Raw genomic sequence first — 57,671 nt, forward strand, 5'->3', positions numbered from 1 at the left:
CGTATGGCGCGGATTGAGCGAGGCGTAGGGATCCTGAAACACCATCTGGATACGGCGTCTTAGCGGCGCAAGCTGCGAGGACGTCAGTTGAGTAATATCCTGCCCCTCGAAATTGATGCTGCCACTTTTTGGCGTCAGCAGGCGTAGTATCAGTTTGGACAGAGTCGACTTGCCGCAGCCTGATTCACCCACCAGGCCCAGCGTCTCGCCCGGCATAATCTCCAGCGATACGTCCTTGACCGAGGCGGTTTGGGGGCTGGCTGAAGGATAATGAAAGCTGACTTTCTCCAGCTTTAGCAGGGGACGTCCGGCATTTTGAATCGGGCGAGCGGGTACAATGGGCGGCGTGTAAAGGGTCGGGGGAGCGTCGAGATGATGGACAATCTCCGTCAGACGACTGCTGCGGTAGTGTGTGGCCTGACTGCCGTGCAGCGAAGCGGCCAGCAGCCCTTTGCTGTAAGCATGCTGCGGGTGCTGAAACAGCGCCGACTTTTCGGCCTCTTCAATCTTTTCACCCTGATACATAACCGCGACACGGTCCGCGCGCTGTTCGACCAGCCCAAGGTCATGAGTGATAAACAGTACACCCATGCCCAACTCCTGGCGCAGTTTGTCCAGCAGGCTGAGGATCTGAATCTGCACCGTGACGTCCAGCGCCGTGGTCGGCTCGTCGGCGATCAGCAGTTTGGGTTCGCAGGCTACCGCCATGGCAATCATTACCCTTTGCCGTTGGCCGCCCGAAAGATGGTGTGCATAGTCATCGATGCGTTTTTCTGCGTAGGGAATATTGACCCACTGCAACAGCTCAATGGCCCGCACGCGCGCTGCTTTAGCTGAAAGACCGAGATGCAGGCGCAGAGTCTCGATAATTTGCTGGCCGATAGTGAGCACCGGGTTAAGCGAGGTCATCGGCTCCTGAAAAATCATCGCGATATCTTTGCCGCGTAATTGGCGAACGCGAGCCGCGGGCAGGGCGAGCAGGTTGGTGCCCTGATAGAGTATTTCGCCACTGAGGCGGGCATTGTCTGGGGCAAGCCGCATCGCCGACAGCGCGGTAATCGACTTGCCGCAGCCCGACTCGCCGACCAGCGCCATAAACTGACCCTGCTGCACCTGGAGATTCAGTTGGCGCACGGCGGCGTATTCACCAAAGGTGACACCGAAGTTTTTGAATTCGAGAAGAGAGGCCATGAATTATTTCCCCTTGCTGCGCGGGTTGAGCCAATTGTTCAGGGCGTCGCCCAGCAGATTGAGCGCCAGAATGGTCACCGCCAGCGCACTGCCCGGAATAACCGCCAGATACCAGGCGTTCTGCAATGACTGTCGGCCATCGCCAATCATGCTGCCCCAGCTGATACGGTTAGGATCGCTGAAGCCGAGAAAGGCCAGCGAGGACTCAGTGAGAATCGACGAGGCCATTAGCACCGACAGGGTGACAATCAGTGAGGGCAGCACGTTGGGCAGCAGTTCACGAAAAATAACGCGCAGCGGGCTGTAGCCGAGGCTGTGCGCTGCCAGCACGAAGTCCAGTGAACGCAGCTGACGATACTCGGCTCGAACCAGCCGGGCGATCATCGGCCATGATGCGAGTCCGATGGCGAATGAGATATAGGTGACGGTCGGTTGCCCCACTACCACCAGCACCACCACCAATAGAAACGACGGGAAGGTCTGGAACAGTTCGGCAAGACGAACGACAACGCGGTCTGTCCAGCCGCCGAAATAGCCCGCGCTGGCCCCGGCAATAATGCCAATCAGCAGGCTGACGACCACCGCACTGAAGCCGATTTGCAGCGAAACCTGGGCACCGTGAAACAGCTCAGACGCGACGTCGCGCCCCAACGAGTCGGTGCCGAGCCGATACGCAGGGTCATCGCCTGGCCACAGGAAAGGCTGTGCCACCATCTCCAGCGGATCGCCGGGAAACAACCAGGATGCCAGAGCGGCCATTGTGAGCACGATCAGCAGCAGCACGCTGCCCACCACCGCCTCGAGCGAGTGCCAAAAGCGCCGCCAGCCCGAGAGACCGGCCGGTTTTTGCGTCAATGCGTTAGCAAGTAAAGGATCGACTGCACTTTTCATTTTTTGCCCTCGATGCGTGGGTCAAGCCAGCTTTGCAGTACGTCGACCACAATATTGACGCTTACCACCAGAAACGCCGAGAGCAGCAGCACGCCAAGGACCACGTTGAAGTCGCGTGCCACAATCGCCTCCATCGCCAGACTGCCGAGTCCGGGCCAGTTAAATACCGTTTCGATGACCGCCGCGCCGCCCAGCAGATTACCGAAATACATGCCGGCCACGGTGGTTACCGGCATCAAGGCGCAGCGCAAAATATGGCGCAAAGCCACGGTGCGCGGGTGCAGCCCTTTGGCGTGGGCGGTGCGGACAAAGTCCTGACTGGCGATTTCCAGCATCGCGCTGCGGGTGAGGCGGGCATAAATGGCGATGAAATAGCTGCTCAATGACAGGACCGGTAGCACGGCATGGCGGAGTGTATCGACTATCGCGTGCCAGCCGGTGAGATTGGCGCCTACGGTCTGACTGCCGCCGCTCGGTAGCCAGTCCAGCTGCACCGAGAACAGCAGCAGGATGACCAGCCCCATCCAGAAACCCGGCAGTGAATAGAGCAACAGATTCAGCAGCGTGAGCAGACGGTCGGGCCATTTATTGGCCCAGACCGCCATGATGACGCCAAAGCTGATACCCACGACCAGCGCGACACACTGCGCCAACAGCATCAGCAACAGGGTATTGGGCAGACGGGAAAGGATGAGCGTGGTGACGTCCGTGCCGTAGCGCGGTGAATAGCCGAGATTAAAATGCGCCAGATGCGAAAGATAGCTGTAGAACTGGAGCAGTACCGGCTTATCCAGCCCATACTCCGCGCGTAGCCAGGCCATATTTTCGGCGGTTGCGCTGCCGGACTGGCTCGCCATAACATCGACCACGTCGCCGGGAACCAGCTGGAGAAACAGGAATACCACCAGCACAATCCCCAGCGCGGCGGGCACCGCCTGAAAAAGTGCCCGACCCAGCGCGTAAAAGATCCGGGTCAAAGATTCCATTGTTGGCCACCGTCCCAAAATGACGGGCGCAGAGCCGCGTAGAAGCCGTTAACCAAGGTGACGGTGTCGTAAACCGGCAGGCCAAATCGCGCCCGAATCAACGCGCTGAACGGTGCGAGGTTGGTGCATTCCAGTACAAAGGCGCCCGCATTCGGGAAGCGTTTCAGCGCAGCCTCGGCGGCGCTGAGTACCTCGTCGGCCAGCGTCTGCCAGCTTACCGAGGTGTCACCTTCACGGATAGACCGCACGAACGCCGAGCTTGCCGGCATACCGGCGACGGCGGCGTCACCTGGGATACCGACGCGGGTAAGATAGTCTGCTTTCAGCGTTGTTTCATCGAAAGTGAGGATCAGCGGCTGACGATGAGCGGGCAGCAGCTGACGCACGGTAACGTACTGCAACAGGCTGCTGGTGACCACCGGCACCGGCGACCATTCGGCCAGCTGTTGCTGATACCACGACAGATAGCCGCAGCTGGTGGTCAGCCCGTCGACGCCTTCGTCAATAAGCGCCTGCGCCGCACGTTTGAACGGTTCGAGCAGCTTGAACTCGCCCAGATGCCCCATGCGTTGAGGTACTGCCTCCTCCACCACCTTATAGCGCACCGGAAAATTCCAGGTATTTGGGTTGCCGATATCGCCGTGATAGCGGCGGAAATGCGTTTTCACCATCAGAATGCCAAGGGTTGCCGGTTTAACGTCGGCTCTGTTTGATTGCTGACTCATCGCGTTCTCCGAGTGCCGTTGTTAAGGTTTAGGGTCGACCCAAACCGACGAAAGATTGCCTTCTACGCCGTCTGCGGTCGGTGAACTGTCATGAACCCGCTTGTTGGCAAGGGTAATAAACTGCGGTGAAGCCAGCGGGATATCGGGCACTTCTCGCTGCACAATGTCCTGAAACTGCCTGAATTCATCAATGCGTTTCTGGGCGTCGTTTTCGGTTTGCGCGGCTTCGAGCAGTTTATCGACTGCCGGATTGTTGTAGTGAGTGATGTTGGTCCAGGGGACGCCCAGACGATAGTTCTTCGACCAGTAGAGGCGCTGGACGCCGACCGTGGGATCGTAGAGATTGGCGTACTGGTCGATGGAGAACTGGAAGTCTCGACGAGTAAAGACGCGTTCGGCGTAGGTGGAGATATCCTGAGAGCGAAGGGTAACGGCGATGCCGATTCTGCTCAGCGCCGAGCGCACAAACTCTGCATTCCGGCGGAAGGTATCGTCATAGGTGTTGTAGTCGAGCGTCACGCGCAGTCGAATACCGTCGCTGCCTTGCTTGTAACCGGCGTCATCGAGCAGTCTGTTAGCGGCCGCAAGGTCATATTGATAAGGCGAGGGTGCGGCGCTGTGGAACGCTTTCAGGCCGGGAGCAATCGGCGATTCGGTGGGCGTCGCATAGCCAAAATAAACCACCCGCAGCAGTGCTTCACGGTTGATGCTGTGGGCAATTGCCTGACGCACGCGGATGTCTTTAAACAGTTTATCGTCAAGGTTGAAGTAAATTGACGCCACGCTGTAGTTATAGTTGTACCCCTTATAGTCAAACACCAGATCCGGCCTCTTCTGGAGTGTTTTTAGCTCGCTGAGTGCAACCGGCGTGCGATAACCCAAGTCGGCCTGTCCGGTTTGTAAATCAAGCGATCGAACCACCGGATCGGTTGAAAACTTCACGATCAGCTGATCGATATACGGCTTAGGCGCGTCCCAATAATTTGGGTTACGTTTATAGATGATATAACTGCCGCGAACCCATTTTTCAAAGATATAAGGCCCGGTACCGATCGGGTGATTATTATTTTCATTTTTTAACGGGTCAGTATTGGCATAAATATGTTTTGGCAAAATAGGTGTTTCGCCGGCGGCAAAGGCGCGAATCAAATAAGGTGCCGGATGACTGAGTTTAAATACTGCCGTTAAAGGATCGGGGGTACTTATCGACTCGACGTTGGCAAAAGTGGCTTTGGCGCGCGGATGTGTCTTCTTCAGCAGGTCGATGGAGAAGGCCACGTCTTGCGAGGTAAACGGCTGACCGTCGGTCCATGTCACCCCTTTACGCAAATGGAAGGTGTACTGTAGGCCATCCGCGCTTATGTCCCACGAGGTTGCCAGCTGCGGCAGCGGGTTGAGGCTATAGTCGTAGGTCAGCAGTCCTTCATTGACCTTGCTGCTGACGGCAATAACCGGCTGTGCCACCGTGGCTAACGCCACCAGCGCCGAAGGTTCACTCGGTAATATCAGGGTCAGCGTCCCACCTTGATGCGGCGTGATAGTCTGGCTCTGCGCCGTAGCGGAAATAAACAGGATCCCTAGAATAAATAAAGACAAAGCACGACTTAATTGTCGAAATAAGCGCATAACAATAGCCCTTTCTTTGTAATAGAAGAGATGAGTATTTTTAAATCGAATTAAAAGCTATCAAATCTCTATTTTTAGGACTATGAACTTAAAAGTGTTTTAAAAGCAGAAAAATGGCAAAGGGAAACGGCAGAGGTAAATAACAGCGAGATATCATCGGACAAATAAAAACGGGAGCACAGGCTCCCGTTTTTTACGCAATTTTCAGCATTCAGGCAACCTGAACGGGCACCGCTTTTGCGGTACGTTTCAGCTGATTCGCGCCTTCAAAATAGGCCACTTTAGGCTGATGTTGACGCGCATCGGCATCGGACATCTGCACGTAGGAACAAATAATCAGCAGATCGTCAACGCTGGCGCAGTGCGCCGCTGCACCGTTTACCGAGATAATGCGTGAGCCGCGCTCGGCCGCGATGGCGTAGGTAGAGAAACGCTGACCGTTAGTCACGTTATAAATATCGATAGCTTCGTATTCAAGGATCCCGGACGCATCCAGGAAATCCTGATCGATGGCGCAAGACCCTTCATAGTGTAAATCGGCATGCGTCACGTGAACGCGATGTAATTTACCCTGCAGCATTGTGCGAATCATAATTCTTACCTTTACCTTCGAAGTCAGTGATGAATATTAAACGGTTAAATCCACTTCCTGATTGTCGATCAATCTAGCGTTGCCCAGCCAGGCCGCCATCAAAATAACCGCTGATGTGCTGTCGACCGACAAATCACGTAACGTTTTTGCATCGCGAATGAAAAGTTCGTCCGGCTGAAAACCGGCTTCGCGCAGCTGCTCGGCACAATCGGCCAGCAGCTCTTCAACATGACGTTCACCCTGAGTCAGGCGCGTGGCGACCTGATTCATAATCTTGGCAAGACGCGGCGCGATTTTACGCTCGTCACTGGTCAGATAGCCGTTGCGAGAGCTGAGCGCCAAACCGTCTTTGGCGCGCACGGTCGGCACGCCGACAATTTCGATGTCATACCCCATATCTTCTACCAACGCGCGGATCAGTGCCAGCTGTTGATAGTCTTTTTGGCCGAAACAGGCGACGTCTGGCTGTACCAGATTGAACAGCTTACTGACAATGGTTGAAACGCCGCGGAAATGCCCCGGACGGCTGGCACCTTCGAGAAGGGTCGACAGACCCGGAACGTCGACCTGAGTTTGTGACGCGAGGCCTTTAGGATAGACCTCCGCCGGCACCGGAGCGAACACCAGATCGACGCCTCGTTTGTTCAGCTTCTCGCAGTCTTCCTGCAAGGTACGCGGATAGCGCTCGAGGTCATCGGCGCGCTCAAACTGCATTGGATTGACAAAGATGCTGACGATGACAATATCCGCCCGCGCTTTGGCTTCGTCAACCAGCGTCATGTGGCCCTGATGCAGATTGCCCATCGTCGGCACCAGCGCGATGCGCTGGTTATTTTGTTTGAAAAAGCGAATCTCACGGCGCAGCAGCGGAATAGTTTCAATGATTAACACAATTATGCCTCTATCTGAGTTGCAAGGTGCTTACTGAAAGCTGTGTTCAGGTCCAGGGTATACGCCTTCCTCAACCTCTTTGACATACAAACGTACGGCATCGCGGATGTCACCGGCCTCGGCGAGGAAGTCTTTGGCAAATTTAGGAATATGGCCACCGGTGATGCCAAAGGCATCGTGCATGACCAGAATCTGACCGTCGGTTGCGTTACCCGCGCCGATACCGATGACCGGTATTGTCAGCTCTTCAGTGACGCGACGGGCCAACTCGACGGGCACACACTCCAGCACCAGGAGCTGGATACCGGCTTTTTGCAGCGCCAACGCGTCCTGCAACAGCTGATTGGCCGCCGCTTCACCACGGCCCTGAACCTTATAACCGCCGAAGATGTTAACCGACTGCGGCGTCAGCCCCAAATGACCACAGACCGGCACGGCGCGCTCGGTCAACGCGGACACGGTGTCGCACAGCCAGCTTCCTCCCTCGAGTTTGACCATGTTAGCGCCGGCGCGCATCAGCTGAGCGGCGCTGTCGAAGGTCTGTTCCGGCGTGGCATAGGTCATAAAGGGCAGGTCGGAAAGCAGCAGCGCTTTAGGCGCACCGCGACGAACGCAGCGGGTGTGGTAAACAATATCTTCGAGGGTGACCGGCAACGTTGAGTCCTGGCCCTGGACAACCATGCCCAGTGAGTCGCCAATCAGCATCACGGGAATACCTTGTTCCGCGAAAAGCTGGGCAAAGCTGGCGTCATAGGCGGTAATGGTCGCAAATTTGTGTTTTTCCTGCTTCCATTGGCGAAGTTGGCTCATGGTGGTTGCTTTCATTGTAATTTCTCAGCCTTATAAACTGTCAACTATCCTGTTGGCTATTCTACTGGAAGCTCACTCAATCACGTAGTCTGTTTGAGGTAAGTTAAAGTTACCTCACACTTTAAGAAACACTTAATAAGTGGCGGATATACTGAATAAGCGGGCGCAGTAGCGCGGATAAAACCAGGGCGAACGATGAGAATTCTACTGATTGAAGACGACAAGATGATTGGCGACGGCATCAAAGTGGGCCTCACGCGCCTGGGATTTACCCTCGACTGGTTCACCGATGGCATGACCGGCAAGACTGCGCTCGACAGTGCACCCTATGACGCGGTTATCCTTGACCTGAGCCTGCCGGGGCTCGACGGCATGCATCTGCTGCGTCAATGGCGGCAGGGAGGAAACGATACTCCAGTATTGATTCTGACGGCTCGGGATGCGCTGGAGGATCGCGTCAGCGGGCTTCAGTCCGGTGCCGATGACTATCTTTGTAAACCCTTTGCGCTGGTGGAAGTTGCCGCGCGGCTTGAGGCGCTGATTCGCCGCCGACACGGACAGGTGACGCCCAAAATTCAGCACGGCAACGTCGAATTTGACCCCGCCTCGCGTGGCGTGAGCCTCAACGGTGAGCCCGTCGTGCTCACCTCGCGGGAAGTCTCGGTGCTGGAGCTGTTTTTACGCAATAAAGGCCGCGTATTACAGCGCCAGCTGCTGCAGGAAAAGCTCTACAGCTGGGATCAAGAGGTCAGCAGCAACGCCGTCGAGGTCCATATTCATCACCTGCGCCGCAAGCTGGGCAACGGTTTTATCCGTACCCTTCACGGCGTGGGTTACATTCTGGGTGATGAAAACTCGTGAGGTTATCTTTCAATTTACGCACCCTGCGCGCCCGGTTGAGAACCCTCAGCCTCAAGATGCGGCTGATCCTGCTGTTTGCGGTGCTGGCGTTGGTGACCTGGACAGTGGCGAGCAGCATCGCGTGGCAGCAGACCCGCCATAAAATTAATCAGGTATTCGATACCCAGCAGATGCTGTTTGCCAAGCGTCTTGCGACGGCCGATCTGGGCGACAAGCTGGTTAAAGGTCAGGACGTCGACCTGCCCGGTACCAAGACGCTGGTGGATAAACACCACCGTGGACATACCGACGATGACGCGCTGACCTTTGCGGTTTTCGACCGAGAGGGGCATATGCTGCTCAACGACGGTGAACACGGCAAGGCGATTCGTTTCGACAAAAACGCGCAGGGATTCACCGATGCCGAACTTAAGGGGGATGACAACAGCTGGCGTTTGCTGTGGCTGACCTCGACCGACGGACGATACCGCATCGCCGTGGGGCAAGAGTACGATTACCGCAGCGATATGGCGTGGGACATGGTGAGCGGTCAGCTGCTGCCTTGGCTGGCGTCCTTGCCGGTGCTGATGTTGGCCATGATTGTCATGTTGACGCGTGAGCTGCGTCCTCTGCGGCGCGTGGCGCATGATTTACAGCATCGTGCCGCCGACGAGGCGCAACCGCTCTCGACCGAAAAAATCCCCGGCGAGGTCATGCCGCTGGTGCAGTCGCTGAATTCGCTCTTTGCCCGCACGCAGGACATGCTGGTGCGTGAGCGGCGTTTTACCTCGGATGCCGCTCACGAGTTGCGCAGTCCTCTGGCCGCGCTGCGGGTGCAGACGGAGGTCGTTCAGCTGGCGGGAGACGATAAGCAGGTGCGCGAGAATGCGGTGAAAAATCTGACCACCAGCATCGATAGGGCCACGCGCCTTGTCGATCAGCTTTTGACCCTCTCGCGCCTTGAATCCTTTACCTCGCTTGATGACCTGTCGCCGATTGACTGGCCCGAGCTAGTGGCGCAGGCGCTGATAGAGCAGGACGCAACCGCGCATCGCAAAGGCGTCGAGTTGATACTGGAACAAAAGGGTACGCCGCCGCCGATGCGTGGACAGCCTCTGCTGCTCTCTCTGCTGGTCCGTAATCTGCTGGATAATGCCATTCGCTATTCGCCGACGAGCAGCGCAGTGCGCCTGACGTTATCGCCTACGGGCCTGTGTCTCGAAGACGGAGGGCCAGGGCTCACTGCGGATCACTTGTCGCGTCTGGGAGAACGTTTCTACCGACCACCGGGACAGGAGCAAACCGGCAGTGGACTTGGGATTTCGATAGTCCTTCGCATCGCACAGTTACACGGTATCAGGGTCACCTATGCCAATGCACCCGAGGGAGGGCTGCGCGTATTGCTGACGTTTTAAAACAGACGCCATCCACAGGGTGCGCCGAGTGAGGCGGTGCTAGCCTTATGTTCTAACGCAAATTTTATTCCCGAGCTTCTGCTAGAGTTACAGGTACGGATTTTAAAACGTCTTTTATCCATACTTTTTAAGTAAGAGACTTTCCAACCTGGAAGGGTATTGTTTATGGTTACACGACGTAACTTTCTCGCTTATACCTCATTTTCGATGGCCCTCGCGGCGCTGGGGCTGACGCCGGAGGCGCTGGCCGCACAACGGTTAAAACTTGGCAAGGTCAGCGCATTCAGCTTCGAATGGCTGGTCCAGCTGGCCGAAACGCAGGCAAAAAGTCCGTTTATCCCCCCCGAAACGGTGCCCGAAAATATCCTGGCCAACATAAATTACGACATCTACCGAAAAATTATTTATAACCCTGACTATGCGCTTTTCGGCAAAACCGCGAGCCGCTTCCCGGTGACTTTTTTTAGCGTTAGCGGTCTGCATCACACGCCGGTGAAAATGTCGGTGGTGGAAAACCATCTTGCGCAGGAAATAATTCAGGACATTGGTTACTTCAGTCTGCCCAACAAGACGCCGGGCGTTTTACCTAAAATTAAAGGCAATGTGTTTACCGGTTTTCGCGTTTTGGAGAATCAACAGGTATTAGAAACCCATCCCGACAAAGACTGGGTGTCGTTTCTGGGGGCGTCTTATTTTCGCGCGGTAGGCGAGCTGGGGCAGTTTGGTTTATCGGCGCGTGGCATTGCCATCAATACCGTCTATAACGGCGAGCCGGAGGAGTTTCCCGACTTTACCCATTTCTGGTTTGAAACGCCCGAAGGTGACAGTAATCGTCTGGTGGTTTATGCGCTGCTCGACGGACCCAGCATTTGCGGCGCCTATCGTTTTGTTCTGCAACGTACCAAGGGCGTGGTGATGGACGTCGATTGCTCGCTGTTTTTACGGCGTGACGTCGGACGATTTGGCATCGCGCCGCAGACCTCGATGTTCTGGTTCTCAAAGATAGCTAAAGGCTCGGCCTCCGACTGGCGGCCTGAGGTGCACGACTCGGATGGATTAGCGCTCTGGACCGGGCACGGTGAACATCTCTGGCGGCCGCTGAATAATCCGCTGCAAATACAGGTCTCGGCGTTCAGCGATAACAATCCACGGGGCTTTGGGCTGATGCAGAAGGAGCGTAATTTTAACGCCTATCTCGGTTCGGTCGGCTATGAGCGTCGCCCCGACCTGTGGGTTGAAACGCGAGGCGAATGGGGCGAAGGCTCGGTCCAGCTGGTCGAGATCCCGACCGACGACGAAATCTATGACAACATCGTCGCGATGTGGGTGCCCAAAGAGCCTGCCGTTGCGGGGAGTCAGCATCAGTTCAGCTATCGCCTGCACTGGCTGGCCGACGAGCCCTTTCCCTCATCGTTGGCACGCTGTGGCGCAACGCGCCTGGGCAGAGGCGGTAATCCGGGGGCATATCCGCCGTCAGGCGTGCGCAAATTTATGATTGAATTCAGCGGAAAGGTGCTGGATGAACTTCCCGTCGACGCCAAACCTGAGGCCGTACTGTGGGCTTCACGCGGTAGCTTCGACGGCGTTAAGGTCGAGAAGTCTCCGGGCGACAACAAGCGATGGCGTGCGTTCTTTGATTTGCATTCGCAGGGTAAAGAACCGGTCGAACTGCGGCTGTACCTGAAAAACGCGGAGAAGACGCTCTCGGAAACCTGGATTTACCAGTATCTGCCGTTCGAGTCTTCTCCGAGGCCGTTACAGGGAATTTAGCATCCACGGCAAGGGGTTGATGATGATGCAAAGATTTAACGCAGAGATTACCAGCGAACCAGCCCGTTGATGGGCACGCGGGTGAGAACCTGTTGCAAAGACTCGCCGTCGGGGAAGAGAAGCTCCGGGGCGATTTCTGCCAGCGGATAAAGCATGAACTCGCGGTTCTTCATGTCGTAGTGCGGCACGGTGAGACGCTCGGTGGCATAAATCTCGTTGCCGTAAAGCAGCATATCGAGATCCAGTGTGCGCGGTCCCCAGCGTTCGGCTTTACGCACCCGGCCCTGATTTTGCTCAATCGCCTGAGTATAGTCGAGCAACTGATGGGCTGGCAGCTGAGTATCCAGCGCGACCACGGCATTGAGATAATCCGGCTGGTCCTGCGGGCCAAGCGGTTTACTGCGGTAAAAAGAAGAAGCCTGAACCAGGTGGGTACGAGGAATGTGCGCCAGCGCCTCCAGCGCACAGTTAACCTGGTCTACAGGCTGGGCAAGATTACTGCCCAGCGCGATGTAGACCCGAATCATTGACCGCTACCCGCGCGTGGTGCACGTTTGCGGGGACGACGTGTGCGGTTACGGCGCGGTGGCGCGTCATCGCCCAGCGTGCCCAGCATGTTCTTCTGCGACGCCGGTGTCGCCTCCTGGAACTCGCTCCACCATTGCGTCAGGCTTTGCAGCTCACGATGCTGCTCAACTTCGGCGCGCAGCGCCAGCAGGTCGAATGCAGCGCGGAACTTAGGATGTTCCATCAGCTTGTGCGCGCGCTTGCCTTGACGACGAGACAGACGCAGTTGCAGAGACCAGATATCGCGCACCAGCGTAGTGATGCGTTTTGGAATAGCCAGAGAACGGCACTGCTCGTCGAGCACGTCGTTCATCGCCAGTGAGAAGGCGTCGTAATAAGTCAGTCCGCCTTCCTGCGCCAGTTTCTGCGCATGTTCGATAACCGGATACCACAGCATCGCCGCGAACAGGAATGCCGGATTCACCCGCATGTCGTTATGCAGACGATGGTCGGTGTTCTTCAGCACCTGATCCAGAATGCGTTCCATCGGGCTGTCACCGCCCTCGGTGAACTGGCGGGCAATCAGTGGGAACAGTGGCTGGAACAGCTGATATTCACGCAGCAGCTCAGCGGTTCTGAAACCGTAGCCCGCTTGCAGCAGCTTGAGGGATTCTTCAAACAGACGCGCCGGAGGAATTTCCTGCAACAGGGTCGCCAGACGAGGAATAGGCTCGGCGGTTTCCGGGCTGATGGTCATGTCCAGCTTGGCGGCGAAGCGCACGGCACGCAGCATACGTACCGGATCTTCACGGTAACGCGTCTCAGGATCGCCAATCAGGCGAATCACGCCTTCTTTCAAATCTTTCAGGCCGCCGGTGTAGTCGCGCAGCGTAAAGTCAGAAATTCCGTAGTACAGGCTGTTAATGGTGAAGTCGCGGCGCTGAGCATCTTCTTCAATTGAACCAAAGATGTTGTCGCGCAGCAGCATACCGTTCTGAGCCTGCTGGGAAAGATTCTTGTCGTCGGTTTCCTGCACCTGTTCGTGGTGTCCACGGAAGGTCGCTACTTCGATGATTTCCGGGCCAAACATGACGTGGGCCAAACGGAAACGACGGCCAACCAGACGGCAGTTGCGGAACAGTTTACGGACCTGCTCTGGCGTCGCGTTGGTGGTAATGTCGAAGTCTTTCGGTTTCTTGTGCAGCAGCAGATCGCGAACGCCGCCGCCGACCAGATAGGCCTCATACCCTGATTTATTCAGGCGATAGAGCACCTTCAGCGCGTTATCGCTGATGTCTTTGCGTGAAATATCGTGGCCGTCGCGCGGGATAATCGTCATGTCGCCAGACGATACATCGCTTTGTTTGCTCACGTGTTTTTGCTGTGGCTGCTGCGTGCGCGGCGATTGACGCGGTGCAGTGCGTCTTTCACGAACTTCTGGCGCTTTAGCCTTCACCTGTTCAACGTCAGGGGAAGTAATGGGATCGCGGTGGCCTTTATCATCATGAACGGGCGTCTCTTCACGACTGATTTTATCTTCACGAACTAGCACCTTACGGCAAAAATTGGCTACTCGGGTAAAAATGGTACACCTCGATAGTGTCGGATAAGAATGGCGCAACTTAAAAACAGCGGCTAATCATAGCTCACACGGGCAAATCGTGGAACTTTTTCCAACGACCAATGCGTTACTGCCCAGCGTAATAATAAAGGCAAAGTTAAATCCTGCCAGCTTTCTGGTACAGATTGCCCTAAAAATAACATTGTTTGCACAATTACCGGCCGCGGATCGCCGTCGGGTAGCGCTGGAGCATGATTTTGCTTGGAGAGTTTGTCGCCGTTGGCATTAAGTGCCAAAGGTAAATGAACGTAACCTGGCGCTGGCAGACCCAAATGCTGATACAGTGACAGTTGTCGCACCGTCGGCGCAATCAGGTCAGCGCCGCGTACGATATGGTTGACGCCCTGAAAATGGTCGTCGATCACCACCGCCAGATTATAGGCAAACAGCCCGTCGCGGCGGCGGATAATAAAATCTTCTTCTGCCAGTCCGGCATCAGCAATAAATTCGCCCTGTAGCTCGTCGTGAAAGCGCTGAACCGGCAAGGTTTGATGCAAACGAATCGCTGCATTCTCCGGGCCATGACCTGCACAACGGCAGTGGCCGTCATAGGTGCCACCGAGCTGAGAGATACGTTGGCGCGTACAGGTGCAGTAATAGCTTTTACCCTGCTGATGCAGCCATGCCAGCGTTTCTCGGTAGGCCTCGTGTCGCTGTGACTGCCAGACCACCTCGCCGTCCCACTCTAGCCCGTACTGCTCGAGCTTGGCCAGAATTCGACTTGCGCTGCCTGGGACTTCTCGCGGTGGGTCGAGGTCATCGATACGCACATGCCATTGTCCACCCTGTGAACGGGCGTGCAGATAGCTACCGAGTGCGGCAATCAATGAACCAAAGTGGAGGTCGCCTGAAGGCGAAGGAGCGAAACGACCGATATAGGGAGATGAGATAGACATGGCGAGGAGAGCGCGGTGTGCAAAAACACACCGCGTGAGTTCCCGTAACTTAGCCGGCCATCTGCTTTTCGCGGATTTCTGCCAGTGTTTTACAGTCGATGCACAAGTCAGCGGTTGGACGTGCTTCAAGACGGCGGATACCAATCTCTACGCCACAGGATTCACAGAAACCGAAATCCTCGTCTTCCACTTTTTTCAACGTTTTCTCGATCTTTTTAATCAGCTTACGCTCGCGATCGCGGTTACGCAGTTCCAGGCTGAACTCTTCTTCCTGAGTGGCACGGTCTGCCGGGTCAGGGAAGTTTGCTGCTTCTTCCTGCATGTGCGTAACGGTACGGTCGACTTCATCCCTGAGCTGATTGCGCCATGCTTCAAGAATCTTTTTGAAGTGGTCCAGCTGGGCGTCGTTCATGTACTCTTCGCCTGGCTTCTCTTGATACGGCTCCACCCCAGCGATGGCGAGAATGCTCAGGGACGAGGTTTTACGGGTTTTCCCTTCTTGCATGATGCTTCTCCTACATAACACGCACTATCGATCCCCAACGGGGGGAAAAAATCAGGCCGCTATAAATACCAGAAGGTGGCGAGGTTGGCAATTATTCATCACAGCCTATTGACAAGCCTGTGAGAGAAAGCGTATTCGCGACCAGCGGTTTTGGCTGCTGACGACTTCAATTTGGGTACATCACACATCGATTAATAAACAGGCTATCGACCTGGAATGACCAACGGTAGCCGCTCTGTGAGTTGCATTCCCTCAGCAGAGAGTTCGGCACCATAACACATCACTTCGACACCGTTTTCCTGCACCTGCGTCAATAATTCTGCGTAGCGGGGATCAATATGGTGTGCCGGAGCCACACTTTCAATGCCTGAATGCAATACTGCGAAAAAAAGTATCGTTCGTTTACCTTGTTCCGCCATTGATTGCAGTTCGCGTAAATGTTTCTGACCACGCAGCGTCACTGCATCTGGGAAATAACCACATCCTTGTTGCAGCAGCGTGACAGATTTTACTTCAATATAGCATTCGGGACGGTTTTCCGCCTGCAATAACAGATCTATACGGCTGTTCTCTGTGCCATAGCGAACCTCAGCGCCGAGTTTACTGTAACCGGATAATTCGGGTATGCGCTGTTGCTCAATTGCTTCCCGCACGAGCTGGTTGGCGCGCAGGGTGTTGACGCAGATCCAATGCCCGTCCTGCGTTTCAGACAATTCCCAACTGTGGGCATACTTTCTTTTCGGGTTATCTGACGTGGAATACCAGACGGTATCACCGGGCGTTGCGCATCCGGTCATGGCACCCGTATTCGCGCAGTGTAGCGTAAGTTCGCGCCCATCGGCGGTGACGACATCGGCGAGAAAACGTTTGTAACGTTTGATAAGCGTTGCCGGTTGAAGCGGCGGAAAGAATTGCATCAAATCGGCTCTCTGATTAGCAAGGGGATGACGCGACCAACGGCCAGCTTTGCAGGCACTGATAGCGGGTGCGTCCCTGATGATACTGGGACTCGTAAAGACTGAATTCGTTAGCATCGAGCTGCCACTCAGGCGTCGAGGCGGGCAATGCCACCGGACGCGTTGCGCCGCGCAGCAGGGAAACGTGGGGATGAAACGGCAGCGTTGACTGATAACAACCGTTGCGCGCAGCGTGTGAGCGCAGCAGGGAGGCCAGTTGCAGGAGCGCAAGCGGTGCACGTCGAGTGCCTAGCCAGACAACGCCCGGGCGCGGCCAGTGGCCCAGGTCGTCAAGCGTTAAACTAAACGTCGGTGACGTTATGCGGGAAGCAATCCCGCTCAGCACCCTGGCCTTAGCGTCGCTGACGTCGCCCAGAAAGGCCAGCGTCAGATGAAGATTGGCCGCCGCAACAGGACGCCCCGCCTCGGCCTCAAAACTGTCGGCGCGCCACTGTATCACCTGCTTTTGCAGCTTGGTCGGCAAAGGAAGGGCGAAAAAAAGGCGGCGTGATTCAGACATGATTTTTCCTTGAGGGTAAGGTTACTGAACGCGGCTACATACCGGCAGTAAGGCTAAATGCTACAATTCATCCCGGTCTGCGACAATTTTTTCTATTACAATGCCGGCCCTGAATACTGAATCATCAATGGAGAATCTGTGTCTTTACTGCCCGTCGGTGCCGTTTTGAACCAAGTTATTGCCGCGCTGCAACAGGCGCAGCAGGTGTTATTGCATGCGCCCACCGGAGCCGGTAAGTCGACCTGGTTACCGTTGCAGATTCTTAAGTCCGGCCTGTTTCCAGGAAAAATCTTGCTGCTTGAGCCTCGCAGACTGGCGGCAAAGAGCGTGGCCTATCGTCTGGCGCAGCAGCTTGGTGAACAACCGGGGCAGACTGTCGGCTACCGCATGCGCGCCGAATCAAAGACCAGCGCGGAGACGCGCCTCGAGGTGGTCACCGAGGGAATTTTAACCCGCATGGTGCAGCAGGACCCCGAGCTTGCCGACTACTCGCTGGTTGTTCTCGATGAATTCCATGAACGCAGTTTGCAGGCCGACCTTGCGCTGGCGCTGCTGCTCGACGTGCAGCAGGGGCTGCGTGAAGATTTGCGGTTGCTGATTATGTCGGCGACGCTCGACAACGCCCGCCTGTCGCCGCTGCTGCCTGACGCGCCGGTCATTATCTCTGAAGGCCGCAGTTTTCCGGTCGAGCGCCATTATCTGCCGCTCGCCAGTCATGAGCGTCTCGACGAAGGCGTTGCGCGTATCGTCAGCCGTCTCATGGCCGAGAATAGTGGCTCGATGCTGCTATTTTTACCCGGCGTGGCGGAAATCACCCGTACGCAAAATCTCCTGACCGGACGGCTGAGCGACGACGTCGATCTCTGTCCGCTTTACGGTGCGCTTTCGCTGGAACAGCAGCAGAAAGCGATTCAACCTGCGTCGACCGGTCGTCGCAAGGTGGTGCTGGCGACCAACATTGCCGAGACCAGCCTAACTATTGAAGGCATTCGGCTGGTGGTCGACAGCGGTCTGGAGCGCAGCGCGCAGTTTGACGCCCGCAGCGGGCTGACGCGGCTTGTCACGCAACGCATCAGTCAGGCGGCGATGACTCAGCGTGCAGGGCGCGCTGGGCGTCTCGAGCCGGGACTGTGCTGGCACCTGTTCAGTAAAGAGCAGGCCGAGCGTGCCGCTGCGCAAAGCGAAGCGGAAATTCTACAAAGTGATTTAAGCGGTCTATGGCTGGAGCTGTTGCAGTGGGGATGTCAGGATGCTTCGCAGCTGACGTGGCTCGACGCGCCACCGGCTATCGCGCTCAAGGTCGCGCAGCGGCTGCTGAGCTCGCTGGGCGCGATAGACGACGAGGGCAAACTTACCCCGGTCGGGCGTTCTATGGCACAGATTGGCTGCGAACCGCGTCTTGCGGCGATGCTGGTGCAGGCCGAGCGCCAGGGGGCTGACGCGCTCGCCACCGCGGCGCTGCTGGCCGCCATTATTGAAGAACCTCCGCGTGGGGGGCAGCCGGATATCGACTACTGGCTTAGCCGACCGCAGCCGCACTGGCAGCGTCGTGCCCGTCAGCTCAGTCAGCGACTTTCGCGCAGCAGCGGACAGGTTGATGCCTCGCTTGCTCCCTGGCTGCTGGCCTCGGCGTTCAGTGACCGTATCGCCGAGCGACGCGGGCTCGATGGCCGTTATCAACTCGCGAACGGTTTGGGCGCCTCACTGGCGCAGGACGATGCATTAACCCGCGCTCCCTGGTTGGTCGCGCCGCAGCTGTTGCAGGGCAATAACAGCCCTGATGCACGCATTCTGCTGGCCATCACGCTGGACGCTTCTCAGCTTGCCGCGCGGCTACCCAAGATTGTTAAAGAGCAGACCGCCGTCGAATGGGACGAAGAAAAAGGGACCCTGCGCGCGTGGCGACGCTGGCAGGTTGGGCGTCTGGTGTTGAAGGCGCAGCCGCAGGCTAAACCGGCGGACGAAGACCTACAGCAGGCGCTGCTTGAGTGGGTGAGAGCGCAGGGGCTTCAGGGGCTGACCTGGTCAACGGCGGCCGAACAGCTGAGGATTCGCCTGATGTGCGCCGCGAAATGGCTGCCGGAAATCAGCTGGCCAGCGATGGATGACGCAAGCCTGCTCGATAACCTCGAGCAGTGGTTGCTCCCGTCGCTCAACGGCGTTCGCAGCCTGCGTGCGTTACAGCAGATTGATCTGGCAGAGGCATTGCTGCGCCTGATGAGTTGGGATCAACGTCAGCGTCTTGACGCTAATTTACCCACCCATTACAGCGTCCCGACTGGCAGTCGGCTGGCAATCCGCTATCATAGCGACCAGCCACCGGCGCTGTCGGTGCGTTTACAGGAGATGTTTGGAGAGCAACGCAGCCCGATGCTGGCCGAAGGCCGCGTCGCCGTGGTGCTAGAACTGCTTTCCCCAGCACATCGGCCTTTGCAAATAACCCGTGATTTGGCCGCCTTCTGGCAGGGCTCCTATCGCGAGGTTCAAAAAGAGATGAAGGGCCGATACCCTAAACACCCGTGGCCGGATAATCCCGCCGAGGCGTTACCCACGCGTAGAACCAAGAAATACAGCTGAATTTTCAGACCTTTCTTCTATGCAGGATGAAAGGCCAGGAACAGAGTAAGCGCCAGTTTCGACACAGCTCTTATTTTAAAAAACATTTTTCAAATAACCGCAGTAAATAGCATCCGGCATTTTTTTATAAGTCGGGTCTGATGGAGATTAAGTATGTCTGGCGATGATCGCGAGCCGATTGGCCGTAAAGGCAAACCGTCACCCCCTAAGCCCAAGCGCGGGCGCCCCGTGCGCCGTAGCCGTGACGACGAAGAAGAGACCCGTTATAGCTATCAGGGCGATGATGAACAGGACGATGATGACGTTAGTAGAAATGCAGCACCTCAGGAGTCACGCATGACTCCCCGTAAAACTGCCAAGGGCGGCAAGGCTGGCAACGGCAAGAAGCCGCGTAAAAAACGCCGCTGGTTTGGTCTGCTGATCAAGCTGTTTATCATCTTCGTGGTATTGATGGCCGCCTGGGGCGTTTATCTCGACTCCGAAATTCGTGGGCGTATCGACGGCAAAGTCTGGCAGCTGCCTGCCGCCGTCTATGGCCGCATGGTGACGCTGGAGCCGGGCACGCCGTATACTGAAAAAGAGATGATTAACCTGCTGGAAGGGACGCAGTATCGTCAGGTTACGCGCATTACTCGTCCGGGCGAATTCAGCGTGAAGGGCGGCAATATCGATTTGCTGCGCCGCCCGTTTGACTTCCCAGATGGTAAAGAAGGTCAGATCAACGCGCGTCTGATTTTCAAAGGCAATCAGCTTGCCGAAATCAAGAACATGGACAACAATCGCGACTTCGGGATTTTCCGCCTCGATCCGCGTCTGATAACCATGTTGCAGTCGCCAAACGGCGAGCAGCGCCTGTTTGTTCCGCGTTCCGGCTTCCCGGATTTGCTGGTGCAGACGCTGATTGCCACCGAAGACCGCCACTTCTACGAGCATGACGGCATCAGCCCATATTCTATCGGTCGTGCGTTCGTGGCTAACCTGACGGCAGGACACGCGGTACAGGGCGGCAGTACGCTGACTCAGCAGCTGGTTAAAAACCTGTTCCTGACCAATCAGCGCACCCTGTGGCGTAAGGCGCGCGAAGCCTATATGGCTATCCTGATGGACGGTCGCTACAGCAAAGACCGCATCCTTGAGCTTTACCTCAACGAAGTGTATCTGGGCCAAAGCGGTTCAGATCAGATTCGTGGTTTCCCGCTGGCCAGCCTTTACTACTTCGGCCGTCCGGTTGACGAGCTGAGCCTTGACCAACAGGCGCTGCTGGTTGGGATGGTAAAAGGGGCTTCGCTGTATAACCCGTGGCGTAATCCGAAGCTAGCGCTCGAACGTCGTAACCTGGTGCTGCGTTTGCTGCAGGAGCAGGGGATTATCGATAAAGAGCTGTATGACATGCTCAGCGCGCGTCCTCTTGGCGTGCAGCCGAAAGGTGGGGTGATTTCACCACAGCCGGCGTTCATGCAGATGGTTCGCCAAGAGCTACAGCAGAAACTCGGCGATAAAATTACCTCGATGTCCGGCGTGAAGATCTTCACCACCCTGGATCCGATCGCTCAGGACGGCGCAGAGAAAGCGGTAGAAGAAGGTATTCCTCTTCTGCGTAAGCGCAGCGGCTTTAACGACATTGAAACAGCGATGGTCATCGTTGATCGCTACACCGGCGAAGTGCGTGCGATGGTTGGCGGAGCGGAAACGCAGTTCGCCGGCTTCAACCGTGCGATGCAGGCGCGTCGTCAGGTCGGCTCACTGGCTAAGCCAGCGACTTATTTGACCGCGCTGAGTGATCCGAACAAGTATCGTCTGAACACCGTACTTGCCGACCAACCGCTGTCTATCAAACTGTCGAACGGCCAGACCTGGTCACCGCACAACGATGATAATCAGTTCCGTGGTCAGGTACTGTTGGTGGATGCGCTGGCGCGTTCGATGAACGTGCCCACCGTGAACCTCGGTATGGCGGTCGGACTGGACAACATTACCAAGACGCTGATCAACCTGGGTATTCCTAAAGAGTCGTTGAGCCAGACGCCATCTATGCTGCTGGGTGCGATTGCCCTAACGCCGATGGAAGTGGCTCAGGAATACCAGACAATCGCCAGCGGCGGTAACCGGGCGCCATTGTCGGCGGTTCGCTCGGTCATTGCCGAAGACGGCACCGTGCTGTACCAGAGCTATCCACAGGCGGAGCGCGTTGTTCCCTCCGAGGCGGCTTATCTGACGATGTACGCGATGCAGCAGGTGGTGGCAGAAGGAACCTCACGCCAGCTGGCGGTGAAATATCCGAAGCTGCATCTGGCGGCGAAAACCGGTACTTCCAACGAACTGCGCGACAGTTGGTTTGCAGGGATTGACGGTAACCAGGTGGCGATTACCTGGGTAGGACGCGACAACAACGGTCCTTCCAAACTGTGGGGTGCGACCGGTGCGCTACAGCTTTACAGCCGTTATCTCGGCAACATCACGCCAATGCCGCTGGACCTGCAGGTCCCAGACGACGTGAGCATGATGAACATCGATGACAGCGGTAACTTTATCTGTAACAACGGCGGCGGTGTGATGACCGGCGGCGGGTTGCGCGTGATTCCTGTATGGACCGACAATGCTCAGCAGCTGTGCCAGGCCTCTCAGGCGGCGGCTTATCAGCAGCAGCAACAGCTTTTGCAGCAACAACAGCAGCAACAGCAACAGGGCCAACCGCAGGGTCAGCCGCAACAGCAGCAGCCTCAGGACAATCAAAAGGACAGCAACGGTGTTGCAGGCTGGATAAAAGACATGTTCGGCTCAAAATAGGGCTGACAGGGCTATTTTAGGCCAAGTCATTAACAGCAACTTCCTGATTTATAAAGCGCGATGAAAATCGCGCTTTTTTTTATTCTTTTTCCGACCGGCCCTTACGGCTTTACTTATCAGGTATCAACTGCTTGCTTGACCCTAAACATTGCAGGGACGGCTTTAATTTGCCCGCAGGCCGCCAAAAGTAAATGCCCTTGCAGTTTCCTTACCGTTCCGCATATCATGCGATGTTTATAATAATAATTATCGTTTCTATTCCCATTCAAACATCTCCAGAGAATAATAATGGCACTTATGCGTACGTCTTCAGTGAAAAACTGCCCAATACTTTTTATTCCTAACAAACTCGCGTTAACCGTGGCCGCCGCGTTAGCGGGCTTTGCTTTTCAGGCTTCTGCCGCCCAAACCACGGCCAATGCGTCAAAAAACGACACCATCACTGTGGTTGGCGATAGCGCATCGAACGTGGTTCAAGAGTCTGCCTGGGGACCTGCGCCCACTATCGTAGCCAAACAAAGCGCGACGGGGACCAAGACCGATACGCCAATAGTCAAGACACCCCAGTCTATTTCGGTCGTGACCCGTGAAGAGATGGACACGCGCCAACCGACCACGGTCAAACAGGCGCTGAACTATGCGCCGGGCGTTTTCGCCAGCCGCGGTAGCTCAAACACCATCGACGCGGTCGAAATTCGTGGCTTTACCTCGGTGAATACTAATCAGTATCTGGATGGCATTAAATTACAGGGGGACAACTACTCTGAAGTCGCGATGGACCCTTACATGCTGGAGCGCGTAGAGCTGCTGCGCGGCCCGTCTTCCGTTTTATACGGTAAGAGCAATCCGGGTGGCGTCATTGCCATGGTCAGCAAGCGTCCAACTACCGAGCCGCTGCACGAAATCCAGTTCAAGATGGGCAACGATAACCTCTATCAAACCGGTTTCGACTTCAGTGACGCCATCGACGACGCGGGCGTTTGGTCCTATCGTTTGACCGGCGTGGCGCACAGCCAGGATTCACAGCAGGAGATGGCGAAAGAAAAACGCTATTCCATCGCGCCGTCGTTCAGCTGGCGTCCAGATGATAAAACCGAATTCACCTTCCTGAGCAACTTCCAGAACGACCCGTATCTGGGCTTCTATGGCTGGTTGCCGCGCCAGGGGACCGTGGTCCCTTATTACGATGCTGCGGGCAATGCGCACAAGCTGCCAACCAATTTCAACGACGGTGAAGCGGTCAACAAGATGTCGCGCAACCAAAAAATGGTGGGCTACAGCTTCAGTCATGAATTCAACGATACCTGGACCGTGCGCCAGAACCTGCGCTACACCAAGCTGCAAACGCAGTACATCGGTTTCTATGGTACGGGCTACACTGCACCGGGCACGCTTAACCGCGCCTATGTGCAGTCCAACGAGAACCTGAGCAACTTCGACGTGGACACGCAGGCGCAGGCTAAGTTTGCCACCGGCGCTGTCGATCATACGCTGCTGTTGGGCGTTGATTACATGCGCATGCGCAATGACATCGATGCGGACTACGGCACCGCGTCTGACCTGGATATGCTGGCCCCGCAGTATGGCAACGACAAGAGCAATCTTTACTACGCCTACAACATTTTGAATCGCCAGGAGCAAACCGGCCTGTATGCGCAGGATCAGGCAGAATGGGACCACTGGATCCTGACCGCAGGGCTTCGTTACGACATCGCTAAAACCTCAACGCTGACGCGTAGCACCAACGATACCGCGGCGATTACCGATCACCGATTCACCTGGCGCGGCGGTCTGAACTACCTGTTTGACAATGGAATTTCACCTTACTTTAGCTACAGTGAGTCGTTTGAACCGACCCCAGGCGCGACGGCCGATGCCAAGCCGTTCAAACCGTCCGTCGGCAAGCAGTATGAAGCTGGGGTAAAATACATCCCCAATGACCGTCCAATCAGCCTGACCGCCGCGGTCTATCAGCTGACAAAAGACAATAACCTGACTGCTGACCCTGTAAACCTAGGTTTCAGCGTACAGTCTGGCGTGATCCGTTCTCGCGGCGTCGAGCTGGAGGCCAAGGCGGCCGTTAATGCCAACGTTAACGTCACCGCGTCTTACACCTTCACCGACGCGAAATACACCCACGATTCGGAATATCAGGGTCAGCGTCCGGTTGAAGTGCCGCGCAACATGGCGTCACTGTGGGCCGATTATACCTTCCATGAGTCTGCGCTTAGCGGTCTTACGGTGGGTTCCGGTGTCCGTTACGTTGGCTCGACGTCCAGTTTCTACACCACTGGCGATAACACCAATAAACCTTTCAACGTGGCGAGCTATGCACTCGTTGATGCACTGGTGAAATACGATCTGGGACGTTTTGGCCTGCCGGGCTCCTCCGTCGGTGTCAATGTCAACAACCTGTTTAACCGCGAGTACGTTGCCAGCTGTTATCGCGACTATGCCTGCTACTGGGGATCTGACCGTCAAATCGTCGCGACGGCCACCTTCCGCTTCTAACGGGTTTTCTTCGTAAAACATAGCCGGGTACAGGCCAATGCCGTGCCCGGTTAACGTAACGATAGGCCACAAATGAAAACTGCCAATGTAGAACCACCACAGGGGCTTACCGACAGCGTTTATCGCCTCGATCGCGTAAGTTTCACCGTACCGGGACGCACCTTGCTGTCACCGCTTTCTCTAACCTTTCCGCAGGGGAAAGTCTGCGGGCTGATAGGCCACAACGGTTCCGGTAAATCTACACTGCTTAAGATGCTGGGCCGACACCAGCCTGCCACCTCCGGGCAGGTGCTGTTGAATGAAAAACCGGTCGAACGGTGGGAAAGCAAGGCCTTTGCCCGTCAGGTGGCGTACCTCCCGCAGCAGCTTCCCGCCGCAGAAGGCATGACGGTGCAAGAGCTGGTGGCTATCGGCCGCTACCCGTGGCACGGCGCTTTGGGGCGTTTTCGTTTGCAGGACAGAGAGAAGGTCGACGAGGCCATCGAACTGGTCGGGCTTAAGCCTTTTGCCCAACGTCTGGTTGACAGTCTCTCTGGCGGGGAACGTCAGCGCGCCTGGCTGGCGATGATGGTGGCACAGGATAGCCGCTGCCTGCTGCTCGACGAACCTACCTCCGCACTGGATATCGCTCATCAGGTTGAAGTACTGGCATTAATTCAACGCCTTAGTCACCAAAAAGGCCTCACCGTCATCGCCGTATTGCACGATATCAATATGGCCGCACGCTATTGCGATCGCCTGATGGCGTTGCGCGGCGGAGAGATGATTGCCGAGGGCAGCCCGATCGAGATGATGCAGGGGGACGTGCTGGAAAAAGTTTACGGCATTCCGATGGGAACGCTGCCTCATCCCGCAGGCGGAGCACCGGTCAGTTTTGTCTACTGAATCCGCTTCTTACTTGAAGCCGCAGCGGCGCTTTCTGCGCTCACTTACCCGAATCGCATACATGAGTAAGCGCATCGGGTTTCATTCACTTGCAATCTTGTTGCAACTCCAATTAATGTGCGGATTGGTCAGGAATGATTGATTTTAATAACTTATCCCGCCGTCGACTGTTACAGGCGATGGCGCTGGCTCCGCTGATGTTCGCTTTTCCTGCGTTGAGCGCCTCCCCGAATTCGTCAAAAGGTCATACCGACCTCGACCGTATCATTGCTCTCGAGTGGCTGCCTGTCGAACTGCTGATTGCACTCGGCGTTATGCCGATGGGCGTCGCGGATATCCATAACTACGGCCTATGGGTGAAAGAGCCGCAGCTTGCGCCGTCTGTCATTGAGATAGGGCAGCGCACCGCGCCCAATATGGAATTGATGCAACAGATGAATCCGTCGCTGTTGGTGATTTCTCAGGGCTATGGTCCGAAGGCCAGCCAGCTCGAGTTAATTGGCCCGGTGCTAAGCGTCACGGCCAACGATGGTTCGGGGCATCCGCTGCAACAGGCCATTCATTCGCTGAATAAACTGGCCGATTTTCTCGGTTTGCAGGACCGGGCCGAACGACATCTGGCGCAGTATCAGCAGGTGCTGACGCAGACTCGCGAGAGCCTGAAATCAGCCGCCGAACGGCCGGTGCTGTTGTTCTCGTTTCTTGATAAACGCCATGTGCTTATCTTTGGTGAAGGCAGTCTGTTGCAGGAGGTGATGAGCGACGTGGGACTGACCAACGCCTGGAACGGTGAGCGTAACTACTGGGGCAGCGTGACCGTTGGTATCGAGCGACTGGCGTCGATTAACAACGCTCGTGCCCTGTGCTTTGACCACGGCAGCGAAGGCATACTGGCCGAAGTGGCGAAAACCCCGCTGTGGCAGTCGCTGCCGTTTGTCCGTCAAAACCAGCTCAGCGTTGTGCCCGCCGTCTGGTTCTATGGTGCTACGCTTTGCGCCATGCGTTTTTGCCATATTTTATCGGCAACTCTTGGGAAGCCCGTATGAACCGCCGTTCCGTTAGCCAGACGCTGGTCCTGTTAATTTCGCTCACCTTTGTCTGTGCTTTGCTTAGTCTTTATAACCTGTATCAACAGCTGCCCTTCGCCCAGTGGCGCGAGGCGCTGTGGCAGCCAAATATCGATAATGTGGGTCAGATGCTGTTTCATTACAGCCTATTGCCGCGCTCTGCGGTGGCGCTGTTGGCCGGAGCCGGTCTCGGGCTGGCGGGCCTGCTGTTTCAGCAGGTGTTGCGTAATCCGCTCGCCGAACCCTCGACGCTCGGCGTCTCTGCCGGAGCGCAGCTTGGGCTGACGGTCGCGACGTTGTGGAGCTTGCCCGGTGGTGAAGTGACTCAGCAGTTCGCGGCGATGGCCGGAGCGATTGTGGTTGGCGGGCTGGTGTTTGGCATTGCCTGGGGCAAAAGAATGTCTCCGGTCACGCTTATCCTCGCGGGTCTGGTGGTTGGCCTTTACTGCGGCGCGGTGAGCAGTTTGTTGGGGTTATTTAACTATCAGCAGCTGCAAAGCCTGTACCTGTGGAGCACCGGTTCGCTTAACCAGCAGGACTGGAGCACGGCGGGTTTCCTGCTGCCGCGCGTGGTGGGGGTCTGGCTGCTGGCATTTGTGCTGCAACGCCCAATGACGCTTTTGGGGCTGGACGACGGCGTTGCCCGTAATCTGGGGTTAGGGCTGTCGGCGGCGCGGCTGGCAGTGCTCGGATTGGCCATTTTGCTCAGTGCCCAGTTGGTCAATGCGGTGGGAATTATCGGCTTTATTGGCCTTTTTGCGCCGCTGCTGGCAAAAATTCTCGGCGCGCGTCGCCTGAAATCGCGGTTGATTCTGGCTCCGCTGCTGGGTGCCTTGCTGCTGTGGCTTACCGACCAAATCGTCATGTGGCTGTCCGGCGTCTGGTTTGAGGTCTCGACCGGCGCAGCAACGGCGCTGGTTGGCGCGCCTATTCTACTGTGGCTGCTGCCGCGTCTGCGCACCCACGCCGTGCCGCCACCGATGAATCAGGGCGACCACATTCCCAAAGAACGTCAACATCTGCTGCGCTGGATGGTGCTGGCGGCCGGGCTAATGCTGGCAGGTCTTGTGGTGGCATTCTGCTTTGGGCGCAACGCACAGGGCTGGCACTGGTCGATGGGACATCCGCTCGATCTGCTGCTGCCGTGGCGTGGGCCGCGCATCTTTGCTGCACTGGCAGCGGGGGCAATGCTGGCGTCTTCCGGGGTGATAATCCAGAAGCTGACCGGTAACCCGATGGCCAGCCCGGAAGTCTTGGGGATTAGCTCCGGTGCCGCGTTTGGCGTGGTGATAATGCTGTTTCTGGTGCCTGGCGATGCCTTTGCATGGTTACTCCCGGCGGGGAGCCTCGGGGCCGGATTGACGCTGCTGGTTATCATGCTTATCTCGGGATTTCGTCAGTTCTCACCGGAGCGCATGCTGCTGACCGGCGTGGCGTTAAGCACCGCCTTCAACACTGTTCTGGTCCTGCTGTTGGCCAGCGGCGATCCGCGCATGGGTGACCTGCTGTCGTGGATATCTGGCTCGACCTATGCGGTGACGGCAGAACAGGCGTGGCGCACGGGCATCATTACTGTGATGTTGCTGCTGCTGGTGCCGCTGTGTCGCCGCTGGATGAGCATCTTGCCGCTCGGCGGTGTGACGGGGCGTTCGATGGGGGTGGCGTTGGTGCCCACCCGCATGGCGCTGCTGGCATTGGCGGCGGTCATGACCGCACTGGCGACGTTATCGGTAGGGCCGTTGAGCTTTATTGGGCTGATGGCTCCGCACATGGCGCGCATGCTCGGCTTCAGGCGGGCAATGGCTCAATGGATGGTGGCCAGCGTGTTGGGTGGGTTGCTGATGGTGCTGGCAGACTGGTGTGGACGAATGATTTTCTTCCCGAACCAGATCCCGGCCGGGCTGCTGGCGACCTTTATCGGCGCGCCATACTTTATCTATCTGCTGCGTAAACAGGCGTCATAAATCAGCATTAACTCAGCGCGTAATCAGAAAAAAATCAGGGCCGGCAGGGTATTAATCCCTTGCCGGCCCTGAATGCTAAGCGTAAAAGTAATTAAAGTTTAGCGAAGCTGCGGCGTGCTGCATCCAGAGTGTGCTGAATGTTTTCCTGGCTGTGAGCCAGAGACATAAAGCCAGCTTCAAACGCTGACGGTGCCAGATAAACGCCTTCTTCCAGCATCAGGTGGAAGAACTTTTTGAAACGCTCAACGTTTGACTGCATCACGTCCTGATAAGAAGTGACGGCCTCCAGCTCGGTGAAGAACAGGCCAAACATGCCGCCGACGTGGTTAACCACAAACGGAATATTTTCGGCCGCCGCCGCCGCCTTCAGGCCTTCGGCAAGCTGAGTGGTCAGCTCGGTCAGTTTCTGGTGAACGCCAGGCTGAGAAACCTCGGTCAGACAGGCCAGACCGGCTGCCATGGCGATAGGGTTACCGGACAGCGTACCTGCCTGATAAACCGGGCCGGTCGGTGCCAGCGCCTGCATGACTTCATGACGACCGCCGAACGCGCCCACCGGCATACCGCCGCCGATGATTTTACCCAGGCAGGTCAGGTCAGGCTTCACGCCGTAGTATTCCTGAGCGCCGCCCAGCGCCACGCGGAAGCCGGTCATCACTTCATCGATGATAAGCAGTGCGCCAAACTCGTCACACAGGGCACGCAGGCCGGGCAGGAACTCAGGCAGTGGCGGCACGCAGTTCATGTTGCCTGCGACCGGTTCAACGATGATACAGGCCACGTCGTCCGGATATTGTTCAAACACCGCACGGACAGAATCCAAATCGTTATAGGTACAGGTCAGCGTGTGCTTGGCGAAGTCAGCAGGCACGCCCGGTGAGTTCGGCTGGCCTAGCGTGAGTGCGCCAGAACCGGCTTTTACCAGCAGGCAGTCAGCGTGACCATGATAGCAGCCTTCAAACTTGATGATTTTGTCACGATGGGTGAAACCGCGTGCCAGACGAATAGCGCTCATGGTGGCCTCAGTACCGGAGTTCACCATGCGAACCATGTCCATGCTTGGCACCAGTTCAGTGACCAGACTGGCCATTTTGACTTCCATCTCGGTCGGCGCGCCGAAGCTTAGGCCGCGCTGCGCCGCTTCGATAACCGCATCGCGGATAGTGGCATTGTTATGACCCAGCACCATCGGACCCCATGAGCCCACGTAGTCGATATAAGCCTTACCGTCCGCGTCATATAAAAATGCACCGTCAGCGCGTTCGATGAACAGTGGAACACCGCCCACGCCGTTAAACGCGCGCACCGGCGAGTTCACGCCCCCGGGGATCAGCGTTTGTGCTTGGGTAAATAGACTTTCTGACTTACTCATTGAGAGGCTCCTGGATTTTTGTGCAGCCAGATACGGGCTGTACGAGCAAAATTAGTCATGTGAAAAAGCCGCTTCGCGGGCGACCTTGCGATAGGCTCTATTCTAGAGAACATGGCGTCGTTATGAAATGTTTGCAGGTGAGCAATTCGGTTAAGAAAGATATTATGCATCTTCAAATCATGATTTGTATGATTAAATCTTTACCCCGAATCCTTTTGCCAATCACTGAAAAGAGCACCATGAGCGAATCTTTAGACCCGAGGCCCGCCGCAGCTGGCCTTCCGACCCGCAGACGCCCTAGCGAAGTTCTGCGTCAGTTTTTGCGTCGCGACAAGACGCCGGTGGCTATCCTTATCGTCGCGGCACTGGTGGGTATCGTCGCGGGCCTGCTCGGCGTGGCCTTCGAAAAGGCCGTCGATTGGGTGCAGCACGTCAGGCTCTCCGGGCTTGGCACGGTCAGCGGACACGTCTGGTTGCTTTGGCCATTGACCTTTATCGTCTCGGCGCTGCTGGCAATGGTCGGCTACTATTTGGTGCGGCGTTTCGCGCCGGAGGCCAGCGGGTCGGGCATTCCCGAGATTGAGGGGGCGCTGGAAGAACTGCGACCGGTTCGCTGGTGGCGAGTGATTCCGGTGAAGTTTGTGGGAGGCATGGGCACGCTCGGCGCAGGCATGGTGCTTGGGCGAGAAGGGCCAACGGTGCAGATGGGCGCTAACCTCGGCAAAATGCTGGCGGACATTTTCCGCATGCGCAGCGCCGAAGCGAGGCACACGCTGTTGGCCACCGGCGCAGCGGCCGGGCTTTCCGCCGCCTTCAACGCACCGCTCGCCGGGATCCTGTTTATTATCGAAGAGATGCGCCTGCAGTTTCGCTATAGCCTGATTTCGGTTAAAGCGGTGTTTATCGGCGTTATCATGTCGAGCATCGTTTATCGGTTATTTAACGGCGAGAGGGCGGTGATTAACGTCGGCGTGCTTGCGAATGTCTCGCTGCAAACCTTCTGGCTTTATCTGGTGCTGGGGATGGTGTTTGGTATCGTCGGCGTCCTTTTTAACGCGCTGATTTTCCGTATGCAGGACCTGTTTGCCCGCCTGCACGGAGGGCGTTTGCCGACTATCCTGCTGATTGGCGGTTTGCTTGGCGGCATGTGTGGCCTGCTGGGGCTCATCAAACCTGAGGCGGCGGGCGGTGGCTTTGGCCTGATCCCCCTGGCCGCTGCGGGGACTTATTCGCTCGGCGCGCTGCTGTTTATTTTCATTGCTCGCGTCGTGACGACCCTGCTGTGCTTCTCTTCGGGTGCACCCGGCGGTATTTTTGCGCCGATGCTGGCGCTCGGCACCTTGCTCGGTACCGCATTTGGCATGGCCGCGGCGGCGATGTTCCCAGAATACGGCATTCAACCCGGTACCTTTGCGATTGCGGGCATGGGGGCTCTGTTTGCGGCGACGGTACGTGCACCGCTGACCGGTATCGTTCTGGTGCTCGAGATGACTGAAAATTATCAGCTGATCCTGCCCATGATTATTACCTGTCTTGGCGCAACGCTGCTGGCGCAGTTTCTTGGCGGTAAACCCTTGTATTCTGCTTTGTTAACCCGCACTTTACAGAAGCAGGAACGCGAGCAGGCTGAGCAGGCCGCACGTACGGCGTCGCAGAGCAGTGAGAGCACGGTTTCACAAAAATAACCGCAAAAATTAGCGGGACGGCGTGACGAAAACGGCTCATACTTGAATCTGAGATACATGTATAAGATAATCAGTTCATTATTCAGACAGTCAATCCGGCGGCCTGAACAGAATTCGGATTGGGAGTGAAAACATGAGTGAACCCATTTTAAGTGAGCCAACCGTAGACGAACCACCGATGGCGCTGCCGTTGCAGTTTACTGACGCTGCAGCCCGTAAGGTCAAGAATCTGGTGGCCGATGAAGAAAACCCTGAGCTGAAGCTGCGTGTATACATCACCGGCGGCGGTTGCAGCGGTTTCCAATATGGCTTCACCTTTGACGACAAAGTCAATGACGGTGATATGACCATCGAGAAATCCGGCGTTGCGCTGGTCGTTGACCCAATGAGCCTGCAATATCTGGTCGGCGGCGAAGTGGATTATACCGAAGGGCTGGAAGGTTCGCGCTTCGTGGTGACTAACCCGAACGCTAAAACCACCTGCGGTTGTGGTTCATCCTTCAGCATCTGATGCTGCTGCGGTGAGAAAGAATTGAAAAGCCCTGTGCATTTGCACGGGGCTTTTTTTATGGCTCAACGCTTGAGTGCGTCAATCTCCGAACACAGCTGCTGCGCGGCAAGCAGGATGCGGGGACCCGCGCGGTTGAACCAGTCGGCGTTAACCGCGAGAAGCGGCACCTGCAGCTGACCTTGCCAAAAATGATTGATTTCGGCCTGCTGCTGCGCGGTACCGGGGAAAATTATCGCCTTTGGCGCGCGACTCAGTACCTGCTCGCGGCTGACCTGCGGCCAGGGCGCGGGGCTATCGGCAAAGATATTTTCTGCGCCGCACAGGCTGACAATCTGACTCTGTAGGGTATGACCTGAACTGGTAAAAAGTGGCTGAGTAGAGAACTGGATAAACACCGGCACAGCAGCGTGCTCAGGATGTTGCGCCTTCAATTGCTGTAGCCGTTGCCGCATCTGACGGGCCGCTGCATGGCCGTTTTCAGGCTCGCGGCTATAGTCTGCAAGCTTGTCCAGCGCGTCGGCGACTTGCTCCACGCTTTGCGGATCCAGATAGACGACTTTGACGCCCAGCGAAGCCAGTTGATCCAGCGGCCGCTGCGGATTCCCGCCTCGCCACGCCAGCACCAGATCGGGTTTTAGCCTTAGAATGCGTTCGACGTTAATCCCTTGCCAGTTGGCAACTTGCTCTATCTTCTGTGCTGCAGGGGGGAAATCGGAATAGGCGCTGACGCCCACCAGCTTATCGCCGAGTCCGGCGGCATAGGCCAGCTCGGTCAAGTTGGGCGCGAGGCTGACCACGCGCTCGGCAACCTGCGCCGTCGCCGCCAACGGCAGCCACAGCGCGATAAGCAGGAGAAGCCTAAGCACGAGGCTGGATTACTCCGCAGCCAGCGCTTTCAGCATGGCGTCAACCATCAGGGTTGACTGCTCGGCGGCGACCACCAGGAACTCTTCAAAGCTCAGGTGTGATTCGCTGTCGGCGACGTCGGAGATGGCGCGCACGACTACGAACGGTGTACCGAACAGGTGGCACACGTGGCCTACGGCAGCGGCTTCCATTTCTACGGCTGCCACGTTTGGGAAGGTATTGCGAATGCGCGCCAGCGGTTCTGCGCCGTTGATGAAGGCATCGCCACTGCAAACCAGCCCGCGCACAGCGTTCAGTTTCAGACCGGTGAGGCATTCTTCGGCCAGTTTGATCAGTTTGGCATCAGCCACAAAAGACGGAGGGCAACCTGCCATCTGGCCCGGCTCGTAACCAAAAGCGGTGACGTCGGCGTCGTGATAGCGAACCTCTTCGGAAACCACAATGTCGCCCACTTTCAGCGTCTTGGCGAGGCCACCGGCGGAACCCGTATTGATGACCACGTCGGGCTTGCAGTGTTCCAGCAGCAGGGTGGTCCCCATAGCTGCCGAGACCTTGCCAATGCCAGATTTCAGCAGCGCCACGTCTACGCCGTTCAGCTGTCCGGTATAGATTTCGCAGCCAGCACGTTGCAGGGTTTGACGGTTTTCGATTTTGTCGCGCAGAAGGGTAACTTCTTGTTCCATTGCGCCAATGATGCCTACTTTCATAGTGAATACTCGCAGATGATAAAAATTTCCCCATCATCATTCAGATGCAGGGCATGTTGGACACGGCCTCGATGAATGCGGCATAGTCTATCATGGCTAAAGGCAAGAAATAATGCGTTTACTGCCTGCAACAAGGCTCAGGATTAACGGAAGAAGTGACTGATAAGGTAGGAAATCATGTCTGGGATCGATTTTAAAACGAAATTCAACTTCCAACGTCCTTTTAGTCCACCGATAGAAGCCGGTGATGAATACGATGTGATCCGCCAGTTTGAAAGCGATCGCGGACGGATCATCAACTCCGCCGCCATTCGGCGTCTGCAGCAGAAGACTCAGGTTTTCCCGCTCGAGAAAAACGCCGCGGTGCGCAGTCGCCTGACGCACTCGATGGAGGTGCAGCAGGTGGGGCGACACATCGCCAAAGAGGTGCTGCATCGTCTGCGTAAAGCGGGGCGTATCGAGAGCCTTGGCCTTACGGAGTCCACCGATCCCTTTGAAAGCGTGGTCGAAATGGCCTGTCTGATGCACGATATCGGCAATCCGCCGTTCGGTCATTTTGGCGAATCCGCTATCAATAACTGGTTCGCGAAACGCATGGATACCGCCAGCATCGAGAGCGGGGGGGCGGCGTTCGAAAGCTGCCGCCCCGGTTTTCTGTGCCTCGATGGGCAAGACGCCGAGCTGGACACCTTGCGTAAAAAGGTGCGCGTCGATCTCTGCCATTTTGACGGCAACGCGCAGGCTATCCGCCTGGTGTTTGCGCTGCTAAAACTCAATCTTACCTACAGCCAGAGCGCCTGCATCCTCAAGTACACCCGGCCCGCCTATTGGTCGGGTAAACCTCTCGACGAATTCAGCTACCTGATGAAGAAACCTGGATTCTATCTTTCCGAAGAGCCGTTCATTCGCCGTCTGCGCGATGAGCTGGATCTCGGTGAATTTCATCGTTACCCACTGACCTACATCATGGAAGCGGCCGACGATATTTCCTACTGTATCGCTGACCTTGAGGACGCCGTCGAGAAGGATATCTTCACCGTCGAGCAGCTTTATCAGCACCTTAAGCGCGAGTGGAAAGACCAACAGCCGGGCGATCTGTTCGAAAGCGTGGTCGATACCGCCTATCAGAAAATGGATCGCGCCAAAACGTTCCGCAATCCGGTGGATTACTTCTTTATGGAGCTGCGGGTGCAGACGGTGAAGCAGTTGGTCCCGCATGCTGCGAAGCGATTTATAAGTAATTTATCGTCAATATATTCAGGAACCTTCAATCAGGCTTTACTTGAAGATGACAGCCAGTCTAACCGGCTGCTGGAAATATATAAAAGCGTGGCGCGTAAGCATGTTTTCAACCACTATGAAGTGGAGGAACTTGAGTTGCAGGGTTATCGAGTCATTAGCGGGCTATTGGATATTTACAGTCCGCTGCTGGATATGCCGTTGGCCGAGTTTACCCAACTGGTGGAAGAGGACACGCATCGCGACTATCTTATTGAAACTAGGCTGTTTCATAAGCTTTCTTCCAAGCATCGTCTGGCCTACAGCGAAGCCATCGCGAAATTAGCCGACGCCTCCGAGGCGCAGCGACAGGTGAGCGAATATTATTTCCGCGCGCGAATGATCCAAGATTATATCAGCGGCATGACGGACCTCTACGCCTACGATGAATATCGCCGACTGATGGCAGCCGAATAATTCGCGGGGATATTAGCCGATTTAAGTGAAATTATTTCGAGCAATCCCTTGGTTAAAAAGTAGGCTTTTGTAAATATCGACAATATTTTTTTACTATTGTCAGATCGACGAAGATGAACTTCGGGTTATTAATAAAATCTCAGTAACGACTACCTGGCAAAGTGGCAAAGACTTGTCGCCACCATATAAATTAAAGAGATTTCTTCTGATGAAAAAAACTACTCTATTCTTGAGCGCTCTGGCGTTAAGTGTTGGTATGGCTGTAGCGCCTGTTTCATCGGCATTGGCTGCAGAGACGGCTTCTTCCAGCACCACTCAGGTTCCTAGCCTGGCACCGATGTTGGAAAAAGTGATGCCTTCGGTTGTCAGCATCAACATCGACGGTAGTGCACCGGTAAAAACTCCTCGCATGGGACAACAGTTTCAGCAGTTCTTTGGTGAGAATTCACCGCTTTGCCAGGATGGTTCACCCTTCCAGGGTTCACCTGTCTGCCAGCAGGGCGGTGCAGGTGGCGATGACGGCAGCGACGACGGCCAGCAGCAAGCCCCTGAAAAACAGGCCTTCCAGGCGCTGGGTTCTGGCGTAATCATTGACGCGGCTAAAGGCTATGTGGTGACCAATAACCACGTAGTGGATAACGCCAACAAAATCACCGTTGTGCTTAACGATGGCCGTCGCTACAACGCGAAGGTGATCGGTAAGGATCCGCAGTCTGACATCGCGGTTATCCAGCTGATCGACGCTAAAAATCTGACGGCGATTAAATTTGCCGACTCCGAGCAGCTGCGCGTGGGTGACTACACCGTAGCCATCGGTAACCCTTACGGTCTGGGCGAAACCGCGACCTCGGGGATTGTTTCCGCGCTGGGCCGCAGTGGCCTGAACATCGAGAACTACGAGAACTTCATTCAGACTGACGCCGCAATTAACCGCGGTAACTCCGGTGGCGCGCTGGTGAACCTGAACGGTGAACTGATCGGGATGAACACCGCTATTCTGGCACCGGACGGTGGCAACATCGGTATCGGTTTTGCTATTCCAAGCAACATGGTGCAAAACCTGGCGAAACAGATGATTCAGTACGGTCAGGTTAAACGCGCCGAGCTGGGCATCATGGGTACCGAGCTGAACCCTGAACTGGCGAAAGCCATGAAAGTTGACGCCGATCGCGGGGCCTTTATCAGTCAGGTTCTGCCGAAGTCTGCTGCCGAGAAAGCCGGCATCAAGGCGGGCGACGTGATTGTCAGCATGAACGGCAAGCCTATTAGAAGCTTTGCTTCGTTCCGTGCTGATGTCGGCACCATGGCGGTTGGGAGCAAAATTACCATCGGCCTGCTGCGCGACGGCAAACCGCTTAACGTTGACGTCACTCTGCAACAGAGCTCTCAGCCTGCACAGGTTGCTTCAGCCACGGTTTACACCGGTATTGAAGGTGCTGAACTGAGCAACAGCGACGTTAACGGCCAGAAAGGCGTTAAAGTGGATAACGTGAAACCGGGTTCCACCGCGGCACGTGTCGGATTGAAAAAAGGCGATATTATCCACGGCGTTAACCAGCAACAGGTCAATAATCTGGGCGATTTGCGCAAAATTCTGGACAGTAAACCGGGTGTACTGGCGCTGGATATTCAGCGCGGCGACAGCCAGATTTATCTGCTGGCACAATAAGCGTTGGCGCATCGCGCGCCAGCTTGACCTCGCGTCGACAGTGAAGAAAAAGCAGGCAGACTTCGGTCTGCCTTTTCTTTATCCCCGCAAACTGTGATGTCACTCCCAACTCTGAACGGATCCCCGGCGCTTTGTGCGTTTGCACAATGTATGACGCCGCTCGACTGCGTATTCTGATTAAAATAATTAAAACGAACAGGAGCAGCAGGAAGATGGCGGCCTATCACTTTGATTCCAAGCTGGCGCAGCAGATAGTCGCCCGCACGATGCAGATTATCGACAGCAACGTCAACGTTATGGACGCCAGAGGGAAAATCATCGGCAGCGGCGACGAGCAGCGTCTGGGGGAATTGCATGAGGGGGCGCTGCTGTGCATTTCACAGGAACGTGTGGTGGATATTGATGAAGGTGTCGCCCGGCATCTGCACGGCGTCAGACCGGGGATCAATCTGCCAATGCGCATCGACGGGCAGATAGTGGGCGTCATCGGGCTGACAGGCAACCCTACGCAGCTGAGGCAGTACGGCGAACTGGTGTGTATGACCGCCGAGATGATGCTGGAGCAGGCGCGCTTGCTGCACATGTTGGCGCAAGACAGCCGACTGCGTGAGGAGCTGGTGCTCAACCTCATTCGCATGGATGAGCTCTCTCCGGCGCTGATGGAGTGGGCGCAACGGCTGGGGATTGATATTCACAAGCCGCGCGTGGTGGCGGTCGTTGAGGTCGACAGCGGCCAGCTCGGCGTAGACAGCGCGATGGCCGAACTTCAGCAGCTCCAGCAGCTGTTAACCACGCCCGAACGCGACAACCTGATTGCCATCGTCTCGCTGACAGAAATGGTGGTACTCAAGCCTGCTCTTAACAGCTATGACCGATGGGACCCCGAGTCGCATCGCCAGCGGGTGGAGCATTTGATGTCGCGAATGACCGAGAACGGTCGGCTGCGGATCCGAATCTCACTGGGCAACTTTTTCACCGGACCGGGCAGCATCGCGCGCTCTTATCGCACCGCGAAAACCACCATGGCCGTCGGCAAGCAGCGTATGCCCGATAAGCGCAGCTACTTCTATCAGGATCTCATTCTTCCGGTTCTGCTCGACAGTCTGCGCGGCGGCTGGCAGGCCGATGAGCTGGTACGTCCGTTGGCGCGCCTGAAAGCGACCGATACCAACGGACTGCTTCGCCGTACCCTGGCGGCGTGGTTCACCCACAACGTGCAGCCTACGGCCACCTCGAAGGCGTTATACATTCACCGTAACACCCTGGAGTATCGGCTTAATCGCATCTCGGAACTGACGGGGCTGGATCTGGGCAACTTCGACGATCGTCTTCTGCTGTATGTCGCCCTGCAACTCGACGAAGAGCACTGATCGAAAACTCATAAACAGCGTCTCATCAACAAGGTATTTATTATAAGGATCCTCGCAGCGACGAGGAGTATTAATAAATAATGGCAGTCTGAGCCTTGGCTGCGGGAATTTAATAATGTGATATTAATCACAATTGAATTTCTTCGCCGTTTAGCCTTATTTTCCTATAACCCACCGACTTTTCGACCCACTATTTTTTCGTGACATAACTCGCAGCCGATTGTGCAGTTGCAGCAATTTAATTCACCTGACCGCTTTAAGCTTGGCGATTTGCCTAGTGAGGCGCGTAAACCTTGCCCCTATACTGATTATCTCAGTCATTGTTCGATAATGAACTTTCTAATAAGAATGACGTTTTCATTAATTACATGACGCCTTGTTCAGTATGAGTTTTATTCTGACACCCTGCATTTTTTCTTCATCAGAATAAGCTTTGCATCCTCCCTCTCTTTGGAGAACACCATGGTGACTTTCAGCTCGGCGGAGAGTATGACCAAAAACAGAACTAACGCTCGCTACTGGATAGTGGTGATGTTGTTTATTGTGACATCATTCAATTATGGCGATCGAGCAACGCTTTCTATTGCCGGTTCGGCGATGGCGAAAGATATTGGGCTCGATTCGGTAGGAATGGGTTATATCTTTTCTGCATTTTCCTGGGCCTATGTAATTGGACAGATTCCCGGCGGCTGGCTGCTGGATAAGTTTGGATCTAAAAAGGTTTATTTCTACAGCATCTTTATCTGGTCGTTATTTACCCTGTTGCAAGGGTTTGTCGATATCTTCCACGGTTTTGGCATCGTCGTCGCACTGTTTGCACTGCGTTTTCTGGTCGGTCTGGCCGAGTCTCCGTCTTTCCCGGGCAATAGCCGCATTGTTGCTGCCTGGTTCCCGGCACAGGAGCGCGGCACCGCCGTGTCTATTTTCAACTCCGCCCAATACTTCGCGACGGTTATTTTCGCCCCGATCATGGGGTGGCTCACCTCTGAAGTCGGCTGGTCGCACGTGTTTTTCTTCATGGGCGGCCTGGGGATCGTGCTGAGCTTTATCTGGCTGAAGGTCATTTACGATCCTAAAGATCATCCCAGGGCTAATCAGGCCGAGCTGGATTATATCGAGGCCGGTGGGGGACTGATCAATATGGATCATAAGGAAAACAAGGGCGGAAAGGTCATCGGTAAAGGCAGTAAAACCCAACAGATCAAGCAGCTGCTTTCCTCACGCATGATGATCGGCATTTACCTCGGGCAGTACTGCATTAATGCGCTGACCTACTTTTTCATTACCTGGTTTCCTATTTATCTGGTGCAGGAAAAAGGGATGTCGATCCTCAAGGCCGGGATGGTGGCCTCGATTCCGGCGATTATGGGATTCCTCGGCGGTATTCTCGGCGGCATTATTTCGGATTACCTGATGCGCCGCACCCAATCACTCACCTTTGCCCGCAAGTTCCCCATCGTGCTCGGTATGCTGCTCTCTATGTCGATGATCGTTTGCAACTATGTCTCAACAGAATGGGTGGTGGTTGCCGTCATGGCCGCGGCATTCTTCGGGAAAGGCATTGGGGCTTTGGGCTGGGCGGTGCTAGCCGATACCGCACCGAAAGAAATCAGCGGCCTCAGCGGCGGTTTATTCAACATGTGCGGCAACATCTCCGGCATCGTGACGCCGATTGCCATCGGTTACATCATCGCGGCGACCGGCTCGTTCAATGGCGCATTGGTTTATGTGGCGCTCCACGCGCTGGTGGCGGTGGTCAGCTTCCTGTTCATCGTGCAAAAAATCGAACGTATCGAACTCAAGGCTTACTGAGATTGACGGATTTCATTTTTAACGTGCCGACTTAACGCGGAAGGAAATCATGATGAGTACACAAAGTTCACCCATTATTACCGACATGCAGGTCATTCCGGTCGCCGGTCATGACAGCATGCTGTTGAATATTGGAGGTGCGCACGGTGCCTTTTTCACCCGTAATATCGTTATCCTGAAAGACAGTGCGGGCAACACCGGAGTGGGGGAAGCCCCCGGTGGCGAAGTCATTTATAACACCCTGATGGATGCGGTGGCACAGGTTAAGGGCAAGGAGCTGGCGCGCATGAACAGCCTGGTTCATGCGATCCACGTCGGCAATCAGTCCTCGGATTTTGACTCCTTCGGCAAAGGGGCCTGGACCTTTGAGCTTCGCGTGAATGCCGTGGCGGCACTCGAGGCGGCATTGCTTGATCTGATGGGCCAGTTCCTCGGCGTGCCGGTGGTTGAACTGCTCGGGCCTGGCAAACAGCGCGATGAAGTGACCGTACTGGGCTATCTGTTTTACGTCGGCGATCGCGAGAAAACCGACCTGCCTTATCAGGGCGGTGAAGGACCGAAGGACGCCTGGTATCACCTGCGTCATCAAAAGGCGATGGACAGTGCGGCGATTGTCCGTCTCGGCGAGGCGGCGCAGGCGCGCTACGGTTTCAAAGACTTCAAACTCAAGGGCGGCGTACTGCGGGGTGAACAGGAGATAGAGGCGGTTACCGAACTGCATAAACGTTTCCCGGATGCGCGGATTACCGTCGATCCGAACGGCGCCTGGCTGCTCGATGAGGCCATTAGTCTGTGTAAAAACATGCGGGGGATTCTGACTTACGCCGAGGATCCGTGCGGTGCGGAGCAAGGTTTCTCCGGGCGTGAGGTGATGGCAGAGTTTCGTCGTGCAACCGGACTGCCGGTGGCGACCAATATGATAGCCACCAACTGGCGCGAGATGCAGCACGCGGTGATGCTGCAATCCGTCGATATTCCATTAGCCGATCCCCATTTCTGGACCATGCAGGGTGCGGTTCGCGTGGCACAACTTTGCAACGACTGGGGCCTGACCTGGGGCTGCCATTCTAATAATCATTTCGATATCTCGCTGGCAATGTTCACCCACGTCGGGGCCGCTGCACCCGGTAAACCGACGGCAATCGACACCCACTGGATTTGGCAGGAAGGTAACCAGCGACTGACCAAAGAGCCGTTACAAATCGTTAACGGCAAAATCAAAGTGCCCGAAAAACCGGGACTCGGCGTCGAAATAGACATGGATAGAATCCATCAGGCCCATGATTTACATAAAAAACTGCCGAGCGGTGCACGTAACGATGCGGCCTCAATGCAGTACCTCGTTCCCGACTGGAAATTCGACCGTAAACGCCCGGCGTTTGGTCGTTAAATAGGAGCCGTTATGTCTTCACCTAAAATCGTTTCGATGCAGGTCGTACCCGTTGCCGGACACGACAGTATGTTGCTCAACCTAAGCGGCGCCCATTCGCCGTTCTTCACGCGTAATATTTTGATTCTAAAAGATAACGACGGTCACACTGGCGTTGGCGAAGTGCCCGGTGGGGAGAAGATTCGCCAGACGCTGGCGGATGCAGAACCGCTGGTGGTCGGCAAAACGCTGGGGGAATACAAGAATGTGATGAACGCGGTGCGCCGTGAGTTTGCTGACCGTGATGCTTCCGGACGTGGCCTGCAAACCTTCGACCTGCGTACTACGATTCACGTGGTGACGGCGATTGAAGCCGCGATGCTTGACCTGCTCGGCCAGCACCTTGGCGTTACCGTCGCCTCGCTGCTGGGAGACGGACAGCAGCGCGATTCCGTCGAAATACTGGGCTATCTGTTCTACGTCGGCAATCCGGATAAAACGTCGTTGCCGTATCAGCGCGAAAAAGATCAGCGCAACGACTGGTATCGTCTGCGTCACGAGGAGGCGTTAACGCCTGAAAGCGTGGTACGTCTGGCCGAGGCGGCCTATGAGCAATACGGTTTTAACGATTTCAAACTCAAGGGAGGCGTCCTTAGAGGCAGCGAAGAGGCCGAGGCGGTGACTGCGCTGGCACAGCGCTTTCCGCAGGCGCGCATTACGCTGGATCCCAACGGGGCCTGGTCTCTTGATGAGGCGATCGGCCTGGGCAAACAGCTGCGTAATGTGCTGGCTTACGCCGAGGATCCTTGTGGTGCAGAACAGGGCTTTTCGGGCCGTGAGATCATGGCCGAATTCCGTCAGGCAACCGGACTGCCTACCGCGACCAATATGATAGCCACCGACTGGCGGCAGATGGGGCATACCATTCAGCTCAAATCGGTCGATATCCCGCTGGCGGATCCTCATTTCTGGACCCTGCAGGGATCGGTTCGCGTAGCGCAGATGTGCCACGAGTGGGGGCTGACGTGGGGATCGCACTCCAATAATCACTTTGATATTTCGCTGGCGATGTTTACGCACGTGGCCGCCGCGGCACCGGGCAAAATAACCGCTATTGATACGCATTGGATCTGGCAGGAAGGCAATCAGAGCCTGACCAAAGAGCCGTTGCAGATTAAGGGCGGCAGGGTGAAAGTGCCGGAACGCGCGGGGCTGGGCGTTGAGATTGATGCCGATCGACTGATGAAGGCGCACGAGCTTTATAAAAACATGGGCTTGGGCGCGCGGGATGACGCGGTGGGCATGCAATTCTTGGTGCCAAACTGGACGTTTGATCCTAAAAAGCCCTGCCTGGTGCGTTAAGGGCGCCGCGCTAGACTCTGCGCGCGCATCCTGGAAGGTCAAGGTCTAAAGCACGCGGCTTCTGGGCGGTCTAGGCCGCCCAGTGAGCGAAGCGCATGTTTTTTAACTTGAAGCGTTTAAAGCGCTTAAAAAGATGACTCGATTTATAAAAATCGTCGTCACTACGTGACAGGCGCTGGGTTAAACACCGCGAGGGCATTATGGAGCCCCCATTGATCTGACCAGGTTTTCTTACGCCCGCTGGCGATATCCAGAATAAAGTGAAACAGCTCCCAGCCGACGTCCTCAATGGATGCATCACCGGTGGCGATAGTGCCGGCGTTGATGTCAATCAGATCAAACCAGCGGTTGGCGAGCGTGGTGCGAGTCGCCATTTTTATTACCGGCACCGCCGTCAGTCCGTAAGGCGTGCCGCGTCCGGTAGTGAAAACCTGCACGGTAATACCCGAGGCAACCTGCTGCGTTCCGCACACAAAATCACTGGCTGGGGTGGCGGCATAGATTAGCCCACGTCGGGTGGGTCGCTGTCCCGGTGATAGCACCTCGACAATAGCGCTGGTCCCCGACTTGGCAATCGAGCCGAGGGCTTTTTCGACCACGTTGGCAAGGCCCCCTTTCTTGTTGCCCGGAGACGGGTTGGCGCTGCGGTCGGTCATACCGGTAGCAAGATAATTGTCGTACCACGCCATCTCCTCAAGCAACCGTCTGCCGACCTGTTCGTCGACCACGCGCGGCGTGAGCAGGTGAATCGCATCGCGCACCTCGGTGACTTCAGAGAACATCACCGTTGCGCCACAGCGTACCAGCAGGTCTGAGGCGAAACCGACGGCAGGATTGGCGGTCACGCCCGAGAAGGCGTCGCTGCCGCCGCATTGGGTGCCCACCACTAAATCGGACGCCGGACAGCTTTCCCGCTGACGTTTGTTGAGGCGCTGTAGGTGAAAGTCGGCCACGGTAAGAATATCGTCGACCATCGACTGAAATCCCACGTGCTGTTCGTCCTGTAGGCGGACCACCTTCGCGTCATCGAGAGAAATGGCCTGCACGTCGGACGTTCCCAGCAGCAGTTTTTCCGGCTGCAGCTTCTCACAGCCCAGACCAACCACCATGACTTCGCCGCCGAAATTCGGATTCAGGGCCAAATTGTGAATAGTACGGATGGGCACCACGGCAGCGGGCGCATTGATAGCCACGCCGCAGCCGTAAAGGTGATTGAGGCCGACGACACCGTCGACGTTGGGGTATTTGGGCAGCAGACAGCGTTCGATAATCTTGACCACGTAATCCACCACGCCAGCCACACAGTGCACGCTGGTAGTGATGCCGAGCAGATTTTTAGTGCCTACGCTGCCGTCGGCGTTTCTGTAGCCTTCAAAGGTGTATCCCTCGAGCGGCGGCAGCGGTGCAGGGACTCGGGTGGCAAGCGGCAGACTCTCGAGCGTGGGGGCCTGCGGCAGCGCGACCACTGATTCGTCAATCCAGCCACCTTCGGGGATGTCGCGCAGGGCGTAGCCAATCACCTCGCCGTAGCGAACAATATCTTCGCCCTGCAGAATTTTGTTTAGCGCCACTTTGTGGCCCTGCGGAATATGTTCCACCAGCACAAGACCGGAAGCGAACGCGGTACCGGCCGGCAGGCCGTTGTCGTTAACAATGATGGCAACGTTGTCGTCCTGATGGACTTTGATATACAAGGCCTCGGTGGCCTGCTCTTTTTTACGCGACATAAACGGCTCCGGTAAGCAATGCGGCGACTATCCACCCATGACCAGAAATTATACGCAAAGCCACTGCATTGCTCATTGTGCAACTGAACAGCTTTGCGCAGCTTAAAAGCGCTTTTATCTGGCAAATGTGTGAGCGAACGTGACGTTAATCACCGTTTTTAGAGGGCGTTGCTATCCCGCTGAAAGAGTGTGATTCCTGTCCCATGCCCATGTGGTTATGCTAAAAAATTGCCGGTAACTCGCGGGGATCCTTGGGCGCTTGCACAGTGTTATTTTGGCCTGCGCTTTTTATACTGAATTAACTTTTGAATGGCTGCATCAGCGACGCAGGCCGTGTCCGCATTTGTCGACCCCCATAATTGAGGTTCCGTATGAGTAATCAAATGATTCCAAACCGTTTCCGTCAGGACCTGTTGGCGGGAAAAACCTTGATAGGTTGCTGGTCTGCCTTGTCCAATCCCATCTCGACCGAGGTGCTGGGACTGGCCGGATTCGACTGGTTGCTGCTCGACGGCGAACATGCGCCGAACGATATTTCCAGCTTCGTGGTGCAGCTCATGGCACTGAAGGACAGCCGCAGTGCGCCGGTTGTCAGGCCGCCGACCAATGAGCCGGTGATTATCAAGCGTCTGCTGGATATCGGCTTCGCCAACCTGCTTATCCCGTTCGTCGAAACCCAGGCTCAGGCCGAGCTGGCGGTGGCCTCAACGCGCTATCCACCGGCGGGGATTCGCGGCGTATCCGTCTCCCATCGCGGCAACATGTTTGGGACCGTGCCGGACTATCTGGCGCAGGCGAACGACCACATCAGCGTCATCGTGCAGATTGAGAGCCAACGGGGCGTCGACAATATAGACGCCATTACCGCCGTCGAAGGTGTTGACTGTATTTTTGTCGGCCCGAGCGACCTGGCGGCGGGGCTGGGGCATTTAGGCAATGCCGGTCATCCTGACGTGCAGTCTGCCATCAAATACATTCTTGAACGAGCCAAAGCGCACGGCAAACCCAGCGGTATTCTTGCCCCGGTTGAGGCCGATGCCCGTCGTTATATCGAGTGGGGAGCAACCTTCGTTGCCGTTGGCAGCGACTTGGGCGTTTTCCGCACTGCGACGCAGGCGCTATGCGACCGTTTCACTAAATAATTTGAGGGGAAAAGCATGAAAATCGGATTCATTGGTCTGGGGATTATGGGCAAGCCGATGAGCAAAAACCTGCTCAAGGCGGGTTATTCGGTCGTTTTCCTTGACCGGCATAAAGAGACGACCGACGAGCTGCTGGCCGCCGGTGCCGAAAAGGCGGCAACCCCGAAGGCGGTGGCCGAAAAAAGCGACATCATCATAACCATGTTGCCCAATTCTCCGCAGGTGAAAGAGGTGGTGCTGGGGGAAAACGGCATTATCGAAGGTGCGCGTGAGGGCGCTATTGTCATCGACATGAGCTCCATTGCGCCACTTGCCAGCCGGGAAATCAGTCTGGCGTTGGCTGAGAAAAAAATCCACATGCTGGACGCGCCGGTCAGCGGTGGTGAACCGAAGGCCATCGAGGGAACGCTGTCGGTCATGGTCGGCGGTGACAAGGCGGTGTTCGACACATGCTACGAGGTCATGAAATCGATGGCCGGTTCGGTGGTGCACACCGGAGAGATTGGGGCGGGTAACGTGACCAAGCTGGCGAATCAGGTCATCGTGGCACTCAACATTGCCGCCATGTCTGAGGCGTTGGTGCTAGCGACCAAAGCGGGCGTGGATCCTTCACTGGTTTATCAGGCCATCCGCGGCGGGCTCGCCGGAAGCACAGTTTTAGACGCAAAAGCGCCGATGGTTATGGACCGCAATTTCAAGCCGGGTTTTCGTATTGATTTGCATATCAAGGATCTGGCGAATGCGTTGGATACCTCTCACGAGATTGGGGCACAACTGCCGTTGACTGCATCAGTGATGGAAATCATGCAGGCGCTAAGGGCGGACGGTCAAGGACAATCTGATCACAGCGCAATAGCACGCTATTATGAAAATTTGGCGAAGGTGGAAGTCACCCGATAATCAACCAACGGGCGCGGCTCGGAATACAGCCGTGCGGATGGTTTCTGAAAAGTGGCTCGTTTCTGAAAATGGATAGCTTATGAAAATAGTAATCGCACCGGATTCATTTAAAGAAAGCTTGTCGGCACTCGACGTGGCTACAGCCATCGAAAGTGGCTTTCGTGAAATTTTCCCGCAGGCCGAATATGTCAAACTGCCGGTTGCCGACGGCGGCGAAGGCACGGTTGAGGCTATGGTTGCCGCGACCGGCGGACGGGTTATCGAGGCCAACGTAACCGGCCCGCTCGGCGAACCGCTCAAAGCCTTCTTCGGGCTTTCCGGCGATGACAAGATAGCCTTTATCGAGATGGCGGCGGCGAGCGGCCTCGAGAGTGTGCCGCAGGACAAGCGTAACCCCTTGAAAACCACCTCTTACGGCACCGGCGAGCTGATTAAAAATGCGCTCGACCACGGCGTTGAACACTGCATTATTGGCATTGGTGGCAGTGCGACCAATGACGGTGGCGCAGGCATGGTGCAGGCACTGGGGGCCAGGCTGCTGACCGCAGACGGCAAAGAGATAGGCTATGGCGGCGGTGAGCTGAAGCATCTGGCTAATATTGACATCGGCGGGCTCGATAAGCGGATTAAAAAATGCCGCTTTGAGGTGGCCTGCGACGTCACAAATCCGTTAACCGGTGACGAGGGGGCGACGGCAATTTTCGGCCCGCAGAAAGGGGCTACACCGGAGATGATCGCTCAGCTCGATGGTTATTTGAAACACTATGCCCAAATCATCAAGAAAGATTTAGGCATCGACGTCGAACATGTTCCCGGTGCCGGTGCCGCCGGGGGAATGGGGGCGGCGCTGTACGGATTCTGTCACGCTGAGCTACGTCAAGGCATTGAAATCGTGACCGAAGCACTGGGGTTGGACGCGCTGGTCAGAGACGCTACGCTGGTTATCACCGGCGAAGGGCGCATCGACAGTCAAAGCATCAACGGCAAGGTGCCAATTGGCGTCGCGCGCGTTGCCAAACGTTATAACAAGCCCGTGATCGCCATCGGCGGCAGCCTTACCCAAGATGTCGACGTGGTTTATGAACATGGGCTGGATGCGGTCTTCAGCGTGCTCTATAGCATTTGCACCCTCGAAGAGGCGCTGGACAACGCTGCCGATAACCTGCGCAAGTCCGCGCGCAATATTGCTGCCACCATTCGTCTGGCACAAAAATTTTAATTCCCTGTCCAGGCAGACATTTTTAACCCCAAACCGGTGTCTTCAAAGGGAGATATCGGTTTTTTATTGCATCCAGGCAGCGCCTGCTTAAAGCGGTTTCATCCGCAGGTTTTTTACGTTAATTTTTAGGCCTGTTATTTAACGAGAGCGCACCATGTCAGAGACTTTTTTTGCCCGCCTACCGGCTAACACACACACCAAAGGGCTGGGTCTTCTGCCCGCCGATGCCCAGATGGGCGACATCGCCAGGCAGGGCTGGAACATCCTGCAGGAGCAGGTTAGCCTGCCGGTTGCCGTGCTGTCGGAAGAAAAAATCCAGCATAATCTGGCATGGATGCAAGAGTTCATCGACCGCTATCAGGTCAAGCTGGCACCTCACGGTAAAACCACCATGAGTCCCGAGCTGTTCCAGCTGCAAACTGACGCTGGTGCATGGGGGATCACGCTGGCAACCGCGCCGCAGACCGAGGCGGCGTTTGCCCACGGCGTGCGTCGTGTGCTGATGGCAAACCAGCTGGTGGGGAAAGGCAATATGGCGATCGTCGCCGAGCTGATGCGCCGTGACGCCCATTTTGAGTTCGCCTGTATTGTCGATTCGGCGGACAACGTGGACGCCCTGGGCGAGTATTTTGCCGAAAGCGGCCAGACGCTGCGCATTCTGCTGGAATATGGCGTGGTGGGGGGCCGAACGGGTATCCGCGATCGGCAGCAGGAAGACGCGGTGCTTGAGGCCGTGGCGCGCTGGCCTCAGTCGCTTTCGCTGGTGGGGATCGAGATTTATGAAGGTGTATTAAACGAAGAAGCGCCAATCCGCGAGTTCCTGCGCCATGTGGTTTCCAGAGCCGAGGCGCTGGCCGAAACGGGATGCTTCAAAGAGCCGGACGTTATTCTTTCTGGCGCAGGATCGGCCTGGTATGACGTGGTGGCAGAAGAGTTTAGCCGTGTGAACAAGCATCTCGACAGCGCCAGACGCCATACGCTGGACGTGGTGCTGCGCCCGGGATGCTACCTGACACATGATGTCGGTGCCTATCATCGTGCCTCCGATCGCATCAAGCAGAATAACCCTGTGGCTCGCGAAATGAACTTTAGTTTGCTCCCGGCATTGCAGGTGTGGGCCTACGTGCAGTCACTGCCAGAGCCGGGCAGGGCGATTATCGGACTGGGCAAGCGCGACTCTTCGTCGGATGCCGGATTCCCGGTCGCTAGCGGCCATTATCGTCCTCAGAGCCGCATCAGTGAGGCCTATGCCGCCGTTGTACCTGCGCCAAAAGACTGGAAAATTTTCGCCATGATGGACCAGCACGCTTTTATGTCGATACCTGAAGACGCTGACATCAAGGTGGGTGACATGCTGTCGTTTGATATTTCACACCCCTGTCTGACTTTCGACAAATGGCGTCAGCTTTTGCTCATCAACGAACAGTTTGATGTGACGGGCTCTGTTTCCACCTGGTTCTAAATACACGATATCTTTCGCACGGCAGATGCGTTAGCTTCCTCCGCTCACCCCGGTCACTGACTTGTGTCAGCTCCCGGGGATTCGCCTCGTTGCTGCCTTCCTGCCGCACGAAATCTATCGCGTATTATTGCCGCGCAGATGCGTTAGCTTCCTCCGCTCACCCCGGTCACTGACTTGTGTCAGCTCCCGGGGATTCGCCTCGTTGTCGCCTTCTCGCACAGCGAAATCTATCGCGTATTATTGCCGCGCAGATGCGCTTTAGCTTCACGGGTTACGTTGTCAATTTCATCCAGCAGTTCTAACCATTCGGGTTCGAGTTCGGCGGTAGAAGCGTTTTTTCTTAGCTGTTGTTCGATGTAGAAACACAGCTGTTTTAAACGCGGCACGCCGCTGTAGCTACAGCTGCCGTGCAGCTTGTGGATCAGCGCCAGAATATCGGCATCTTTTTCGCCCTGGGTAATGGCGGTCACGCGGTTGCTGACCTGCGGCAGAAAATCGAGCAACATTTGCAGCAGGTCGTTAGCCAAGGCCTCTTTATTGGCCGACTGACGCAGCGCCAGCGGCCAATCCAGAGTCTTGAGAGACTCCACCGGCATCGGCTTGTCGAGTGGGGTAAAGCTGTGCTGCGCAATCGGTGTCTGCGAAGAGTGATGGCGCGCCAACACGACTTTCAGCATCGCTTCATCGATGGGCTTCGACAGGTAATCTTCCATTCCTGCTTTGATAAACTGCTCTCTTTCGCCACTCAGTGAGTGCGCAGTCACGGCAACAATAGGCGTTTTGCTGTGGTGCGGAAGCTGGTGAATCAATTCGCTAGTGCGGATGCCGTCGATCTTGGGCATCTGAATGTCCATCAGAATCACGTCCATGCTGACGTTCTTCGCCAGCTCAATGGCCTCTTCACCGCTGTTGCACAGCAAGGTGGTTTCGACCAGTTCCTCGAGCAGCGCCCCGATAAGCTTGAGATTGGCAGGGTTGTCGTCGACGGCCATCACCGTCATCGGCAGGCGTTGGCCGCGATGACCTGCGCCTTCGCCGTCCTGGCTGCTGTCTTCGAGCAGATACGGCATCAGTCGCACGCTCGACACCGGCTTACTCACGCAGGCATATACGCCTTTACTTTTGAGCTGTTCGGCCGAAATCTGGAACTGGCTTGGCAGTGCCAGTATCAGGCGATCGCAGTGGCTTAACAGCTGTTGCAACCGCTCTTCGTAATCTTGCAGGTGGTGGTTGAGGCGAATTGGCATGCCATAAAGAATGAAATCATAGTGCTCGTCAGGCAACAGCGCCTGACTGGTGCGGTGAATGACCTCGACCGGCGTGCTCGACAGCATCTCCTTCACTGCCTTGGCTGCTGTCGGATTCGCCTCGATGTAGGCCAGTCTTTTGCCCCTCAGGCAGCTCATCGACGGCGGCGCGTGGTGATGGCTTTCATTAAGCTCAAGCGTGATGTGGAACCAGAAGGTTGAGCCACGGTTAAACTGGCTGTAGAAGCTGATATCGCCGCCCATCTCCTTTACCAGTCGCTGGGTGATAACCAGCCCCAGTCCTGTGCCACCGTGGCGGCGGGTAATGCTGGCGTCAGCCTGTCGGAAGGCCTGGAACAGCTGCGACTGCTGTCGTTCTGAAATGCCGATGCCGGTGTCGTGAATCTGCATCTCCAATTCGACTTGCAGATTGTTTTGCGAGCGCAATTCCACATTGATATCAATGTTGCCATTTTCGGTGAATTTGATGGCATTTCCCAGCAGATTTGTGACAACCTGCTGCAGTCGCATCGGGTCACCCAGCACGTTTTCCGGCACATTATTGTGCACATTAATGGTGAGTTCCAGGCCTTTGTCGTGAGCGCTGTGCGCCAGCAGAATCACCACTTCGTCGAGCATTTCTCGCAGCGAGAACGGAATGTGTTCCAGTACCAGCTTTCCGGCCTCCAGCTTTGAGAAATCGAGTACGTCATTAATGATGGTCAAAAGGTTGTTGGCCGAACGTTCAATAGTCTGCAAATAGTCCGTCTGGGTGGGCGAAAGCTGTGTTTTTAGGGTCTGGCGGGTAAAGCCAATGACCCCGTTAAGCGGAGTGCGCAGCTCGTGCGACATATTAGCCAGAAACTCTGACTTTATTCGCGCGGCTTCCTGAGCGCGCTTCTTCGCCAGATCGAGCTCCACGTTCTGGATCTCCATCTGCTCCAGCGTTTCGCGCAGGTCTGACGTCGCCTGATCGATGTTTTGCTGCACCTCCTCATGATAGGCGGTCAGGGACATCGCCATCGAATTGATGCCATTTTTCAGCATGCTTAGCTCGCCGAGCATGTTGCCCTCAACGCGACTGTCGAGCTGGCCGCGACGAATTCGGTCGACGGTGTTGACCATATTACGGATAGGCCCGGTGACGTCACGCATTAGACGATAGGCAAACAGGGTGGCGATGCCGAGGCACAGCAGCAGGAATAGGGTTGAGACAAAGGCCTCCTGATACTGCTGAAGTCGTACCGAGCTGAGGTCAAGCTCAATGGCGATGTAACCGAGATTGCGCTCGGGGGACCCGCGAAAGTCGCCATCGGGGGCATCGGTGTGGTTCTCCGCCAGGATCGGGGTGCGCAGTATCAGGGAGTCGCCCGAGCGTTCCTGGGTAAGCTCCTGCGGCAGCGGGTCGCCGCTTGCTACCTGCAAAAGGTCGGTGTCGCGCAAGGAATTCGAGGTGGCAAACAGGGCGTTGTTGCCGTCAAACACGCTGATTGCCCGCACGATATCGGAGTGGGTGCGGTGCAGCCGGTCGATAAGTCGGGTTATGGGAGCGCGCTCGCGAAACGTCATCCCGTACTCACTGGCGACCGCCAGGGGTTCTATAATACTGGCACCCGAGTCGATGAGCTGGTTCTGCAATTCGTTGTAGCGATGCACGATAAAGAAGGTGCTGAGCAGCAAACCGATCATTAACGTCGGTGCCAGAATTAAAATCATCATCCTTGCCCGAAGGCTATATTTGGTCATGAGGTTCCGATGTGGGAGAATTGGCGGCTGACGTATACCTAAAGTAATAGAAATTGCCGTAAATCGACAACTTCAGGCACGACGGGTATCAATTTCATGAATCAGCATGCGAACAACAATGGCCCAATTCTACTCTCCGAACCGCCGCGTGACGACCCGGCAAATGATTACTGTGACCGCAACCGACCTTGACGCGTTCGGGCAAGGTGTGGCGCGTCACAAGGGTAAAACGATATTTGTCACTGGCCTGCTGCCCGGAGAACAGGCAGAAGTGACGCTGACCGAAGACAAACGCCAGTATGCCAAGGGGCGAGTAAAGCGCTTGCTGAGCACCAGCGAGGATCGCGTCGCGCCAGAATGCCCTCACTTTTCGGTCTGCGGCGGTTGCCAGCAGCAGCATGCCAGCGTCGCGCTGCAACAGCGCAGCAAGTCGGAATCTCTTCTGCGCCTGATTGCGCGCGAGACTGGCGTTAATGCCGAGCCGGCTCCGGTCATTGCCGCTGAACCTTACGGATATCGCCGTCGTGCCAAACTTGGCTTGCAGATTGCTTTAGCCAAACCGGGTGCGAAGAAAATGCCGGTAATGGGCAAGCCTCAAAAGGGTGCAGCGGTGGCCTCAGGTCCGCTAATGATGGGATTCCGGCAAGAAGGCTCCAACTCGCTGATAAACATCACGCGTTGCCCGGTGCTCCGCCCAGAACTGGAGCAACTGCTGGTTCCGTTGCACCAATGTTTAGCGGCGCTAAAGGCGGTCAGCCGCCTCGGACACGTTGAACTGGTATTGGCAGACAACGGCCCGGTCGTCGTGCTGCGTCATCTCGACCCGCTGGTTGAGAGCGACAGGGAGAACCTGTTGGCGTTTGCCGAGCGCCACGGCATCACGTTTTTCCTCGCGCCTGACAGCGAGAACATTGAAAAATTGTGTGGTGAATCGCCGTTTTATCATATTGACGGCTTAGCCTTGCAGTTTAATCCGCGAGATTTTATTCAGGTTAATGACGCAGTTAACCAAAAAATGGTCGCGCAGGCGTTATCATGGCTGGATATACAGCCAGAAGATCGCGTATTGGACCTGTTTTGCGGGATGGGCAATTTCACTTTGCCGCTGGCAAAGCGGGCAAAGCAGGTTGTCGGGGTAGAAGGTGTTGCCACGCTGGTGGCGAATGGGCAAGATAACGCTAAGCGTAATCATTTATCCCATGTCTCTTTTTACCACGAGAACCTTGAGGACGACGTGAGCCGGCAACCTTGGGCCGCGCAGGGCTTCAATAAGGTGTTATTGGACCCCGCACGCGCCGGTGCCCCCGGAGTCATGGCGCATATTATTAAACTTGCTCCGCAACGAGTGGTCTATGTTTCTTGTAATCCGACCACTCTGGCGCGTGACAGCAAAACTTTGCTGGAGGCGGGCTATCGTCTGAAAGAGGTGCGTATGCTGGACATGTTCCCGCACACCGGGCACCTCGAATCGATGGCTTTGTTTATCAACCAGTCTGGTGAATAAAAATTTATACCCCGTTGCAGGAGCAGTGGCTCGGGTGCGACGGTGATACCAGAAACGTAGGGAGAGGTTATGGTTGCGGTACGTAGTGCACATTTGAATACGGCTGGCGAATTTGCGCTTGACGAGTGGATCACGACTTTAGGCATCTCCAGCCAGGAATCATGTGAGCGTTTAGCCGAAACCTGGCGCTACTGCGAACAACAAACTCAAGGGCATCCCGACGCCTCGCTGCTGCTATGGCGCGGCCTGGAAATGGTAGAAATCCTTTCCACGCTGAGCATGGACAACGACAGTATGCGCGCGGCGCTGCTGTTCCCGCTGGTTGATGACGGCATTATTGACGAGGCGACCCTCGCCAAGGCGTTCGGTAAAGACATCACTTATCTGGTGCACGGCGTACGCGACATGGACGCTATTCGCCAGCTGAAGGCCACGCATAATGACTCGATGGCCTCGGAGCAGGTCGATAACGTCCGCCGCATGCTGCTGGCCATGGTCGAAGATTTCCGCTGCGTGGTGCTCAAGCTCGCCGAACGTATCGCTCACCTGCGTGAGGTAAAAGATGCGCCGGAAGAAGAGCGAGTGCTGGCGGCGAAAGAGTGTACCAACATCTATGCGCCGCTCGCTAACCGTCTCGGTATCGGCCAACTAAAATGGGAGCTTGAGGACTTCTGCTTCCGCTACCTGCACCCTGATGAATACAAACGTATCGCCAAACTGCTGCACGAGCGTCGTATTGACCGCGCGCAGTATATCGATGACTTTGTCAGCACTGTGCGTAACGCCATGGCGGAAGAGGGCATTAAGGTTGATGTCTACGGCCGACCAAAACACATCTACAGCATCTGGCGCAAGATGCAGAAAAAATCCCTCTCCTTCGACGAGTTGTTCGACGTACGCGCCGTGCGCGTAGTGGTTGAACGCCTTCAGGACTGCTATGCCGCACTGGGGATTGTGCACACTCATTTCCGCCATCTGCCTGACGAGTTTGACGACTACGTCGCTAATCCGAAGCCGAACGGTTATCAGTCGATCCACACGGTGGTGCTGGGCCCGCGTGGTAAAACGCTCGAAGTACAGATTCGTACCCGCCAGATGCACGAAGACGCCGAATTAGGCGTGGCCGCGCACTGGAAATACAAAGAGGGTACGGCGGTTGCAGGCGGCCGCAGCGGCGGTTACGAAGGCCGTATCGCATGGCTTCGTAAGCTTATTGCCTGGCAGGAAGAGATGGCCGACTCGGGCGAAATGCTCGACGAAGTGCGCAGCCAGGTGTTCGATGACCGAGTTTATGTGTTTACGCCGAAAGGTGACGTGGTCGACCTGCCAATGGGCTCCACGCCGCTCGATTTCGCCTACCACATTCACAGCGACGTCGGTCACCGCTGTATCGGGGCGAAAATTGGTGGCCGCATCGTGCCGTTTACCTATCAGTTGCAGATGGGCGATCAGGTCGAAGTTATCACCCAGAAGCACCCGAACCCAAGTCGTGACTGGCTGAACCCAAGTCTGGGGTATATCACCACCAGCCGTGGGCGCTCGAAGATCCAGAACTGGTTCCGTAAGCAGGACCGCGACAAGAATATTATCGCCGGCAAGCAGATTCTCGACGACGAGCTCGAGCGCATGGACATCAACCTGAAGGACGCTGAAAAGCTCCTACTGCCGCGCTATAACTTTAACTCGCTCGACGAGCTGCTGGCGGCCATCGGTAATGGCGACATTCGGCTCAACCAGATGGCGAATTATCTTCAGTCGCAGCTGAAGAAACCGAGTGCGGAAGAGCTTGATGAAGAGGCGCTGCGCCAGCTGACGCAGAAAACGACTCGTGCGCCGGTACGCAGTGGCTCGAAAGAAAACGGCCGCGTTGTGGTGGAGGGCGTGGGTAATCTGATGCACCACATCGCCCGCTGCTGCCAGCCGATTCCGGGCGACGAAATTATTGGTTTCATCACCCAGGGGCGCGGAATTTCAATTCACCGTGCGGACTGTGACCAGCTCGAAGATCTGAAGTCTCATGCACCGGAGCGTATTGTCGATGCGGTGTGGGGCGAGAGCTATTCAAGCGGATATTCCCTGGTGTTGCGTGTGGTAGCGAACGACAGGAGTGGACTACTGCGTGACATCACCACCATTCTTGCCAACGAAAAAGTTAACGTGCTGGGCGTTGCCAGCCGCAGCGATACCAAGAATCAGCTGGCAACTATCGACATGGACATCGAGATCTACAATCCGCAGGTCTTGAGCCGGGTTATCGCCAAGCTCAATCAGCTGCCGGATGTCATCGAAGCCAAGCGCCTCCATGGTTCCTAATCCCCGTCGTGCTTAACGCTGTAGCAGCGTTAGCGGTGCCTGCCCTCCTGACTCAATGACTCATGTCAGCTTGTCGGGGGGCTCGCTTGCCGCATGTTGAAGCTTCAATGACCTAGGGATAATTCTCTTTTAAAATTTACGGAAAGCCTCATGACAACTTCACTTCCCCTGCAGCGCCTCCTCGGTATTATGAAAACCCTGCGCGATCCGGTTGCCGGTTGTTCGTGGGACAAAGAGCAAACCTTCGAGACTATCGCACCCTATACGCTGGAAGAAACCTACGAAGTGCTTGATGCCATTGAGCGTAAAGACTTCGCCGACCTGCGCGACGAGCTGGGTGACCTGCTGTTTCAGGTGGTGTTCTATGCGCAGATGGGCAGCGAACAAGGGCTGTTTAATTTTGACGATATCTGCACCGCTATCTCCGACAAGCTAGAGCGTCGCCACCCTTACATCTTCAACCAGCAGCAGTCTGCTCCCGACAAAGACACGACTCAGGTGCTGCTTGAATGGGAGAAGGGTAAATCGCAGGAACGTGCCGACAAGGCGCTATTCTCAGCCCTCGATGATATTCCTGCCACGCTTCCTGCTCTGATGAAGGCGCACAAGATCCAAAAACGCTGTGCTAACGTCGGCTTCGACTGGACCACGCTCGGCCCGGTGCTTGATAAGGTCTATGAAGAGATAGACGAAGTGATGTTTGAGGCCAAACAGGCCGTGGTCGATCAGGATAAATTGGGCGAGGAGATAGGCGACATGCTGTTCGCAACCGTGAACCTTTCTCGTCACCTCGGACACAAGGCCGAAGGCGCTCTTCAGGCCGCAAACCGTAAATTTGAACGTCGTTTTCGCCAGGTTGAAGAAATAATTCGCGGCTCAGGCCTGAAAATGGAAGAAGCGAGCCTCGAACAGATGGAAGAGGCCTGGCAGCAGGTCAAAATGCAGGAAAAATCAGGCCTGAGGTAAAAATCACATTGCTGTGATCAATATCAAAACGCCGTCTAACGCCGCTGCTAACATAGCGTGCATCAATGAAGCAGTGGCATGCGTGCGAAAAGTTTAATAAATTGAATTATAACGCGTTTTTTTGTCGTTCATCGGCCGTTATTTCAGGCGCAATGAGGTAGTTTGCTGTTTTTAAAGGGTTTTGATGTTTTCAGGCCTAAACTGTCATGGCGAGGGGTTGCCGACGGGTCTGCGAGTGAACGGAGTAAAACCATTGTTTGTGGCGCACGGAAGGTTCGGGTATACTATTTTCCCGTCCTGGTTATTCCATCGTCTTTAAACCTAACCTCTCAGGTTCAGCATGACAACTAATTATATTTTTGTGACCGGCGGGGTTGTATCCTCTCTGGGTAAAGGCATTGCCGCAGCCTCTCTGGCGGCTATTCTCGAAGCCCGTGGTTTGAACGTTACCATCATGAAACTCGATCCGTACATCAACGTCGATCCGGGTACC

44 protein-coding genes (2 of these 44 running past the window's edge) are annotated in these 57,671 nt (G+C 55.9%); 25 read left to right on the forward strand and 19 right to left on the reverse strand.

From position 1 onward, the window contains the following. The 8 genes from BS640_RS02035 to panB all read right to left on the reverse strand — a co-directional run. On the reverse strand, positions 1–1,191 hold the 5' portion of the coding sequence (locus BS640_RS02035) for an ABC transporter ATP-binding protein (RefSeq protein ID WP_017489970.1). The gene continues 456 nt to the left of window position 1, outside the view; the window shows 1,191 of its 1,647 coding nt (coding positions 1–1,191); it begins with the start codon at positions 1,189–1,191; the stop codon falls past the left edge of the window. 3 nt (positions 1,192–1,194) lie between these two features. Further along, entirely contained in the window at positions 1,195–2,082 is an 888-nt protein-coding gene (locus BS640_RS02040) for an ABC transporter permease (RefSeq protein ID WP_084911738.1), read from the reverse strand. Next, positions 2,079–3,068, reverse strand: a complete 990-nt coding sequence (locus tag BS640_RS02045; RefSeq protein WP_017489972.1) for an ABC transporter permease — start codon at positions 3,066–3,068, stop codon at positions 2,079–2,081. Before BS640_RS02045 ends, BS640_RS02040 begins: the two co-directional genes overlap by 4 nt. Continuing rightward, positions 3,056–3,793 (reverse strand): aspartate/glutamate racemase family protein, encoded by a 738-nt coding sequence (locus BS640_RS02050; protein ID WP_017489973.1) that lies wholly within the window; start codon positions 3,791–3,793, stop codon positions 3,056–3,058. The genes BS640_RS02045 and BS640_RS02050 overlap by 13 nt, the downstream gene beginning before the upstream one ends. A gap of 21 nt (positions 3,794–3,814) precedes the next feature. After that, a complete protein-coding gene (locus BS640_RS02055) occupies positions 3,815–5,419 on the reverse strand; it encodes an ABC transporter substrate-binding protein (RefSeq protein WP_017489974.1) in 1,605 nt (534 codons plus the stop codon). Between the two features lie 211 nt (positions 5,420–5,630). Then, positions 5,631–6,011, reverse strand: a complete 381-nt coding sequence (panD, locus tag BS640_RS02060; RefSeq protein WP_017489975.1) for an aspartate 1-decarboxylase — start codon at positions 6,009–6,011, stop codon at positions 5,631–5,633. A 36-nt stretch (positions 6,012–6,047) separates the two neighbouring features. Further along, entirely contained in the window at positions 6,048–6,902 is an 855-nt protein-coding gene (gene panC / locus BS640_RS02065) for a pantoate--beta-alanine ligase (protein WP_017489976.1), read from the reverse strand. A 30-nt stretch (positions 6,903–6,932) separates the two neighbouring features. Then, positions 6,933–7,727, reverse strand: coding sequence for a 3-methyl-2-oxobutanoate hydroxymethyltransferase (gene panB / locus BS640_RS02070; protein WP_017489977.1), 795 nt, complete (start codon positions 7,725–7,727; stop codon positions 6,933–6,935). 180 nt (positions 7,728–7,907) lie between these two features. Here panB and qseB point away from each other — a divergent pair, with 180 nt between their 5' ends. The 3 genes from qseB (at position 7,908) to BS640_RS02085 (ending at position 11,737) form a co-directional block, all read left to right on the forward strand. Next, the gene (gene qseB / locus BS640_RS02075; RefSeq protein ID WP_017489978.1) at positions 7,908–8,573 is read left to right on the forward strand and encodes a quorum sensing response regulator transcription factor QseB; all 666 of its coding nucleotides are present in this window, start codon (positions 7,908–7,910) and stop codon (positions 8,571–8,573) included. Between the two features lie 35 nt (positions 8,574–8,608). Next, entirely contained in the window at positions 8,609–9,967 is a 1,359-nt protein-coding gene (qseC, locus tag BS640_RS02080; protein WP_084911776.1) for a quorum sensing histidine kinase QseC, read from the forward strand. 165 nt (positions 9,968–10,132) lie between these two features. Further along, positions 10,133–11,737, forward strand: coding sequence for an OpgD/OpgG family glucan biosynthesis protein (locus BS640_RS02085; RefSeq protein WP_017489980.1), 1,605 nt, complete (start codon positions 10,133–10,135; stop codon positions 11,735–11,737). Positions 11,738–11,784: 47 nt separating this feature from the next. Here BS640_RS02085 and folK read toward each other — a convergent pair whose 3' ends face one another. The 6 genes from folK to thpR form a co-directional block, all read right to left on the reverse strand. After that, positions 11,785–12,264, reverse strand: a complete 480-nt coding sequence (gene folK, locus BS640_RS02090) for a 2-amino-4-hydroxy-6-hydroxymethyldihydropteridine diphosphokinase (protein WP_017489981.1) — start codon at positions 12,262–12,264, stop codon at positions 11,785–11,787. Next, positions 12,261–13,829 carry a polynucleotide adenylyltransferase PcnB gene (gene pcnB, locus BS640_RS02095; RefSeq protein ID WP_376783556.1) on the reverse strand — a complete coding sequence of 523 codons (1,569 nt, stop codon included), beginning with the start codon at positions 13,827–13,829 and terminating at the stop codon, positions 12,261–12,263. Before pcnB ends, folK begins: the two co-directional genes overlap by 4 nt. A 50-nt stretch (positions 13,830–13,879) precedes the next feature. After that, on the reverse strand, positions 13,880–14,761 hold the full coding sequence (gene gluQRS / locus BS640_RS02100; protein WP_017489983.1) for a tRNA glutamyl-Q(34) synthetase GluQRS: 882 nt from the start codon (positions 14,759–14,761) through the stop codon (positions 13,880–13,882). Positions 14,762–14,810: 49 nt separating this feature from the next. Then, on the reverse strand, positions 14,811–15,266 hold the full coding sequence (dksA, locus tag BS640_RS02105) for an RNA polymerase-binding protein DksA (protein WP_017489984.1): 456 nt from the start codon (positions 15,264–15,266) through the stop codon (positions 14,811–14,813). A gap of 203 nt (positions 15,267–15,469) precedes the next feature. Beyond that, positions 15,470–16,183 carry a DNA/RNA nuclease SfsA gene (gene sfsA / locus BS640_RS02115; protein ID WP_017489985.1) on the reverse strand — a complete coding sequence of 238 codons (714 nt, stop codon included), beginning with the start codon at positions 16,181–16,183 and terminating at the stop codon, positions 15,470–15,472. Positions 16,184–16,199: 16 nt separating this feature from the next. Then, positions 16,200–16,742: an RNA 2',3'-cyclic phosphodiesterase gene (gene thpR / locus BS640_RS02120; protein WP_017489986.1), complete on the reverse strand. Its 543-nt coding sequence runs from the start codon at positions 16,740–16,742 to the stop codon at positions 16,200–16,202. 138 nt (positions 16,743–16,880) lie between these two features. Between thpR and hrpB the strand changes: the two genes are divergently transcribed. The 6 genes from hrpB (at position 16,881) to fhuB (ending at position 28,533) form a co-directional block, all read left to right on the forward strand. Next, positions 16,881–19,319, forward strand: coding sequence for an ATP-dependent helicase HrpB (hrpB, locus tag BS640_RS02125; RefSeq protein WP_084911742.1), 2,439 nt, complete (start codon positions 16,881–16,883; stop codon positions 19,317–19,319). 153 nt (positions 19,320–19,472) lie between these two features. Beyond that, entirely contained in the window at positions 19,473–22,106 is a 2,634-nt protein-coding gene (mrcB, locus tag BS640_RS02130) for a bifunctional glycosyl transferase/transpeptidase (protein WP_084911744.1), read from the forward strand. A 288-nt stretch (positions 22,107–22,394) separates the two neighbouring features. Further along, complete coding sequence (gene fhuA, locus BS640_RS02135) at positions 22,395–24,617, forward strand: ferrichrome porin FhuA (RefSeq protein ID WP_017489989.1); 2,223 nt, start codon at positions 22,395–22,397, stop codon at positions 24,615–24,617. Positions 24,618–24,689: 72 nt separating this feature from the next. Then, entirely contained in the window at positions 24,690–25,502 is an 813-nt protein-coding gene (gene fhuC, locus BS640_RS02140; protein WP_017489990.1) for a Fe3+-hydroxamate ABC transporter ATP-binding protein FhuC, read from the forward strand. 134 nt (positions 25,503–25,636) lie between these two features. After that, positions 25,637–26,548, forward strand: coding sequence for a Fe(3+)-hydroxamate ABC transporter substrate-binding protein FhuD (gene fhuD / locus BS640_RS02145; protein ID WP_084911746.1), 912 nt, complete (start codon positions 25,637–25,639; stop codon positions 26,546–26,548). Next, positions 26,545–28,533, forward strand: a complete 1,989-nt coding sequence (gene fhuB, locus BS640_RS02150; protein ID WP_017489992.1) for a Fe(3+)-hydroxamate ABC transporter permease FhuB — start codon at positions 26,545–26,547, stop codon at positions 28,531–28,533. The genes fhuD and fhuB overlap by 4 nt, the downstream gene beginning before the upstream one ends. A 91-nt stretch (positions 28,534–28,624) precedes the next feature. Here fhuB and hemL read toward each other — a convergent pair whose 3' ends face one another. After that, complete coding sequence (gene hemL, locus BS640_RS02155; protein ID WP_084911748.1) at positions 28,625–29,905, reverse strand: glutamate-1-semialdehyde 2,1-aminomutase; 1,281 nt, start codon at positions 29,903–29,905, stop codon at positions 28,625–28,627. Positions 29,906–30,144: 239 nt separating this feature from the next. Here hemL and clcA point away from each other — a divergent pair, with 239 nt between their 5' ends. Both clcA and erpA read left to right on the forward strand, forming a co-directional pair. After that, the gene (gene clcA, locus BS640_RS02160) at positions 30,145–31,590 is read left to right on the forward strand and encodes a H(+)/Cl(-) exchange transporter ClcA (RefSeq protein ID WP_084911778.1); all 1,446 of its coding nucleotides are present in this window, start codon (positions 30,145–30,147) and stop codon (positions 31,588–31,590) included. Positions 31,591–31,723: 133 nt separating this feature from the next. Continuing rightward, complete coding sequence (erpA, locus tag BS640_RS02165; RefSeq protein ID WP_017489995.1) at positions 31,724–32,101, forward strand: iron-sulfur cluster insertion protein ErpA; 378 nt, start codon at positions 31,724–31,726, stop codon at positions 32,099–32,101. 62 nt (positions 32,102–32,163) lie between these two features. Here erpA and btuF read toward each other — a convergent pair whose 3' ends face one another. Continuing rightward, positions 32,164–32,967, reverse strand: a complete 804-nt coding sequence (btuF, locus tag BS640_RS02170; protein ID WP_017489996.1) for a vitamin B12 ABC transporter substrate-binding protein BtuF — start codon at positions 32,965–32,967, stop codon at positions 32,164–32,166. 9 nt (positions 32,968–32,976) lie between these two features. After that, positions 32,977–33,675, reverse strand: a complete 699-nt coding sequence (mtnN, locus tag BS640_RS02175; RefSeq protein WP_017489997.1) for a 5'-methylthioadenosine/S-adenosylhomocysteine nucleosidase — start codon at positions 33,673–33,675, stop codon at positions 32,977–32,979. Between the two features lie 177 nt (positions 33,676–33,852). Between mtnN and dgt the strand changes: the two genes are divergently transcribed. The 6 genes from dgt to gudD all read left to right on the forward strand — a co-directional run bounded on the left by dgt (position 33,853) and on the right by gudD (position 42,952). Next, positions 33,853–35,370, forward strand: coding sequence for a dGTPase (gene dgt, locus BS640_RS02180; RefSeq protein ID WP_017489998.1), 1,518 nt, complete (start codon positions 33,853–33,855; stop codon positions 35,368–35,370). A 208-nt stretch (positions 35,371–35,578) separates the two neighbouring features. Continuing rightward, a complete protein-coding gene (gene degP / locus BS640_RS02185; RefSeq protein ID WP_017489999.1) occupies positions 35,579–37,039 on the forward strand; it encodes a serine endoprotease DegP in 1,461 nt (486 codons plus the stop codon). 212 nt (positions 37,040–37,251) lie between these two features. Continuing rightward, positions 37,252–38,409: a CdaR family transcriptional regulator gene (locus tag BS640_RS02190; protein ID WP_017490000.1), complete on the forward strand. Its 1,158-nt coding sequence runs from the start codon at positions 37,252–37,254 to the stop codon at positions 38,407–38,409. A gap of 462 nt (positions 38,410–38,871) precedes the next feature. Then, positions 38,872–40,221: an MFS transporter gene (locus BS640_RS02195; protein ID WP_026110396.1), complete on the forward strand. Its 1,350-nt coding sequence runs from the start codon at positions 38,872–38,874 to the stop codon at positions 40,219–40,221. Between the two features lie 52 nt (positions 40,222–40,273). Beyond that, complete coding sequence (locus BS640_RS02200; RefSeq protein WP_084911750.1) at positions 40,274–41,611, forward strand: enolase C-terminal domain-like protein; 1,338 nt, start codon at positions 40,274–40,276, stop codon at positions 41,609–41,611. A gap of 12 nt (positions 41,612–41,623) precedes the next feature. Continuing rightward, entirely contained in the window at positions 41,624–42,952 is a 1,329-nt protein-coding gene (gene gudD / locus BS640_RS02205) for a glucarate dehydratase (protein ID WP_084911751.1), read from the forward strand. Positions 42,953–43,113: 161 nt separating this feature from the next. On the opposite strand, the gene garD is transcribed toward gudD, so the two are convergent. Beyond that, positions 43,114–44,679 carry a galactarate dehydratase gene (gene garD, locus BS640_RS02210; protein WP_017490887.1) on the reverse strand — a complete coding sequence of 522 codons (1,566 nt, stop codon included), beginning with the start codon at positions 44,677–44,679 and terminating at the stop codon, positions 43,114–43,116. Between the two features lie 371 nt (positions 44,680–45,050). Between garD and garL the strand changes: the two genes are divergently transcribed. The 4 genes from garL to BS640_RS02230 all read left to right on the forward strand — a co-directional run bounded on the left by garL (position 45,051) and on the right by BS640_RS02230 (position 49,402). Beyond that, positions 45,051–45,821 (forward strand): 2-dehydro-3-deoxyglucarate aldolase, encoded by a 771-nt coding sequence (garL, locus tag BS640_RS02215; RefSeq protein WP_017490886.1) that lies wholly within the window; start codon positions 45,051–45,053, stop codon positions 45,819–45,821. Positions 45,822–45,836: 15 nt separating this feature from the next. After that, entirely contained in the window at positions 45,837–46,721 is an 885-nt protein-coding gene (gene garR, locus BS640_RS02220) for a 2-hydroxy-3-oxopropionate reductase (protein ID WP_017490885.1), read from the forward strand. Positions 46,722–46,800: 79 nt separating this feature from the next. Beyond that, a complete protein-coding gene (locus BS640_RS02225; RefSeq protein WP_017490884.1) occupies positions 46,801–47,940 on the forward strand; it encodes a glycerate kinase in 1,140 nt (379 codons plus the stop codon). A 154-nt stretch (positions 47,941–48,094) separates the two neighbouring features. Then, complete coding sequence (locus BS640_RS02230; RefSeq protein ID WP_084911753.1) at positions 48,095–49,402, forward strand: amino acid deaminase; 1,308 nt, start codon at positions 48,095–48,097, stop codon at positions 49,400–49,402. 227 nt (positions 49,403–49,629) lie between these two features. On the opposite strand, the gene barA is transcribed toward BS640_RS02230, so the two are convergent. After that, entirely contained in the window at positions 49,630–52,395 is a 2,766-nt protein-coding gene (gene barA / locus BS640_RS02235; protein ID WP_026110393.1) for a two-component sensor histidine kinase BarA, read from the reverse strand. A gap of 118 nt (positions 52,396–52,513) precedes the next feature. Here barA and rlmD point away from each other — a divergent pair, with 118 nt between their 5' ends. The 4 genes from rlmD to pyrG form a co-directional block, all read left to right on the forward strand. Next, positions 52,514–53,899 carry a 23S rRNA (uracil(1939)-C(5))-methyltransferase RlmD gene (gene rlmD, locus BS640_RS02240; protein ID WP_017490881.1) on the forward strand — a complete coding sequence of 462 codons (1,386 nt, stop codon included), beginning with the start codon at positions 52,514–52,516 and terminating at the stop codon, positions 53,897–53,899. 69 nt (positions 53,900–53,968) lie between these two features. After that, positions 53,969–56,212 (forward strand): GTP diphosphokinase, encoded by a 2,244-nt coding sequence (gene relA / locus BS640_RS02245; RefSeq protein WP_017490880.1) that lies wholly within the window; start codon positions 53,969–53,971, stop codon positions 56,210–56,212. Positions 56,213–56,362: 150 nt separating this feature from the next. Then, the gene (gene mazG, locus BS640_RS02250; protein WP_084911756.1) at positions 56,363–57,178 is read left to right on the forward strand and encodes a nucleoside triphosphate pyrophosphohydrolase; all 816 of its coding nucleotides are present in this window, start codon (positions 56,363–56,365) and stop codon (positions 57,176–57,178) included. Between the two features lie 340 nt (positions 57,179–57,518). Continuing rightward, positions 57,519–57,671 carry the beginning of a glutamine hydrolyzing CTP synthase gene (pyrG, locus tag BS640_RS02255; RefSeq protein ID WP_017490878.1) on the forward strand. It continues 1,485 nt past the right edge of the window, so only the first 153 of its 1,638 coding nucleotides appear in the window; the start codon lies at positions 57,519–57,521; the stop codon falls past the right edge of the window.

This window comes from Rouxiella badensis, from assembly GCF_002093665.1.
GTDB classification, from domain to species: domain Bacteria; phylum Pseudomonadota; class Gammaproteobacteria; order Enterobacterales; family Enterobacteriaceae; genus Rouxiella; species Rouxiella badensis.

Bases quoted from the DNA above. Each gene is read 5' to 3' on its own strand.
- BS640_RS02040 (WP_084911738.1), bottom strand. From the start codon at position 2,082: ATGAAAAGTGCAGTCGATCCTTTACTTGCTAACGCATTGACGCAAAAA.
- BS640_RS02045 (WP_017489972.1), bottom strand. From the start codon at position 3,068: ATGGAATCTTTGACCCGGATCTTTTACGCGCTGGGTCGGGCACTTTTT.
- BS640_RS02050 (WP_017489973.1), bottom strand. From the start codon at position 3,793: ATGAGTCAGCAATCAAACAGAGCCGACGTTAAACCGGCAACCCTTGGC.
- BS640_RS02055 (WP_017489974.1), bottom strand. From the start codon at position 5,419: ATGCGCTTATTTCGACAATTAAGTCGTGCTTTGTCTTTATTTATTCTA.
- panD (WP_017489975.1), bottom strand. From the start codon at position 6,011: ATGATTCGCACAATGCTGCAGGGTAAATTACATCGCGTTCACGTGACG.
- panB (WP_017489977.1), bottom strand. From the start codon at position 7,727: ATGAAAGCAACCACCATGAGCCAACTTCGCCAATGGAAGCAGGAAAAA.
- qseB (WP_017489978.1), top strand. From the start codon at position 7,908: ATGAGAATTCTACTGATTGAAGACGACAAGATGATTGGCGACGGCATC.
- BS640_RS02085 (WP_017489980.1), top strand. From the start codon at position 10,133: ATGGTTACACGACGTAACTTTCTCGCTTATACCTCATTTTCGATGGCC.
- folK (WP_017489981.1), bottom strand. From the start codon at position 12,264: ATGATTCGGGTCTACATCGCGCTGGGCAGTAATCTTGCCCAGCCTGTA.
- gluQRS (WP_017489983.1), bottom strand. From the start codon at position 14,761: ATGTCTATCTCATCTCCCTATATCGGTCGTTTCGCTCCTTCGCCTTCA.
- dksA (WP_017489984.1), bottom strand. From the start codon at position 15,266: ATGCAAGAAGGGAAAACCCGTAAAACCTCGTCCCTGAGCATTCTCGCC.
- sfsA (WP_017489985.1), bottom strand. From the start codon at position 16,183: ATGCAATTCTTTCCGCCGCTTCAACCGGCAACGCTTATCAAACGTTAC.
- thpR (WP_017489986.1), bottom strand. From the start codon at position 16,742: ATGTCTGAATCACGCCGCCTTTTTTTCGCCCTTCCTTTGCCGACCAAG.
- mrcB (WP_084911744.1), top strand. From the start codon at position 19,473: ATGTCTGGCGATGATCGCGAGCCGATTGGCCGTAAAGGCAAACCGTCA.
- fhuA (WP_017489989.1), top strand. From the start codon at position 22,395: ATGGCACTTATGCGTACGTCTTCAGTGAAAAACTGCCCAATACTTTTT.
- fhuC (WP_017489990.1), top strand. From the start codon at position 24,690: ATGAAAACTGCCAATGTAGAACCACCACAGGGGCTTACCGACAGCGTT.
- fhuD (WP_084911746.1), top strand. From the start codon at position 25,637: ATGATTGATTTTAATAACTTATCCCGCCGTCGACTGTTACAGGCGATG.
- fhuB (WP_017489992.1), top strand. From the start codon at position 26,545: ATGAACCGCCGTTCCGTTAGCCAGACGCTGGTCCTGTTAATTTCGCTC.
- hemL (WP_084911748.1), bottom strand. From the start codon at position 29,905: ATGAGTAAGTCAGAAAGTCTATTTACCCAAGCACAAACGCTGATCCCC.
- clcA (WP_084911778.1), top strand. From the start codon at position 30,145: ATGAGCGAATCTTTAGACCCGAGGCCCGCCGCAGCTGGCCTTCCGACC.
- erpA (WP_017489995.1), top strand. From the start codon at position 31,724: ATGAGTGAACCCATTTTAAGTGAGCCAACCGTAGACGAACCACCGATG.
- mtnN (WP_017489997.1), bottom strand. From the start codon at position 33,675: ATGAAAGTAGGCATCATTGGCGCAATGGAACAAGAAGTTACCCTTCTG.
- dgt (WP_017489998.1), top strand. From the start codon at position 33,853: ATGTCTGGGATCGATTTTAAAACGAAATTCAACTTCCAACGTCCTTTT.
- degP (WP_017489999.1), top strand. From the start codon at position 35,579: ATGAAAAAAACTACTCTATTCTTGAGCGCTCTGGCGTTAAGTGTTGGT.
- BS640_RS02190 (WP_017490000.1), top strand. From the start codon at position 37,252: ATGGCGGCCTATCACTTTGATTCCAAGCTGGCGCAGCAGATAGTCGCC.
- BS640_RS02195 (WP_026110396.1), top strand. From the start codon at position 38,872: ATGGTGACTTTCAGCTCGGCGGAGAGTATGACCAAAAACAGAACTAAC.
- BS640_RS02200 (WP_084911750.1), top strand. From the start codon at position 40,274: ATGAGTACACAAAGTTCACCCATTATTACCGACATGCAGGTCATTCCG.
- gudD (WP_084911751.1), top strand. From the start codon at position 41,624: ATGTCTTCACCTAAAATCGTTTCGATGCAGGTCGTACCCGTTGCCGGA.
- garD (WP_017490887.1), bottom strand. From the start codon at position 44,679: ATGTCGCGTAAAAAAGAGCAGGCCACCGAGGCCTTGTATATCAAAGTC.
- garL (WP_017490886.1), top strand. From the start codon at position 45,051: ATGAGTAATCAAATGATTCCAAACCGTTTCCGTCAGGACCTGTTGGCG.
- garR (WP_017490885.1), top strand. From the start codon at position 45,837: ATGAAAATCGGATTCATTGGTCTGGGGATTATGGGCAAGCCGATGAGC.
- BS640_RS02225 (WP_017490884.1), top strand. From the start codon at position 46,801: ATGAAAATAGTAATCGCACCGGATTCATTTAAAGAAAGCTTGTCGGCA.
- BS640_RS02230 (WP_084911753.1), top strand. From the start codon at position 48,095: ATGTCAGAGACTTTTTTTGCCCGCCTACCGGCTAACACACACACCAAA.
- barA (WP_026110393.1), bottom strand. From the start codon at position 52,395: ATGACCAAATATAGCCTTCGGGCAAGGATGATGATTTTAATTCTGGCA.
- rlmD (WP_017490881.1), top strand. From the start codon at position 52,514: ATGGCCCAATTCTACTCTCCGAACCGCCGCGTGACGACCCGGCAAATG.
- relA (WP_017490880.1), top strand. From the start codon at position 53,969: ATGGTTGCGGTACGTAGTGCACATTTGAATACGGCTGGCGAATTTGCG.
- mazG (WP_084911756.1), top strand. From the start codon at position 56,363: ATGACAACTTCACTTCCCCTGCAGCGCCTCCTCGGTATTATGAAAACC.